This is a genomic window from Bacillus sp. FSL K6-3431 (assembly GCF_038002605.1).
Classification (GTDB): Bacteria; Bacillota; Bacilli; order Bacillales; family Bacillaceae_C; genus Lederbergia.
Map to the genome: position 1 here is coordinate 3,227,129 of NZ_JBBOCT010000001.1, position 57,671 is coordinate 3,284,799.

49 protein-coding genes, 4 pseudogenes and 1 riboswitch (1 of these 54 cut by a window edge) are annotated in these 57,671 nt (G+C 37.6%); of the genes and pseudogenes, 6 read left to right on the top strand and 47 right to left on the bottom strand.

Translation table 11 applies throughout. The features are described 5' to 3' along the window. Positions 1–707, top strand: partial view of a class I SAM-dependent methyltransferase gene (locus MHB53_RS15610; RefSeq protein ID WP_340920011.1) — the final stretch only. 1,384 nt of this gene lie to the left of the window's left edge; the window shows 707 of its 2,091 coding nt (coding positions 1,385–2,091); its start codon lies off the left edge, out of view; it ends in the stop codon at positions 705–707. 56 nt (positions 708–763) lie between these two features. Here the strand turns inward: MHB53_RS15610 and MHB53_RS15615 are convergent, their stop codons facing one another. Both MHB53_RS15615 and MHB53_RS15620 read right to left on the bottom strand, forming a co-directional pair. Further along, entirely contained in the window at positions 764–2,227 is a 1,464-nt protein-coding gene (locus MHB53_RS15615) for a protein adenylyltransferase SelO (RefSeq protein ID WP_340920012.1), read from the bottom strand. 218 nt (positions 2,228–2,445) lie between these two features. Next, a complete protein-coding gene (locus MHB53_RS15620; protein ID WP_340920014.1) occupies positions 2,446–3,792 on the bottom strand; it encodes an MATE family efflux transporter in 1,347 nt (448 codons plus the stop codon). A 294-nt stretch (positions 3,793–4,086) separates the two neighbouring features. Here MHB53_RS15620 and MHB53_RS15625 point away from each other — a divergent pair. Next, a pseudogene (locus MHB53_RS15625) lies at positions 4,087–4,768 on the top strand (aldo/keto reductase). 170 nt (positions 4,769–4,938) lie between these two features. On the opposite strand, the gene MHB53_RS15630 reads toward MHB53_RS15625, so the two are convergent. The 9 genes from MHB53_RS15630 to MHB53_RS15670 all read right to left on the bottom strand — a co-directional run bounded on the left by MHB53_RS15630 (position 4,939) and on the right by MHB53_RS15670 (position 11,647). Continuing rightward, on the bottom strand, positions 4,939–5,229 hold the full coding sequence (locus tag MHB53_RS15630) for a CD3324 family protein (RefSeq protein WP_340920017.1): 291 nt from the start codon (positions 5,227–5,229) through the stop codon (positions 4,939–4,941). Between the two features lie 661 nt (positions 5,230–5,890). Further along, entirely contained in the window at positions 5,891–6,055 is a 165-nt protein-coding gene (locus MHB53_RS15635) for a hypothetical protein (RefSeq protein WP_340920019.1), read from the bottom strand. 274 nt (positions 6,056–6,329) lie between these two features. Further along, complete coding sequence (locus MHB53_RS15640; RefSeq protein WP_340920021.1) at positions 6,330–6,749, bottom strand: MarR family winged helix-turn-helix transcriptional regulator; 420 nt, start codon at positions 6,747–6,749, stop codon at positions 6,330–6,332. Positions 6,750–6,816: 67 nt separating this feature from the next. After that, positions 6,817–7,551 carry an SDR family NAD(P)-dependent oxidoreductase gene (locus tag MHB53_RS15645; protein WP_340920023.1) on the bottom strand — a complete coding sequence of 245 codons (735 nt, stop codon included), beginning with the start codon at positions 7,549–7,551 and terminating at the stop codon, positions 6,817–6,819. Between the two features lie 13 nt (positions 7,552–7,564). Further along, complete coding sequence (locus tag MHB53_RS15650) at positions 7,565–8,314, bottom strand: SDR family NAD(P)-dependent oxidoreductase (protein WP_340920025.1); 750 nt, start codon at positions 8,312–8,314, stop codon at positions 7,565–7,567. A 72-nt stretch (positions 8,315–8,386) separates the two neighbouring features. Next, positions 8,387–9,658, bottom strand: a complete 1,272-nt coding sequence (locus MHB53_RS15655; protein WP_340920026.1) for an MFS transporter — start codon at positions 9,656–9,658, stop codon at positions 8,387–8,389. A 91-nt stretch (positions 9,659–9,749) separates the two neighbouring features. Continuing rightward, positions 9,750–10,556: an SDR family NAD(P)-dependent oxidoreductase gene (locus MHB53_RS15660; protein WP_340920028.1), complete on the bottom strand. Its 807-nt coding sequence runs from the start codon at positions 10,554–10,556 to the stop codon at positions 9,750–9,752. A 524-nt stretch (positions 10,557–11,080) separates the two neighbouring features. Next, the gene (locus MHB53_RS15665) at positions 11,081–11,230 is read right to left on the bottom strand and encodes a hypothetical protein (RefSeq protein ID WP_340920030.1); all 150 of its coding nucleotides are present in this window, start codon (positions 11,228–11,230) and stop codon (positions 11,081–11,083) included. 201 nt (positions 11,231–11,431) lie between these two features. Further along, on the bottom strand, positions 11,432–11,647 hold the full coding sequence (locus tag MHB53_RS15670; protein WP_340920033.1) for a hypothetical protein: 216 nt from the start codon (positions 11,645–11,647) through the stop codon (positions 11,432–11,434). Positions 11,648–12,238: 591 nt separating this feature from the next. On the opposite strand from MHB53_RS15670, the gene ahpC reads away from it, so the two are divergent. Beyond that, entirely contained in the window at positions 12,239–12,808 is a 570-nt protein-coding gene (gene ahpC / locus MHB53_RS15675; RefSeq protein ID WP_340920034.1) for an alkyl hydroperoxide reductase subunit C, read from the top strand. 12 nt (positions 12,809–12,820) lie between these two features. Then, on the top strand, positions 12,821–14,350 hold the full coding sequence (gene ahpF / locus MHB53_RS15680) for an alkyl hydroperoxide reductase subunit F (RefSeq protein ID WP_340920038.1): 1,530 nt from the start codon (positions 12,821–12,823) through the stop codon (positions 14,348–14,350). Positions 14,351–14,738: 388 nt separating this feature from the next. Here ahpF and MHB53_RS15685 read toward each other — a convergent pair whose 3' ends face one another. The 4 genes from MHB53_RS15685 to MHB53_RS15700 form a co-directional block, all read right to left on the bottom strand. Beyond that, positions 14,739–16,799, bottom strand: coding sequence for a catalase (locus MHB53_RS15685; protein ID WP_340920041.1), 2,061 nt, complete (start codon positions 16,797–16,799; stop codon positions 14,739–14,741). Positions 16,800–17,577: 778 nt separating this feature from the next. After that, a complete protein-coding gene (locus tag MHB53_RS15690) occupies positions 17,578–18,792 on the bottom strand; it encodes a NupC/NupG family nucleoside CNT transporter (protein WP_340920045.1) in 1,215 nt (404 codons plus the stop codon). 57 nt (positions 18,793–18,849) lie between these two features. Beyond that, positions 18,850–19,806 (bottom strand): nucleoside hydrolase, encoded by a 957-nt coding sequence (locus MHB53_RS15695; protein WP_340920048.1) that lies wholly within the window; start codon positions 19,804–19,806, stop codon positions 18,850–18,852. Beyond that, complete coding sequence (locus tag MHB53_RS15700) at positions 19,803–20,759, bottom strand: nucleoside hydrolase (RefSeq protein WP_340920051.1); 957 nt, start codon at positions 20,757–20,759, stop codon at positions 19,803–19,805. Before MHB53_RS15700 ends, MHB53_RS15695 begins: the two co-directional genes overlap by 4 nt. A 209-nt stretch (positions 20,760–20,968) precedes the next feature. Further along, positions 20,969–21,070: riboswitch (purine riboswitch) on the bottom strand. A 517-nt stretch (positions 21,071–21,587) separates the two neighbouring features. Between MHB53_RS15700 and MHB53_RS15705 the strand changes: the two genes are divergently transcribed. Further along, positions 21,588–22,442, top strand: coding sequence for a 5'-methylthioadenosine/S-adenosylhomocysteine nucleosidase (locus MHB53_RS15705; protein WP_340920053.1), 855 nt, complete (start codon positions 21,588–21,590; stop codon positions 22,440–22,442). A 94-nt stretch (positions 22,443–22,536) separates the two neighbouring features. Here the strand turns inward: MHB53_RS15705 and rlmH are convergent, their stop codons facing one another. The 13 genes and pseudogenes from rlmH to MHB53_RS15770 all read right to left on the bottom strand — a co-directional run bounded on the left by rlmH (position 22,537) and on the right by MHB53_RS15770 (position 38,332). Further along, complete coding sequence (gene rlmH, locus MHB53_RS15710; RefSeq protein ID WP_340920056.1) at positions 22,537–23,016, bottom strand: 23S rRNA (pseudouridine(1915)-N(3))-methyltransferase RlmH; 480 nt, start codon at positions 23,014–23,016, stop codon at positions 22,537–22,539. Between the two features lie 94 nt (positions 23,017–23,110). After that, complete coding sequence (locus tag MHB53_RS15715; RefSeq protein WP_340920059.1) at positions 23,111–23,284, bottom strand: CxxH/CxxC protein; 174 nt, start codon at positions 23,282–23,284, stop codon at positions 23,111–23,113. Between the two features lie 194 nt (positions 23,285–23,478). After that, a complete protein-coding gene (locus tag MHB53_RS15720) occupies positions 23,479–24,675 on the bottom strand; it encodes a S1C family serine protease (RefSeq protein WP_340920062.1) in 1,197 nt (398 codons plus the stop codon). Between the two features lie 427 nt (positions 24,676–25,102). Beyond that, complete coding sequence (locus tag MHB53_RS15725; RefSeq protein WP_340920064.1) at positions 25,103–25,897, bottom strand: MBL fold metallo-hydrolase; 795 nt, start codon at positions 25,895–25,897, stop codon at positions 25,103–25,105. A 5-nt stretch (positions 25,898–25,902) separates the two neighbouring features. Further along, positions 25,903–26,718: a two-component system regulatory protein YycI gene (locus MHB53_RS15730; RefSeq protein ID WP_340920067.1), complete on the bottom strand. Its 816-nt coding sequence runs from the start codon at positions 26,716–26,718 to the stop codon at positions 25,903–25,905. After that, on the bottom strand, positions 26,705–28,033 hold the full coding sequence (locus tag MHB53_RS15735; protein WP_340920070.1) for a YycH family regulatory protein: 1,329 nt from the start codon (positions 28,031–28,033) through the stop codon (positions 26,705–26,707). The genes MHB53_RS15730 and MHB53_RS15735 overlap by 14 nt, the downstream gene beginning before the upstream one ends. Next, positions 28,030–29,856: a cell wall metabolism sensor histidine kinase WalK gene (walK, locus tag MHB53_RS15740; RefSeq protein ID WP_340920072.1), complete on the bottom strand. Its 1,827-nt coding sequence runs from the start codon at positions 29,854–29,856 to the stop codon at positions 28,030–28,032. Before walK ends, MHB53_RS15735 begins: the two co-directional genes overlap by 4 nt. A gap of 6 nt (positions 29,857–29,862) precedes the next feature. Further along, positions 29,863–30,570 carry a response regulator YycF gene (gene yycF, locus MHB53_RS15745; RefSeq protein WP_340920075.1) on the bottom strand — a complete coding sequence of 236 codons (708 nt, stop codon included), beginning with the start codon at positions 30,568–30,570 and terminating at the stop codon, positions 29,863–29,865. Between the two features lie 130 nt (positions 30,571–30,700). Then, positions 30,701–32,134 carry a peptidoglycan DD-metalloendopeptidase family protein gene (locus tag MHB53_RS15750; RefSeq protein ID WP_340920078.1) on the bottom strand — a complete coding sequence of 478 codons (1,434 nt, stop codon included), beginning with the start codon at positions 32,132–32,134 and terminating at the stop codon, positions 30,701–30,703. A 298-nt stretch (positions 32,135–32,432) separates the two neighbouring features. Next, a pseudogene (locus MHB53_RS15755) lies at positions 32,433–32,570 on the bottom strand (adenylosuccinate synthetase); the annotation flags it as partial. 347 nt (positions 32,571–32,917) lie between these two features. Continuing rightward, entirely contained in the window at positions 32,918–35,236 is a 2,319-nt protein-coding gene (gene helD, locus MHB53_RS15760) for an RNA polymerase recycling motor HelD (RefSeq protein WP_340920080.1), read from the bottom strand. 325 nt (positions 35,237–35,561) lie between these two features. Next, positions 35,562–36,722 (bottom strand): M20 metallopeptidase family protein, encoded by a 1,161-nt coding sequence (locus MHB53_RS15765; RefSeq protein WP_340920081.1) that lies wholly within the window; start codon positions 36,720–36,722, stop codon positions 35,562–35,564. 185 nt (positions 36,723–36,907) lie between these two features. After that, a complete protein-coding gene (locus MHB53_RS15770; protein WP_445661440.1) occupies positions 36,908–38,332 on the bottom strand; it encodes a YfcC family protein in 1,425 nt (474 codons plus the stop codon). A 652-nt stretch (positions 38,333–38,984) separates the two neighbouring features. Between MHB53_RS15770 and MHB53_RS15775 the strand changes: the two genes are divergently transcribed. After that, positions 38,985–39,455, top strand: a complete 471-nt coding sequence (locus tag MHB53_RS15775; RefSeq protein ID WP_340920084.1) for a DinB family protein — start codon at positions 38,985–38,987, stop codon at positions 39,453–39,455. Between the two features lie 225 nt (positions 39,456–39,680). Here the strand turns inward: MHB53_RS15775 and wrbA are convergent, their stop codons facing one another. From wrbA to MHB53_RS15865, 19 genes and pseudogenes are all read right to left on the bottom strand, one after another. Beyond that, the gene (gene wrbA, locus MHB53_RS15780; RefSeq protein WP_340920086.1) at positions 39,681–40,292 is read right to left on the bottom strand and encodes an NAD(P)H:quinone oxidoreductase; all 612 of its coding nucleotides are present in this window, start codon (positions 40,290–40,292) and stop codon (positions 39,681–39,683) included. Between the two features lie 477 nt (positions 40,293–40,769). Beyond that, on the bottom strand, positions 40,770–41,378 hold the full coding sequence (locus tag MHB53_RS15785) for an alpha/beta hydrolase (protein WP_340920088.1): 609 nt from the start codon (positions 41,376–41,378) through the stop codon (positions 40,770–40,772). A gap of 239 nt (positions 41,379–41,617) precedes the next feature. Beyond that, the gene (locus MHB53_RS15790; RefSeq protein ID WP_340920090.1) at positions 41,618–42,226 is read right to left on the bottom strand and encodes a flavin reductase family protein; all 609 of its coding nucleotides are present in this window, start codon (positions 42,224–42,226) and stop codon (positions 41,618–41,620) included. Between the two features lie 12 nt (positions 42,227–42,238). After that, positions 42,239–43,177: a ring-cleaving dioxygenase gene (locus tag MHB53_RS15795; RefSeq protein ID WP_340920093.1), complete on the bottom strand. Its 939-nt coding sequence runs from the start codon at positions 43,175–43,177 to the stop codon at positions 42,239–42,241. Between the two features lie 41 nt (positions 43,178–43,218). Next, positions 43,219–43,641, bottom strand: a complete 423-nt coding sequence (locus MHB53_RS15800) for a MarR family winged helix-turn-helix transcriptional regulator (protein WP_340920096.1) — start codon at positions 43,639–43,641, stop codon at positions 43,219–43,221. Between the two features lie 326 nt (positions 43,642–43,967). Further along, complete coding sequence (gene dnaB, locus MHB53_RS15805; RefSeq protein ID WP_340920098.1) at positions 43,968–45,329, bottom strand: replicative DNA helicase; 1,362 nt, start codon at positions 45,327–45,329, stop codon at positions 43,968–43,970. A gap of 329 nt (positions 45,330–45,658) precedes the next feature. Further along, positions 45,659–46,108 (bottom strand): 50S ribosomal protein L9, encoded by a 450-nt coding sequence (gene rplI / locus MHB53_RS15810; protein WP_340920100.1) that lies wholly within the window; start codon positions 46,106–46,108, stop codon positions 45,659–45,661. Continuing rightward, complete coding sequence (locus MHB53_RS15815) at positions 46,105–48,078, bottom strand: DHH family phosphoesterase (protein ID WP_340920102.1); 1,974 nt, start codon at positions 48,076–48,078, stop codon at positions 46,105–46,107. Before MHB53_RS15815 ends, rplI begins: the two co-directional genes overlap by 4 nt. Before the next feature lie 16 nt (positions 48,079–48,094). Further along, a complete protein-coding gene (locus tag MHB53_RS15820) occupies positions 48,095–49,033 on the bottom strand; it encodes a YybS family protein (RefSeq protein WP_340920107.1) in 939 nt (312 codons plus the stop codon). Between the two features lie 568 nt (positions 49,034–49,601). After that, positions 49,602–50,549 carry a methyl-accepting chemotaxis protein gene (locus MHB53_RS26425; protein ID WP_445661528.1) on the bottom strand — a complete coding sequence of 316 codons (948 nt, stop codon included), beginning with the start codon at positions 50,547–50,549 and terminating at the stop codon, positions 49,602–49,604. Further along, a pseudogene (locus tag MHB53_RS26430) lies at positions 50,544–51,602 on the bottom strand (HAMP domain-containing protein); the annotation flags it as partial. The pseudogene MHB53_RS26430 and the gene MHB53_RS26425, both read right to left, overlap by 6 nt. 234 nt (positions 51,603–51,836) lie before the next feature. Then, positions 51,837–52,073, bottom strand: a complete 237-nt coding sequence (gene rpsR / locus MHB53_RS15830; protein WP_340920112.1) for a 30S ribosomal protein S18 — start codon at positions 52,071–52,073, stop codon at positions 51,837–51,839. An 84-nt stretch (positions 52,074–52,157) separates the two neighbouring features. Then, positions 52,158–52,694 (bottom strand): single-stranded DNA-binding protein, encoded by a 537-nt coding sequence (gene ssb, locus MHB53_RS15835; RefSeq protein WP_340920114.1) that lies wholly within the window; start codon positions 52,692–52,694, stop codon positions 52,158–52,160. Positions 52,695–52,754: 60 nt separating this feature from the next. Further along, a complete protein-coding gene (rpsF, locus tag MHB53_RS15840; protein WP_340920116.1) occupies positions 52,755–53,042 on the bottom strand; it encodes a 30S ribosomal protein S6 in 288 nt (95 codons plus the stop codon). A 260-nt stretch (positions 53,043–53,302) separates the two neighbouring features. Next, the gene (locus tag MHB53_RS15845; protein ID WP_340920118.1) at positions 53,303–53,647 is read right to left on the bottom strand and encodes a DUF378 domain-containing protein; all 345 of its coding nucleotides are present in this window, start codon (positions 53,645–53,647) and stop codon (positions 53,303–53,305) included. A 138-nt stretch (positions 53,648–53,785) separates the two neighbouring features. After that, a pseudogene (locus tag MHB53_RS15850) lies at positions 53,786–54,921 on the bottom strand (thiolase family protein). A gap of 135 nt (positions 54,922–55,056) precedes the next feature. Then, the gene (gene ychF, locus MHB53_RS15855; protein WP_340920120.1) at positions 55,057–56,157 is read right to left on the bottom strand and encodes a redox-regulated ATPase YchF; all 1,101 of its coding nucleotides are present in this window, start codon (positions 56,155–56,157) and stop codon (positions 55,057–55,059) included. 222 nt (positions 56,158–56,379) lie between these two features. Further along, positions 56,380–56,577: a DUF951 domain-containing protein gene (locus MHB53_RS15860; protein WP_340920122.1), complete on the bottom strand. Its 198-nt coding sequence runs from the start codon at positions 56,575–56,577 to the stop codon at positions 56,380–56,382. 3 nt (positions 56,578–56,580) lie between these two features. Then, positions 56,581–57,435 (bottom strand): mechanosensitive ion channel family protein, encoded by an 855-nt coding sequence (locus MHB53_RS15865; RefSeq protein WP_340920124.1) that lies wholly within the window; start codon positions 57,433–57,435, stop codon positions 56,581–56,583. Positions 57,436–57,671: the final 236 nt, after the last annotated feature.

Sequence of the window (57,671 nt, forward strand, 5' to 3'; positions counted from 1 at the left end):
TTGGAATTGATATTGCTTCAAATGTTGTCGTGGAATTGGAAAAGAAAAAACAGCGGGAGCAAAAAACATGGCATGTCATTCAGGGAGACGCACTCGATTTAAAGCCATACATTGAAAAGAGTGAAGTCGACACGATCATCTTTTCATCGATTCTTCACGAGATGTTTTCCTATATTCCTTTCGAGGGGAAAAAGTTTAATCCGAAAGTAATAGCGCAAGCCCTTTATAGCTCCTTTCAAGCATTAAATCCAAACGGGAGAATCATTATTCGTGATGGCATCATGACTGAATCGAAAGAAACACTCCGCCATATTCGATTTAAAAACATAACAGATGTAGCTTTCTTTGAACGATACGTCCAAGACTTTAAAGGTAGAAACATTCAATACGAATGGAAAAACGAACGAACTGTTTCCTTGCCAATCAATGACTGCATGGAGTTTCTCTATACGTTTACATGGGGCGAAGAAGCCTTTCCTCATGAAGTACAAGAGCAATTTGGCTATTTCACACCAAGCGAGTTTAAAGCATGTATTCTTCAAACATTAGGAGAAACAGCCGAAATAACAGTTTTTGAACATTATTTGCAAGACGGATATGAAGAACATTTATTAATGAAAGTGGAAGTAACAGATGTCGACGGAAAGTCCATCAGACTACCGGATAGTACCTGCTTTATTGTGATTGAAAAAAAGGTTCAAAAATAAACAAAAGCACATCAACTATGACGTTGATGTGCTTTTGGATTAATAATTTTTGGTACTCAGGTTCCACAATATGTTTGGTAAGGTACTGTTGAATCTGGTAGTATCGAATATTCTTCTTGTTCACAAGAGTGTGCGTAAGGATTGGAAAGTACATCAAGAAGCCGCTCCATCACACGATAATCTCCCTGTTCAACTGCTGCTGTTAGCGCCTCTTCTACTTGGTGGTTACGTGGGATGATCGCAGGATTGTTATTCCTCATCAACTGCTGCGAATCAGCTTTAGATTGTTCCTGCCTATCAAGTCGCGAAATCCAACGATTATACCACTGAGTAAATTCCTGTGCTCCAAACAAGACTGTATCTTCTAGTTTATCGAAAGTGAATGCGCGGAAAGTATTCGTATAATCCACTTGATACTTTTTCAGCATGTTCAGAAGTTCATTAATAAGCGATCCATCTTCTGTTTCATCGTTAAATATCCCAAGTTTTGCTCTCATTCCCGCAAGCCAGTTAGATTGGTATAACTGATTAAAGCTCGAAATCTTATCCTGAGCCAGTTTGACAGCTTCATCGACATTATCATGCAAAAGCGGTAATAGTGTTTCAGCAAATCTCGCCAGATTCCACCCAGCCATGAGTGGTTGATTCTCATAGGCATAGCGACCTTGCATGTCGATGGAACTAAAGACAGTTGCAGGGTCATAGACATCCATAAACGCACATGGACCAAAATCAATCGTTTCTCCACTAATTGTCATGTTATCGGTGTTCATCACCCCATGAATAAACCCAACAAGTTGCCATTTGGCAATTAGCTCTGCTTGGCGTTTAATTACCTCTTCAAGCAATGATAAATATCTGTTACCATCCACTTCAATATCTGGGAAATGACGCGCTAAAGCATAATTGGCCAGAGCCTTAAGTTCTTCCACCTGTCCCCATTTAGCAGCGTATTGAAAAGTGCCAACACGGAGATGACTAGCCGCCACTCGGGTCATAATCGCGCCGGGCAGCTCCGTTTCACGAATGATCGATTCACCAGTTGTCACTACGGCTAAACTACGAGTGGTAGGAATACGGAGTGCATACATCGCTTCACTAATGATGTATTCACGTAACATTGGTCCAAGTGCCGCTCGCCCATCACCTCCACGAGAGTATGGTGTTCTCCCCGCCCCCTTAAGCTGAATATCAACCTTTAAACCTTGTGGCGAGATTTGTTCACCTAACAGCACCGCTCGTCCGTCCCCTAACATATTAAAATGGCCAAACTGATGACCCGCATAAGCTTGCGCAAGAGGCGAAGCACCATCTGGAATCCTATTTCCTGCAAACACCGCTACGCCATCTTCACCTTGCAATGCCTCTACGTTTAAACCTAGAGATTCAGCCAAGTCATTATTGAATATAATCAAACTTGGTGAATGTACAGGAACTGGGTTCATGCTAGTAAAAAACAACTTCGGCAGCCTGGCATAACTATTATCAAAGTTCCATCCCGCTTCTTTACTCTTTGTCATATTTTCTCCTTTTCTATATATAAAGTAGATTTCCTGCTACGATGTTATTGTTAGTTATCACCATTTAATAAAATACCATACGGCCTCATTTTAAATGCTACTTTTCTTTAACCTTACAATACAAGTTATTAGCTTCGGAAAGCTGTTAAATTTTATTCATATAAAAAGAAGAACCGGAGTCAGTAAAAATTTTACTCTGCCTTGACTCTTGATTAAGTTTAACTTTCATTTTCCACTGTTTTCAACCTAATGGTATTCCAATCTGTTCGATAAAAACGGATCATCACACTGATACCAAACACCGTTAAATACGAATAAAATGATATCCATGCTCCAACACTACCAAGATTTAGAGTAAAAGTTAATACATAGCTTAACGGAATGAAAAATAACCAACCTAATATTAATGAAATCTTAAGTAAAAACGAAGTGTCGCCGATTCCTCTAAGTCCACCAGCATAGAAATTTAACAGTCCATCAAATAATTGTAAAAATGCAGAGATCATAATTAATTTAGCCGCTAAATGATACACCCGAACATCTTGGGAGTATATTTTAGCAATTGGTTCTGATAGGAAAAATTGAATAACACCAAGAATAAGTAAAAATATACTACCTAAAATAGCGGTTTGTGTTCCTGCTCTTCTACCATCTAAGGGTTTTCCCTTTCCAATTTCTTGACCAACAAGAATCGTGGCTGTTGAGCCGAATGCGAAAGCAGGCATGAACCCGAGGCTCATAACACTTAAGGCCACCTCGTTGGCGGCTAATGCATGTGTCCCTAATCTCATGACAAAGGCTGTAAATACAAACATCGCCATCGCCATAGAAAATTCCTGTATGCCCAATTTTGAACTCTCACCAAAAATTAAATTTAATTCTGATCGATTAAAGGCAATTCTTTTACGTGTATCATATTTTGGATGTAATTTTACGAAATAGACATAAGCACAAATCAAAAAGGTAACAACCTCTCCAATGAAAAAGGCAATTCCTGCACCAACTAATCCTATTTCAGGTAGACCTAATTTTCCATATGTTAATCCATATGTGAAGAAAATCATTAATCCCCCGCCTATGACCGCACTAATCATTGGCGTTTTGGTATCACCTATACCACGTAGAAATCCATGAAAAACAAACGTGAAAACAGAAAAAACCATTGCAAAGAAACGAATTTGCAAATAACTTTTACCTTCTTCAATCATTTCAGGAGAACTTCCTAATGCCTTAAAAATTCCTTCAGGAAAAATTAAGCCGACTAATAAAACAAAGGCACTAGCAGCTATACAAAGGTAAAACGCAATATACGTTCGCTCAATACCTTTTTTCATGTTGTTTGACCCATAATTTTGGGCAACTAAATAATTCGTGGTATGCCCTATACCTGAAAACAACGCCCAAGCATTGTACATGACTATATTCGTCACACCGACAATAGCAATGGCCAACGCCCCTATTTGACCAACTAAAATCAAATTAATCGTCCCGGTAAGCGTCGATGAAGCAAATGAGGCAATCGACGGTATGGCAAGTAAAAGGACTTTTTTCCATTCTTTCATCATTGGCTGTACTCCTCATCATAATGTCAAATCTATTATACTTGATTTCCGAGAAAAAGATTGTTTTTTTCGAATAAAGAAAAACCTCCTTTATATGTAAATTCGAGCTGAAAGGCTCCTTAGAAATTCATCAACCTTTTTAATCTTTCAATAATAAAGCGCATCGCTTATGATGCTCTTATTTATTAACTCTAGTTTAATCTGAATGTCTTTTTAATAATAAGAGGAGTCAAAGAAACACGAAGCAACCTCCTATATATGGTAGTCTTGTATTAACACTAAAAGGAGCGATTAAGGATAAGTATTTCTATTCCTGAAATAACCCTTAATATGGCTTTTCATTACCCGCAATACGCTTAGGTACATATAGTCTGAGAGGAAATGCTGGTGCCAATGCGATTAAACATGCAATAGATAACGGTTATCGCTTGATTAATTCTGCCTACAACTATGAAAATGAAGGAACTGTTAGCGCGGCCATTCGAAGAAGTTCAATTCCAAGAGATCAATTAATAATTACTTCCAAATTACCTGGACGCTATCATTCTTACGAAAAGGCAGTTTTAGCCATTCAAGAATCGTTATATCGCACTAATTTAGATTATTACGATTTATATCGTATTCACTGGCGAAATCCAAAACAAGATCTATATGTAGAAGCTTGGCAAGCCTTAATCGATGTGCATAAATGGGGTCTCATCTGTTCGATTGGTGTTTCAAATTTCTTAGTCCCTTAGCAAGGGCAAATGCCATCCAAGAAAATGAAACAAACAAAAAAATAGCTAAACAGCATAACAAATCCGTTCCACAGGTCGTTTTACGTTGGCATTACCAACTAGGTGCCATATCCCTCCCTAAATCCGCATCCCCTTCGCGCCAACTTGAAAACATCCAATCTTTGATTTTTCGTTGGCTAAAAAGGAAAGAATATGATGGAAGAATGAACAATCAAGATCCTGCTACTTATGAAGAACTTTAATAGAAAATATAAAGAGCGCACGACTTTTAAATAAGTGATGCGCTCTTTACATTTCTACTTCAAAATTCCTAAATATTCTTTCCAAGGTCCGACTCTACTCGTATCTATATGTCATTACACATACGATTTGAGCCCTATGCGTTAAGTCGTTAGCTCCCCTGTTAGTTAAGTTATCGTTTCGATTCATTATATACTTCACGAGTTTTATAGATGATTTTCCGGATGCTATCTAAGGACAAATTGTATATCCGCTCCAACTCTTCAAAAGACTGTCCATCCCGATATAACTGATAAATTTTTTCGTTTCTTTGCTTAATTAACCGGCGTGAACCGTTCACTTCTCCCCATCCCGCTCGCTCATTGGTTTTCTTTGGGATATAGATTATCTCTCCCTGGATATACTTCTGTAACTCCTTCAGCAAATGAGGGGGAAGCACCTCTTTTCCATTTTTATATTGCAAATATTCACATCCTCCTTATTAAAATGTACGTGTATATATTTTTGCGATTTGTCCATTTGAAAAACTCCTTTCACTCATTTTTAAGAAAACCCTTACAAAATTATTATTCCCCTTAGAAATAGTATACTGCATTTTTGGTTTATGGAAAGATAAGAAAAATAGTAAAAGAGGCCGCAAAGCGACCCCTCATGTTGCGATTTCCGCTTAAGCGGAAACCACCTCGTTGTTTGTGATCAAAATAATCAGCCTCCTTTCCAAAAGTCTATCGGCCCGACACTCTTATTAACTCATAAATGTTGGTAGGAGAACAAGGTAAAAAACAATTATAATTATTTTTTACCCATGTTATTTTTCGATATCAGGATGTTGCCATTACAGTCCCGGAACAACGACAATATCAACAGCCCAGACTTTAAGGATTAATAGTTCCAAGACCAATTATTGAATATCCAAATTATAACGATAGTGGGATTACAAAAGGAAAAGTAACTTCCACTGCTTCTCATGTTTCTCTTTTTCATATATAGCTTTTGAAGTCGTTCTAAATCTTGAATTATTTTCAACTACTGATCCACATCCATAATCTTAAGCACCAGCAATTTCTGGAGCTGCTTTTTTAAAGCGCCTCATTTTTTGCATAATCCATTGCTTTCTGCTTACACTATTTCCCACTCCTAACATTATGTCGGATCTTATCTGGATGAATTCTCTTCTCTCCAAGTTCAATGATGGATACGACTTCTAATAAAGCATGTACGGCATCATCTTTTGTATATAAATCATCATCTATCAAGTTACAGACCGTTTGAACGATTTTACTTTTCATATCAATCAACATCCACTTTGAGTTCAAGTCGTCTTTATTGTGATTAGATAATTAATCGATTTATTGAAGCCCATCTTAGTGATGATATTGCACATAATAAGCATAAGTTTTAAAAAACAGAACTAATGATAGGAGGCATTTTTACACTCTTGGGCTTTTCGATTATGTTCATTGATACAACAATATCCGGATTCATCGTTTAAGACCATTTGAATATAGAAACCTTTCCCCTAAAAAAACTGTTTGATTTAGTATTGACAATATCACAACTAACTCATGAAGGATCATTTAGTTTCCTATAAATTTTTAACAACTGCTGTCTTTCTTCGTCTGTGAGCTTTTCGAAGAGATTTTTTCGAAGTATTTGTCCTTCTATATTAGCCCTCTTAACCATTTCGACACCTTTATCCGTAATTCCCAAATAGATAATTCGGCGATCAGATTTATCTTCTAGTCTAATAGCTAACTTTTTCTGAACGAGCTTTTCCGATAAATGTGTTAAGGTCGGTGGAGTTAATCCTAATGCTCTCGCAATATCTGATGGACGGCTTTTTCCATTTTCCATTAAATGACCAAGTACTAGAATGTGAGAAACGCCTAAGTTTTCATAAAATATTTTATTCCACTGAATAATTAAGTTATTTGTTACTTTATCCATATTATGAATAATTTCAAAAATAGTCTGTTCTTTCATAAAATTCAATCCCTGCTTTCCAAAGATAAGAGCCCCTATTCCTAGAGGCTCTTTTTATCTTAGCATGTTATTGAGCTGAGAATCCACCATCAATCACCAATTCAGATCCTGTGATATATGATGATTCATCCGATGCAAAAAATAATGCTGCATTCGCAATATCTGCTGGCTGTCCTAATCTTTGTAACGGAGTAGCTTGGATTAAGTGACCAAGCAAGTCTTTCGACGTACTTAAAGTTTGTGTCATAGGTGTTTCGATAATTCCTGGAAATAATGCATTTACACGTACACCTTGTTTACCAAAAGTGGTTGCAGCTGCCTTAGAAATAGCACGCACCGCACCTTTAGAAGCCGAGTAATGGTTAAATCCTTGACCAATTTGTGCCGTATAAGATGAGATATTAATAATTGATCCTTGATTTTGAGCTGTCATATAAGGTGCCACGTGCTTCATCCCTGCAAATGGACCAAATCCATTTATAGAAAGCATTTTTTGCCAATCAGCCAGGTCGATATCCTTGTAAGCCTTTTCTGATGAAATCCCTGCATTATTCACAAGGATATCGATTTTGCCAAAACGATCATTTACTTTTTTAGAAAATGCTGCCCATTCCTCGTCCGAAGCTACGTTTAACTTCATGCCATGCACATTTTCCATCTGGCTTACTTTTTTAAGTGCTTCATCATTTATGTCTGCAGCGATTACGACTGCGCCTTCTTTGCTGAATAATTCAACCATTCCTAAACCAATACCTGAAGCTCCGCCTGTAATAATTGCTACTTTATTGTCTAATCTTCCCATGAACAATCACTCCTTAACGTAATTTAATGGAACCACCATCAACCATAATTGTTTGACCTGTAATATAATCAGAATCCTTACTTGCTAAGAATATAGCAACTTGACCGATATCCTGTTCAGGATCGCCAAGACGACGTAATGGGATTCGATTAATCATCGCATCATACATCTCTGGAGCATTTTCACGCCATTGCTCTACACCAGGTGTAAGCGCAATTGGCGAAATTAAATTCACATTAATGCCTTCTGGTCCCCACTCATTTGCTGCAACACGTGAAATAGCGCGAATTGCTTCCTTAGCAGCAGCGTAAGAAGTTTGTGTTACTTGTCCATCAAGACCAGCACCTGATGCAAAGTTAATCACCTTACCTTGTGATTTCTTCAATTCCGGATATGCTGCTTGCATGAAATGGAATGTAGGATAGAAGCCTGTACCAAAAGATAAATCTAACAATTCCTCCGTTGTTTCGCTAAACGGTGCTTGTTTGGATACATGTGCATTATTCACAAGAATATCTATCTTTCCGAACTTTTCCACGACACTAGAAACAATTTCGTAGATGTTTTGCTTTTTGGAAATATCTCTAATAAAAAGCAATCCTTCTGTATGTTCATTCACTTGGGCAAGCGTTTCTTTTCCTTTTTCTTCATTCACGTCCACAATTACAATGTGGGCACCTTCCTTAGCCATTGCAAGAGCGATTCCTTTGCCAATCCCCGATGCACTACCAGTTATTATCCCAACTTTTCCTTTTAACTTCATTATAATTACCTCTTTTCCTCATATGGTTAATAAGCTACATATAATGTGTTAAATCTTATATTTTTAAACTGTTTAATTCCATAACCCGTTTTCCATCAATTTCTTTTTCCCTTTATAAGCAAAAAACACACAGAATATATTAATAATCAACATCGCAATAATTGCGTATAGTACCATCGTATAGCTACCAGTAAAGTCAAAGGCATAACCATAGAGTGGCAATGCAACGATAGATGAGATCGCTAATCCCATGGACGCAGTTGAATATATTTGACTATACTCCTTATTCCCAAACAAGCTCGATGTTAGAGAAGGCCCCAATGTTCCGATGGAAGATGAAATGACACCGAACAGCCCAACAGCAAATGTGATCATGCCCGTACTATTTCCAGAGAATAATAAAAGACAGATCGCAACCAAGCCAGCTCCCATTGCTATGATCGCTGTAAGCTTGGAACCAATTTTATCACTTAAGAAACCAATGACTAATGATCCAATCAATACACCAACCATGTATGTGCCCATAACATTTCCGGCAAAGGCAACATCAAATCCTTTATCCATTAAATAAGTTGGGATATGCATCGAAAAGCTAGCTACCGATGTAATAAGGAAGAAAAAGAGCACCAGTGCATAAAATGCCGTGGATTTCCTTGCAGCAGACATAGATACACCCTTCTCTTCTGTTTCACCTACAGTTTTGCCCCCTTTTTGCTTCTGTTTCGATTCTACCATTCCATATGGGAGCAATCCCTTCGCCTGAGGCGACTTCTTGATTAGGAGAATGACAATTGGAACAACAATAATAATAGCTGCGATCCCAACCATAATATAAGCTGCTCTCCAGCCTTGGCCTGCAATCAGTTTACCAACAATCGGCTGAGCAACGGCCCCAAGCGCTCCTCCAGCAGCACTCATAATTCCAAGCGCCAAACCATTCCTTTTTTTAAACCATTGATTCACAATGACCGGCCCGGCAATAACTGTAATAAACACACCACCAACAGCTAGTGGAACAGCGAAGATATACCATCCCCATACAGAATTCATTAAACCGAACATCGCAAATGCACCAGCTTGAAGGATGATTCCGACAATTAAGATCAAACGCGTATCATATTTCGCCATCATTTTACCGCCTATAGGTAAAAAGAGCATGGTAACAATGGCTGATACACTAAAATATAAAGATAAATTCCCCATTCCAATTCCAAGATCTTTTGTTACAGGTGTTAAGAAAAGACCAGATGAATTATTTAGTCCACCTTTTCCTAACCCGACGATGATACAAAGCGCAATTAAAATCCACCAAGCATAATGAAATCTATTTTTACTCTTACTCACGAAGTTACCCTACTTCCTCGTATACTTTCATTTCTTTGAACCCATACCATTTATATATTTCCAATGCCCTACTTCTATGGAAGATCGCCTTTTAGGCTTGTGTTTTATTCATATAATCTCTGAAGTCTGGAATGCTAGGATTCGCAATATAATGTCCACCTTCTACTTGAATCGTCTGCCCAGTAATGAACTTAGACTCATCCGAAGCTAGGAATAACACCGTATAACCGATATCATCCGCTTCGCCATGGTATGGCAACGCATTATATTTTTCAAAGATATCCAATACTTCGGGTGCCATATTATTTTTAGCTGCTGGAGTTAAAATCAATCCAGGTGCCACCGCATTACAGCGAATTTTATATTTCCCGTATTGAGTCGCAATATACTTCGTAAGGTTTACGACACCTGCTTTTGAAGCTCCATATGCCGCACGAATCGCATCTCCATGAAAGCCTGCCATGGATGCAGTATTAATAATCGAGCCACCACCAGCTTGGATCATATGTGGAATTGCATATTTACTTCCCATTAACACACTCTTTAAATTTACATTTAAGAGGCGATCCCACTCATCGAGATCCATATTGACCACATCTAAATCCTTCTTCAGATTTGTTAAGCCAACATTGTTAAAAAGGACATTAATCCTCCCATAGTGGCTAACAGTAAATTCAACCGCTTCCTCAATAGACTTGCCATCTCCCGCATCTATAAAAATACCGATAGCTTCTCCGCCTTGAGCTTTAATATCTTCCGCTGCTTGCTTCGCCCCTTCAAGGTTAAAGTCTGCAATCACTACTTTGCAACCTTCCTTCGCCAATAACTTCGCAGCTGATAAGCCAATGCCTGAAGCGCTTCCAGTCAATAACGCTACCTTATCGTTTACTCTACCCATGATTTGAACAACCTCTCTCTTAGAAACATCTGATTTTTAAAACTCGATATTCTAGCTTTAAAGCAAAAAATCGTTTTAAAGGATGATAAAAAAACTTTTTGCATAAAGTTCATTCTATATGACAGGCTCCTGTCAGCTCCAAACCGTAGTTTTACCCCAAGTATTTCCTTTCACTTAAAATAATTAGACGTCAAACTATTCAACACCTAAATAGTACCAAAATGATAGAACAAATGCAACGGGAAGATATTATTGTAAATAATCATTTTAGTTCCTCTTATAATCATTCCCAACTTAACAACTGACCCAAAAGTATTTGATATACACCCACAATTTATATAGGAAGATATAAGCATTTTTTCCATCAAAATTATAGTAGTATGGCCATTGATCCAACATTGACTATGATATTTAACATGATTGAATGATCCACCTTTTGCTATTTTCTACGATCTAGCTGTTGTTGATATTAAGGTGGTTAACGTATCTCTTAACAACAAGTTGGAGACTAGGTTTAACCATTTTTAACTATTTTTTTCTATGACCGTTAGCACCTGATGGGTGAGAGAACCCAAAAAGACAGCTGTGTTCAGGTATTTCCCCTGATTTACTAACGCCTTGATTACTTCATTTACAGCCTTTCCAAGCGGAATAAGTAAAATGTCATTTTTCATTTTTTCAATTTCCCTTGGGAATACCTGATAAGCATATTCTGTCAGCAAAGAAGATTGAGCGATTTTTGGGGCATATCCTGTATAATTTCTTCCTTTAACGAAGACAGGATATTTAATTAGAGAAGTCGTATGTAATAAGTTTTGATACTGGCTAAATAGTAGTTGACAAGTGCTCAGTTGAAAGGCATCGTTAACTCCACATTAATCAAGTATTTCTATTAGATTTTGCCTCATTGTACCTGCAAAACCTGCTGCTCCCTTAGAACCTTTCATCAACTGTATGAGTGTAGCATTCTGTTGTATACATATTTTGGCTTGCTGGAAGGCAGCTTTCATCTGCGTCCATCCCGGTGTAATACCAACAATGACAATTTTGGCATCACAGTTTATATACTCATTGTGCGGTGCATAATACATTTCGATATCACCCCTTTTTTCCATTAAAAAATTGGCGTGTATTAAATCCCCTTAATCTATCAAATTAGAATATGGCAAACGATCAATAAAGGGTAAGTAGTGGTTTAAACGAAGGGAATCTAATGTCAAGTTGAACACCTACTGTATAAAGGAAAGAATCTTATGATAACTATTCATCACCACCTCTAATCCAAATGTACCGTGTATGTAAAAGTCAAAGGCAATAACCTTTCGCTACTCCGTATTCTCTATACTCTAAAAATACTGTCAATTGCGAAACAATAGCAGTAAATGAGAATGCAATTTTTACTATCAAACACAAATAATAACCTTATTACGATTTACACCCCATAAGATATGATCACTCATTTCCTTGGATCACCAACTGACAGTATTCATTTTTAGGGGCAATTAATGTAGCTCAGCATGAAACGGAGTGTATTCTTGACAAAATCAGTCTTTTATATAATAATGAATATCGAATTAGAATTATTATAGTTAGCAAACGGAATATATCCTTGGTTAGGTTTGATTAAACTTTTAAACAAACTACTATAAATTCTAAAAAACATACTAGGAGGAATATATATTATGTCTCTAATTGGAAAAGAAATACAAGCATTCAAAGCAACAGCTTACAATAGCGGTAACGGTGAATTTATCGATGTTACTGATGAAAATATGAGAGGTCAATGGAGTGTCGTTTGCTTTTATCCAGCAGACTTTACATTCGTTTGCCCTACTGAACTTGAGGATCTTCAAAACCAATACGCTACTCTAAAAGACCTTGGTGTTGAGGTTTATTCGGTTTCAACTGATACCCACTTTACCCATAAGGCATGGCACGACCACTCAGATGCTATTAGCAAACTTGAATATATTATGATCGGTGACCCTTCACAAACAATTTCCCGCAACTTCGATGTATTGGATGAGGAAGCAGGTCTAGCACAACGTGGTACTTTCATCATTGATCCGGACGGTATTGTACAAGCAGCTGAAATCAATGCAGACGGCATCGGTCGTGATGCAAGTACTCTTATTGACAAGATTAAAGCAGCACAATATGTTCGCAATAATCCAGGCGAAGTTTGCCCAGCAAAATGGCAAGAAGGCGGCGAAACACTTAAACCAAGTCTTGATCTTGTAGGAAAAATTTAAGGAGTGCAATCCATGTTACTAGATGCAGATATAAAAGCACAATTAGCCCAATACCTTCAAATGATGGAAGGCGATGTGCTACTTAAAGTAAGTGCGGGATCTGATGAGGTTTCCAGCGACATGTTGGCTCTAGTAGACGAGCTAGCCACCATGTCAGCAAATATTAAAGTTGAAAACACAGAGTTGAAGAGAACACCGAGCTTTAGTGTAAATCGTATCGGGAAAGACACAGGAGTAACGTTTGCCGGTATCCCTCTTGGTCATGAGTTTACTTCACTCGTACTGGCTCTGTTGCAAGTAAGCGGCAGACCTCCAAAAGTCGATCAAAAAGTAATTGACCAAATTAAAAGCATTAAAGACGAACATCACTTTGAATCCTATATTAGTCTAAGTTGTCAAAACTGCCCTGAGGTAGTACAGGCACTTAACTTAATGAGTATTCTGAACCCTAATATTACACATACCATGATTGATGGTGCAGCATTCAAACAAGAAGTAGAAAGCAAAAACATCATGGCAGTACCTACAGTGTTCCTCAATGGGGAATCATTTGGAAGCGGCCGAATGACTGTTGAAGAAATCCTAGCTAAATTAGGTAGCGCACCGGATGCTTCAGACTTTGCTGATAAGGATCCATTCGAAGTGCTTGTTATCGGAGGCGGACCAGCAGGTGCAAGTGCAGCGATCTATGCGGCACGTAAAGGCATTCGTACAGGTATTGCTGCTGAACGCTTTGGCGGTCAAATCCTAGATACAGCTTCCATTGAAAACTTTATCAGTGTAAAACGTACTGAAGGCCCTAAACTTGCAGCAAGTCTTGAGGAACATGTGAAAGAGTATAACATTGATGTGATGAATTTACAGCGTGCCAAACGTATAGAGAAGAAAGATCTCATCGAAATTGAGCTTGAAAATGGAGCTGTTCTAAAGAGCAAAACCGTTATTCTTTCAACTGGTGCTCGCTGGCGCAATGTTGGTGTACCTGGTGAAGCTGAATTCAGAAATAAAGGTGTGGCATACTGCCCGCATTGTGATGGTCCGTTGTTTGCAGGAAAACACGTAGCTGTTATCGGCGGCGGTAATTCTGGTATTGAGGCAGCAATTGATCTTGCAGGCATTGTAAAGCATGTAACAGTTCTTGAATTTATGCCCGAGCTAAAAGCTGATTCCGTATTGCAAGATCGTCTTTATAGCCTGCCGAATATTACTGTACTGAAGAATGTTCAAACAAAAGAAATTACTGGTACAGATACCGTTAACGGTATTACCTACATTGAACGTGATACAGAATTAGAACAACATATTGAACTATCGGGTGTATTTGTTCAAATTGGTCTTGTACCGAATACAGATTGGTTAGGCGAAACAGTTGAACGTAATAAATTCGGCGAGATCGTTATAGATAATCGTGGAGCAACGAACGTACCTGGCGTGTTTGCTGCAGGAGATTGCACGAATAATCCATATAAGCAGATCATTATTTCTATGGGATCAGGTGCAACAGCATCTCTAGGAGCATTCGATTATCTAGTTCGAAATTAAAAGTAGTTCAAGTCTAATGTACCATTGATATATTGTTTAAAATTGGTATCTCAACTATAACCTAAAATTAAGAAAGTCACTGTGCTGTTGGGCTGGTAGCAAGGTGACTTTCTTTTTTATTTTAAAATAAAGGATATCCCGGATTAAATGGAATCGTCTTCTTACAAATAAACTATTCACATAATGCGCCGATTTAAATACAGCTCCTCTTACTTAACCATCTGAGGCATCAATCCCATATCCACCTGCTCAATCGTGAATCTTATCGATGAAGTTAAAGCATGTGAAAAAATAGAACCCCATCCATATCATACATTTATATTAAAAAAGGGTATCCGCAAAGCCGATCTTGGGATACCCTTTTTTAATAACCGAATCTAGTCAATCTTTATACAATTTGCCTATTCCAGAATCGGTGAGCTGCAATTGCATCAACTAGTTGAGTTGTGAAGTTATTTGCTTGATCACTACCAAGTATGACCCCAAAGTTACTAGGAAATTTCTGATCGTCAAACCACCGCTTGCCTTCATCTGTTGCTGCGATCATTTTATAATGAATGAAGGCCTCTTTCATAAACATTTTCGCATCATGTTCGAACTGTTTGCTTGCAGACGTTCCCCCAGCAATATAAACCCCATCAAAAGCAACAGATGCATCGGTGGCAAATGTATGTTTCGACATACATATACTGCCATCATCTGCTTTAATTGGACCCAATTTATCACTTAAAATAGCAGCCTGTACACCAGATCCCTGTAAATCCTCTACCACTAATTTAACGGTTTTGCCATTAAATCCATCGGCAACAACTACTGCTATTTTCCGTGTTTTCGCCAATTTTGGTGTATTCTCTTGACTAAGTGCCGGCGACGATTTTGTCACACCTGTTCCTCCTGATGAAGGAGCGGCAGCACCAAGCGTCTCGGCAAAAGCAGCAGCTAATCCTAGATCTACATTGCTAAACATATCAACAATTTTTTGTTGTACTTCTTCATTTTTCACTTTACTAAGCTCAAAGCGGAATGCATTGACGATATGCTCTTTTTCAGCCTTGCTCATACTGTTCCAAAATAATGTCGCTTGACTGAAGTGATCTTCAAAGCTCTTACTTCGTGCCCGTATTTTTCTTCCATCAATCTTCTCTTGGTAGTGTGCATATCCGCCGTTTTCTTCACTAACCGTCTGTGGGGAATTATTGGCTAATGCATTGTTACGGTAAGCGACTTGGCCTTTGTTAATAGTTTGGCGATGAAACCCATCGCGTTGATTATTATGGAACGGACAAACTGGACGATTGATTGGAATCTCATGAAAGTTCGGCCCTCCGAGACGGAGTAGTTGTGTATCTGTATAAGAAAAAAGGCGTGTTTGAAGAAGTGGATCATTAGTGAAGTCTATGCCAGGAACGACATTTCCCACGTGGAAGGCCACTTGCTCTGTTTCAGCAAAAACATTGTCAACATTTCGATTTAGCGTCATTTTCCCAATGATTTGTACTGGGATATCTTCTTCCGGCCAAAGCTTTGTCGCATCAAGAATATCGAAGTCAAAGGCAAATTCATCTTTTTCTTCAAGTATTTGAATGCCAAGCTCAAACTCCGCATAATTGCCCATATTGATAGATTCCCATAAATCGCGGCGATTAAAATCTGGATCTTTCCCCCCTATCTTTTGCGCCTCATCCCATACGAGCGAATGTGCACCTAAGACCGGCTTCCAATGAAACTTTACGAAATGTGCTTTTCCTTCTTCATTTATAAAGCGAAACGTATGCACGCCAAACCCCTCCATCATTCGGTAGCTCCGCGGAATCGCACGATCACTCATTAGCCACATGATCATATGGGCACTTTCTTGATTCTGCGAAACCCAATCCCAGAACGTATCATGGGCGGAGGCTGCTTGTGGCATTTCATTGTGTGGCTCAGGTTTAATTGCGTGGACGACATCAGGAAACTTAATGCCATCTTGGATGAAAAAGACAGGCATATTATTTCCTACTAAATCAAAGTTTCCTTCCTCTGTGTAAAACTTAGTTGCAAATCCCCTAACATCTCTTGGAGTATCCATTGATCCCCGAAAACCAACAACGGTTGAAAAGCGAACAAAAACAGGTGTTTTTATGTTGGGATCTTGCAAAAATTTAGCTTTAGTAAAGGGTTTCATTGAGTCATTATATACTTGAAATTCTCCATGTACACCAAAACCACGCGCATGTACGACACGTTCTGGGATACGCTCATGGTCAAAATGAGTCATCTTCTCTCGAAAATGAAAATCCTCTATTAGTGTTGGCCCACGCTCTCCCGCCGTTAGAGAAACCCCATCTTCTGACATTTTTAGTCCTTGATTAGTCGTCAAATCCTTATCCTGATTATCATCACTTCGAAACTGTTCTAGTTGTTTATCTTTTTTGTTTTTAGTGTTTTTCTCATCTTTCACGGTCATCCCTCATTCCTTTTTAAGTATTTATTTCCTTATTTCCTTATCATAGTCTTTCTAAACATTGATTATATATGTAAGAAAAGTCATTCCCTAGAGTGCAATAGGATAAGATAATTGGTCCATAAAAGAAGTGAGAAAAGAATCTTCAGCTGTCAGTTCTTAATCCAAACATTAACATGATATTTAAGTAGTAAATTTTCCTTCTTTTTATTTTACTTTCTGAAAAACCTCATTTACTTATTGTAAGGTTTACCGTAACGTATCTAAAAGAGGGTTTTTCCACACTTTGCTAAATTCAGTCTATTATTAATTTAACTGAAATACTATTTGAAGCTGGATGAAAGATGACAAAAGGCAAACGTATGGAAGGGCTAATGAGACATCTAAGAGATAACAATAATATCGCAAAACATTAAGACGAATCCTTGTCACAGCCTTATCCATATAATCAACGATCCTGTCATTAAATTTTTCACACTTTTATATACATATACTTTCTTCTAAACTAAGAGCATCTTTAACGGTTTTAGTAAGAATGAAATTATCACAGGTGTATGGGGAATCTATATTGAAGGGCTAAAACAAAAGAAGGACTGAAATGTTTTTTTTTGCTTAGGGGTAGTAATATTGGGATTAAAAAAGAATATTATCCGCATTACACGAGAAAATTTAGCAGGCGGAATACAGCAAAAAAAAGAAACTGCTGGCGCTTTTTGCCAAGTAGTTTCTAATAAGTATTTCCATATTTCGGGAGCCTGCCACTCCTCAAAAAACCTTTTTCTTAAACCAACATCCCTGCAATTGCTGCACTCAGTAGATTGGCGAGTGTTGCCGCTATGATTGCTCGTAATCCCATCTCGGCAATATCCTGTCTTCTTGACGGTGCCATTCCTCCTAATCCACCAATTAACAATGCAATTGCTGCAAGATTGGCAAAGCCACAAAGTGCAAAACTAATCATTACTACACTTTTAGGTGATAGGTTAGCTATTTCCGAAGCAAATGAAGTATAAGCAACAAATTCGTTTAGTACAAACTTTTGCCCAATAAAAGAGGCTGCCTTTAATGCTTCATCCCACGGAATTCCAATAAGAAAGGCGAATGGAAAGAATAGATAACCTAATATCTGTTCCAGCGTTAAAGAATCATATCCAAAGATTCCGCCGATTGCTCCAATAATCATATTAACTAAAAAGATAAGCGATATAAATGCAAGTAACAATGCACCAACACTAACGGCTATTTTTAATCCGTCCATAGCCCCGCGGGATGCTGCATCAATAACATTTTTAGATTCCTCATCTTTGGCCATTTGAATACGATTGTCCGTGTTTAATCGTTCTGTTTGGGGAACGATTATTTTTGCAAATAACAATCCCGCCGGAGCGCCCATAAATGCTGCAGCTAATAAATAATCAAGCGGAACACCCAGCGTGGCATATCCGCCTAAAACGGCCCCTGAAACGCAGGCCATTCCTCCTACCATGACGGCAAATAATTCTGATTTTGTCATTTTATCAATATACGGTTTTATAACTAATGGAGCTTCTGTCGGACCAAGAAAGATATTGGCAGCAGCTGACATCGATTCAGGCTCACTTGTCTTAAGAACTTTTGCCAAAAGCCCACCGATGATCTTGGTGGCAAACTGCATAACTCCTAAATAATAGAGAACCGATATTAATGAAGCAAAGAAAATAATAATAGGCAACACTTGTAATGCAAAAGTAAATCCTGCGTTTTCCGCGCTTAAAATTCCGCCAAACATGAACTGAACTCCAGCATCAGATGAGTCAATCACTTTTTGCACAATGCCTGAAATGACTTGAAGTATTTTTCTTCCAAATTCCCATTTCAACACGATAAAAGCAAAAATAAGTTGTATGGCTAAAGCGCCTATTATAGTTCTTAAATTAATAGATTTACGTGCTGTTGATAAGGCTATTGCAATGGATAAAATACCGATAATGCCAATGATTCCCCAGATGTATTGCATAGCTGCTCTCCCGTCATGGTAAAATTAAGTAAATAGTAATAATGTTTAATAGCTCATTTATAGTATTGAACGCAATACATCAAATAACATTGCTTCGAAAGCATCACGATTAATACCTTCACATACACGAACATTTTTTTCACGTTCTAAACGATTGTTTACATCAACAAGGCTGTACCCTCTTGTGAGTTCGCCAGTTAATTCAATGTCTACATGGTAAAGATTAGATTTGGTCATTATTTCTTCATTTGCTGCAACAGCAGCTAAGAGTGTATCTGGATGTGTTGTACCATTTAATCGGTGTACACTTTTATTAAACTTCATCACAACCTGGTTGATATCTGTGAAAAACTTTGACCCTTTTGTTGCTAATGCTGCAATGGCTTCATGATCATTGTCATCCATAATCGAGTATTTCGTACACATTTCCCAACCAACCATTGTAATTGGAATCCCTGAATGAAGAACAATTTTTGCAGCTTCGGGATCAACCCAGAAATTATATTCCGAGCTTGGAGTAATGTTCCCTAGGGCATTATTTGTTCCGCCCATAATGTAGAGATGGGGAATTTTCGGAACGATTGTCGGGTCTTTTTTAATTGCCATTGCTATATTTGTTAAAGGAGCAATGGCAATTAAATGAATATCTCCCGGATATTTATGAGCTGTTTCGATAAGGTAATCAACCGCATGTCCCTCGGCAGGTCGCTGTATGGCTTTTACAAAGAATGAATCTCCCATTCCATCTTTTCCATGAACATCTTCTACCGTGCGATGCTCTTTTTCGCCTAGCCCCATTAATGGACGCTCATAACCTTTATACACAGGCACTTGTCCACCCTTACCAGCAACTTCAATCGTATAAAGGGCATTTTCTACTTGCTGATCAAATTGGACATTTCCGCCTGTTATCGTAATTCCTTCAACTTGAAAATAATGAAGGGCAGTTAATATGGCAATCGTGTCGTCCCCAGCTGTATCCGTATCAATAATGACTCGTTTTTTCTCAATCATTTGGAATTTCCCCCGCTTACTTGCTTAGCTAATTCCGTCATATAATCAAAGAAAGCATCACGGTTCACGTCATAAACTACATTTACTGGGCGACCATCAGGTGTTTCAACTGTACGTCCCTGGCTTCGTCCATCTGTGATGACAATACTATTAACCGTTTTTACTTTAACAAGATCGGTATTGCCAATAAATGCAGTCGTTAACACGTCCCATAAATAATAGGTAGAATTTGTTTTAAAATGAACGAGCGGTGGTACCATCGCATAACATTGTCCAAGGAAATCAATACCAATATATTTACGCTCTCTTGCCCAACGTTCACGCACATCCAAAGTCAAAGGTACTTGATTTGTGCTTTCAAGCGCGACTAAATCAATTTCTATGTTCGTTTTCCATACACGACCTGCAGCTTCTGGGTCCCAAAATACATTCCATTCTGCTGTTCCATCATGTTCAGGTTCATGAACATTGCCGTCCTCACGGAAAGTGCCACCCATCCATACTAGTCTTTCAATTTTTTCTTCAATATCTGGAGCTTCATCTAAAGCACGAGCAAGGTCAGTAAGAGGACCAGTGAATAATAAAGTTGTTTTTTCTGGAGTATTGCGAATCGCATCGATCATATGAAGATGTGCTGGCTTTTCCGCTACTGGCGTAATAATTTCTCCGGATTCGTTTAAAATCGGCAGTGCATCTACCAAAAATGCGTGCATTCTCCAATCTTTTGGGAATGGGTTTTTTCCACGTGAATTTGACTCAGCTACATCGAGGCCAGCGTTTCCAAAACGATCAATGATTTTTCGGCTTGCAAATACCGCTGGCTCTAAATAACAATCTGCTGGGATAACTGATACACCTGTTAATTCAACATTGTCCATTTGTAATAATAAAAACAACGATACAAGATCATCCACTCCGCCGTCATGATTAAAATAAATTTGTTTCTTCGTCATTTCGAATTCATCCTTTTCATAAAAAATGTTTATATGGATATTTCACAATTCACTAACGAAGTCGCAATCTTTTCTTCGTATAGTTCTTCATTCCACAGGAAAATACTCAAAGTTATGTTATAGTGAATCGCAGAAAAACCCGGGTATATATTCAACCCAGGTTACGGAATTACATTCGATAATAGCGGAAATAGAAAATACAAGTTTCCATTTCCAGTCATATTTCATGTAGTCCGGTAGTTTACGGTTACCAGGTAGAGACGCTTGAGCCCTATTCACAAGCATATACATTTAATCTATTAAGTTATTTTTCACTCTTATATTAATAGCATAAAGGTCCTATAATGGTCAATTAAAACACGAATGTTTTTATGTTTTGACAATTTAATGTTCGTGTATTGAGGCGTTAGAATATTGTGTATTGTCATAGATTTCTTATGATGTAATCTCGGATTGACGTTGAATAATATTGTCACGTTATACTCACTTACAAAGACACCGTAATAACATCTACGTCAACTGTCCTTAAATCTGTTGTCGAAAATATAAATATGAAAAAATTCGGGCTTTAAAGAATCTATTAAACATAGGCTTAATTAATTTTAGAACAATTAAATCAAGAGAAAAAACATTAATACAAATACCTTTTACTAATTGAAAAATCTCTAGTCTTCCTGAATAAATATTAGATAGAATGCTATACAGGCACATTCGTTAATCTCCCTTGTTAAATTCCTTTTGATATAGTATACTCCAAATACAAATTATTAATCTTTAATTTGTATTAAATGTTCGTGTTTACATAAAAAATAAGAGGAGACAGAAAAAATGAGCAAGAATTTTAAGTTATTTACGAATGTTGCTGTTTTACTTTTATTGTTGGTGGGATGTTCAGCAAATGCGGAAAAATCACCTAAAACAGACAAGCAACCGAAGGAGGAACAACCAATTGCCGTTCAAGGGGCAATGGATGTGGAGGTTTCAGAGTTTCTAAAAGCTATGGGCGATTATAAAGAGGAGAAACATGGGAATTACTTCTTTTATATAGGTGAAATTGAGGGCATACCAATTGTAGTGTCCCAAACAGAAGTAGGAATGGTGAATGCAGCGGCATCGACAACTTTATTAATTGAAAAGTACCACCCTAAAGCGGTGATCAATCAGGGAACAGCTGGGGGACATGATCCAAATATTCATGTATTTGATACGGTGATCGGCACTGAGGTCATTAATATCGGCAGCTTCCGCTCTGAACGTATGGAAGATGGACAAGGAATGAAACCGGAGAAATGGATCCATATGTCAACAGAGCTTAGGGATAAGAATGGAGAAAAGCAAAATTATGCATCATTACAAAGTGATCCAAAACTTGTAGAGGTTGCGAAAAGTGTAGCTGACCAGTATAAGCATGGAAAAGTCGTGGAGGGAGTTATAGGAAGTGGTGATTGGTGGAATAGGGAGATCGACCGTATCCAATGGTTCCATGAGAACTTTGGAACAAGCGGAGAAGAGATGGAAGCTTTCGCTGTTGCCCAAGTCGCTCATTTACTAGATGTTCCATACCTATCCTTGCGGACAATTTCCAATTCTGAAGTAACAGATGACAATATTGAGGATTTGGAAAAAGCGGGGCATTACGGTGCAGAGTTTACGATTGATGTTGTGAAGGCCATCGCAAAGTAAACTTAAAGGTAAACCAAAATCAAACAATGTATATAAACACGCAGCACCTCCCGAAATGGAAGAGTGCTGCATCTTTCATTCAAAAAAACCTCATTTACTTATGGTACGGTTCCCCCCTAATAATCCTAAACGCCCGATACACCTGCTCCACCAATATCAATCTCATCAATTGATGTGGAAATGTCATTTTAGAAAACGAAAGGCTTTCATCGGCCCTCCGCATCACTTCTTCACTCAATCCCAATGATCCACCAATCACAAATACAACTTTGCTTTTTCCGTATATAGCTAAATGATCTAAGCCTTTAGCCAGTTGCTCTGAAGTTTTCATTTTTCCTTCAATGGCTAGGGCGATGACATGAGCATCGCCACTAATTTTAGCGAGGATGCGCTCACCTTCTTTTAGCTTTACTTGTTCCATTTCATTTTCACTTAGTACCTCTGGAGCTTTTTCGTCGGGGAGTTCGTGGATATCGACTTTAGCGTAGGCGGTAAGACGTTTTAAGTATTCGTCGATGCCTTGCTTTAAATATTTTTCCTTTAATTTACCTACAGATATAATCGTAATATTCAATCTGGCAATCTCCTTCCTTTGCAAATGTGTTACACACAGGTTGCGAACAAGCTATCCACAATAGTTATCCACATATCCACAAAATTAATCCACATTATGTGTCCGAATTTTTGTTCGCCACAATATAAGCTGCTGGATTGGGACAATATTCACAGGGTGTGGATAACTCGACTCCCGTTTTTACCTCTTCTAAAAGTGGTGCTAATTCATGTTCATCCACCATAATATCAAGTGCTAACTCTACATGTTCTTTGCAACAATAAATCATCTGAAACCCTCTTCCTCATTGGTTTTTCACGCTTGCCAGAATCTTGTACAATATTCTAATTTGTTTATTACTTCTTGTTTTGTTTTCCCTTATATTTTGCTTGTTTTTAAAATCACTTATCCACAGCCTATTCTACCACTAAATAAAAAAGCAGGAAAGCTGTTGATAGCTTTCCCGCTCTCGTTTATCCACAGTTACATCCGTGTTTCATCGTTTAAAGTAAGTGTTGCTTCATTTTCTTTACCAGATCTGTAATATTTCACCCTCATAGAATCACCGACGCTTTTATGATTATATAGATATTTACGTAATTCAAGTACATCAATCACTTTTTCGCCATCTAGTTCAATAATTACATCGAGCTCCTTCAATCCTGCTTTTGCTGCTGGTGAATTTGGAAGTACTTGCTCAATCATTATACCCTCCGATACACCCTTTGGTAACTTCAATGTATTTTGCTGATGATAGGCAGCAATTTCACCAACGTTTCTAAGCGTCACACCCATCGCTGGACGCTTCACTTCTCCAAATTTTTCAAGATCTTCGATAATCGGTGTAACATAGTTGATTGGAATAGAGAAACCAATACCTTCTACTGCCTGTTCAGCAATTTTCATCGAATTAATGCCTATAACCTGCCCTGCAATATTGATAAGAGCTCCTCCACTATTACCTGGGTTGATTGCTGCATCTGTCTGAATAACTTCCGCATTCCAGTCTGGGATACCATCTTTATTAATATCAACAGGTACAGTTCTATTTACACCTGAGACAATACCTTGTGTAACCGATCCAGAAAACTGCAGTCCTAACGGATTACCAATTGCCATCACTGGCTCACCAATTTTTAGTGCTTCGGAATCACCAAAGTCAGAAATCAATTCATCATCAATACCTTTGGAACTCATTTCTACTACCGCCAAGTCAGTCCAGACATCACTTCCACGAACTTTAGCAGCCGCTTTTGTGCCATCTGCCAAAGTGACTTCTAGTTCAGAAGCACCTTCAACAACATGGTGATTGGTTACGATGTAAATAGTATCTCCTGCTTTTTTATAGATGACACCTGAACCAACACCAGCTTCTTCTGTTTGACCTGTAGTCCAGAAATTAGCTGATTGAAGATTAGTAATCCCCACTACTCCCTTAGCAGCCCTATCTACTGCTTTTGTGACATCTGTAGTAACATTAAATGATACATTTTTTGTTACATTATGCTCCTTATTTCCTTTATTCATTTCATTTGATGCTTGGCCCCCAAACATTCCTGGGAAAATCATAGCAATGAGCAATGCACCGATAATTCCGCCAATCAAACCTGAAAAGAACCCAAATCTTCCGCTTTTTCTTGGTTTGTAACGGTTTGGATTATGACTATCATAAAACCCCATTTTAGACCATTCCTTTCTTTCCACACAGTTAGTTTGCCTTTCTCTGTCATTATTATAATAGTCTAAGCAGAAATTCCATAATGAATGACACCAAGGAAATTGAATTATTGCTTTATTAAGTAAAAAGTCTTCATTTTTTTGCCCTAAAAGTAAAGTTTTGATTTACATATATTTTGTATTAATAAGCAATTTCCAAACCCAAATTTCATCATGGAGTAAATAAGGTGAGGCACTATTACGTTGGCGTATTCAATGAGCCAAGAGGAATATAATTGCATGACTTCAGCTTTCGATGTTTTGCCAGACTATAAATATAATGCCTATGTCAACTACATTATTTAACACAGCAAAAAAGAATGAAAACAAACGGGATCATTTCCGTATGTTTTCATTCTCTTTTCCCCTAACAGGATAATGATCAAACATTTTAAACCGCAGTTAATTCTGTTGGAATACCAGGATCCGTGTCATACAAATCAAACTGTGATCCGACTGCCATTCCTTGTGCTTCGAGTGTCTGTTGAACGCTCATTCTAGCTAGATCCTTCATATTATTGTCACGGCTTAAGTGAGCAAGATAAATCCGCTTGGTATTGTCACCAATTACCTCACTCATCGCAAGTGCTGCGTCTTCATTAGAAACATGGCCGACATCACTCAAAATTCTACGCTTAATATTCCACGGATACCTACCCATGCGCAACATACCAATATCATGATTGCTTTCAAACACATACATATCAGCATCAGATATTAGTCCCTTCATCCGATCACTCACATATCCTGTGTCTGTAATAATGACCAATTTTCTCCCACCTGAGCGAAAAATGTAAAACATCGGCTCAACTGCATCATGTGAGACGCCAAAAGATTGAATATCCAGACCTCCATATGATTGAACAGTTTCCATCCCGAAAACAAATTTCTGCTCTGTAGCGATCTCACCTATAAGTCCATCCATTGCCTGCCATGTCCGTTCATTAGCAAAAACCGGAAGCTTATATTTACGGGCCATTACGCCAATTCCTTTTATATGATCACTATGTTCATGTGTAACTAGAAGTCCATCTAATTTAGCAGGATCACGACCAATTTGTTGAAATAGACCATCTACTTGCTTGCAACTCAACCCTGCGTCCACCAAAAAAGAATGCTCAGCAGTCTCGACATAAATGGCATTTCCTGAACTTCCGCTTGCAAGCACACTAAATTTCATTGACATTCATTTCACTCCATTTTATTTTTATCCGGGTTAGAAGTTTCTTGAACAACTTGACCGTCAAATGCGTGGACAAGCATGTTCTCTTGATCACCATCATGCTCTACTACGAAATGCCATGTAGGTGTAAGTACTTGTGTCGCCTCCATACTTACGAGCGTATAATAACCGAGCTCTGTTCTCAAAATAGTACTATTTCGTTTAAGAACGCCCTTTTTATACAAAGCCTCTATAGCTCGGAAGGCAGTTAGGACCTCATCCTTATCATTAATTGGCTCGATTGACTCTAACATCGTCTGATCATACGCATAGACTTCATTTGATTCATTTACATAAAAATCAAGGTACGCACTTTGATTTAAAAACATTACTTTATCATCGAACTTCTGATAATAAGTAATTTTACCGGCTTCTTTATCAAAGTTCCAATAATCGTATTGGCTACCTGCTAACACATTCTCTTTGATAAATTGATTTAATTCGGAAAAGTCTACTTTCTCTGTAATCGGAATTGGAATCGGCTCTTTTAATTCTGAATGAATGATCGCATCGCCATCCAAAGCGACCCTTTGGTGCTTCAGATCTTTGATATCGTCCTCTGAAAAAACCTTCGTATTGGCACTCATATACTGATCATTTATGGCTTCTTTTGGAAGTTCACCATTCACAACAATACCATCCGCTTTCAAATTTTCCTCAAGCGAAACATCACTTTTTACTTCATATTGACTTGTTTGATGTTTCGTTAGTAGCTGACTAACAAGGAAGAGATCAAGGACTAGAAAAGCGATAATGAATATACTCTTTATCCTACTCCAATCCACGGAAATCCCCTCCTACATCTTCTAACGTGAGGCGAAGCCATGATCCTCCGTATAAATAAAACCATGAAGGCTCAAGAACAAGCACCTTTGGGTTAGCAGTATCTTTAACTAGGTTATATCCAATTAATAAATCTTCTAGCATATTTTGTTGGATCTCTTGATTTTCCTGTAAGTACTTTAGTACCTCTTCCCCTGAAGGTAAATCGACTTTCCTTTGCCCAAGAGGTCGGTCCGTGTACAAGGAAAAATACGGTCTTTTGTATTGATAAATCTCTTCTGCACCCCAATACTGCCTGATCTCAGTCATCCCTTGTTCATTAAAAACGGGGCGTCCTTCCTTAAAAAGTTGAAATACTGTTATTGGTTGGTATTTTCCAATTGAGAAATATCGATAATTATCTGTCCACCCAGAATGTTCATTAATAAAATCGATACTTCTTTTCAACAGATGTTTATCATTTTCCTGCCGATTGTTCAACCCTGGAGCGTGAGATGGATTAATGTAAAATATCATATTTGTTAAATAATCTACATTCATCATGCTTGATATATCTGTAAATTTCTCTCCATTAGCCAAAATGTCTCTTCTAACCGCGCTTGGATCAGTGAAAAGTGCATTCTTAAACTTTTCAGGATCAATGTAATTCGAGAAATATTTGTACTCAAGCAATTGTGTTTTTTCCTTTGGTAAAAATATTACCCTATCTTCGGAAAGTGAATATTTTCCATATGCCTCATACTCTTTTTTCTTTGTATTGATCTTTGTAATCAAGGCAGATATTCGTTCTGGATTGACATGGCTTTCGAATACACGATTTTCCACACTATCAATAAAGTAAATCGTTGCACTGTCTTGTGTATCACTAGCTAAATTTATCACAATTCTATCGAACTCAGCATTTGGTACATTTTGTGATTCTACATGAAGTACTCCTTTGTATAATTCAAATGGTACTAAATCTGGGAATGTTATCTCAATCTTATTATCTGAGTGTGAAATTTCTTGAAGCCGGTTATTACTTAGTATTTTCGTCGTGCTAATCTCATAAAAATTCCAAAGGCTTATTTCATTAATAAGCTCGTCTATGTCTTTTTTTTCGGTTGTTCCATAATGAATTTCATCAATATGGAACAGGATCCGGGTTGGCTTGATCAAATCAACTGGTTCTTCCTGATCGGAAATGGAAACCTCATGTACGTATTTTTTATCAGGAAAGTCAAGTTGAGGCTGATATGTCCACAAACTCCAAGTAAGCGCACCACTTGCAAGTACAAGCAGTAGTAACACCAACGATTTAATATTTTCGTATGTCATGACCAATCATCCTCTTGTGCAGGATCATAGGGCAAAGTAAATAATATGGTTGTTCCCTTACCCTCTTTGCTTTTTGCCCGAATCTCTCCACCTTGCGCACTGATCATTTCTTTGGCAATTGCGAGTCCAAGCCCTGTTCCACCCATTTGTCTTGTTCTTGCTCTATCGACTCTATAAAATCGTTGGAAAACTCTTTCGATATTATCTTTCGGTATTCCTATACCTTGGTCACTAATACTTACTTCAATTTTACCATCGAGTTCTTTCAAACGAAACGTGATTCTGCCACCGTCTGGAGAATACTTAAAGGCATTTGAAATAATATTATCAATTACTTGGGTTATCTTATCTTCGTCTATTTCTACAAAAATTGCTTTATCCGGAAATTGTCTTTTAAAGGTGATATCACGTTCTTTCAACATTTCAAAGCGATCAATAATATGGTTGAAAAATTTAACGAAGTCAACCCAACTTGGATTAATTTCGTAATTTCTACTATCCATTCTTGAAAGATCAAGTAAATCTTTAACGAGACGAATCATTCGTTCTGTTTCATATTGAGTTACACCTAAAAAACGTGGTGCTAATTCACTGTCATGTACCGCACCATCCGATAATGCTTCTAGATAACTGCGCATGGTTGTTAGCGGAGTTCTTAATTCATGTGAAACATTCGCAACAAATTCTCTACGCTCCGCATCTAGCTTTTCTTGCTCAGTAATATCATGGAGCACTGCGATCAAGCCATTCACAAAGCCTGTTTCGCGTTGGATAACAGAGATATTAGCACGCAATATATAGGGTAGCTCATCTGTACTATAATCTAATATAAGTGATTCTTTCTCTTCTAACAGATCTTCATAGCTGTATTCTTCTTCTAGTTTCAACACGTCTATCACAGGCTGTCCATCCACTGTTTCACGTGAAACATTCAGCATTTCTGCCGCTCGTTCATTAATTAAAATAACTCGTCCTTTTCGATCTGTAGCTATGACACCATCCGTCATAAAAGTTAGAACAGATGAGAGTTTTCTCCGTTCCCCTTCAGTCATCGCTTGCGCTTCTTGTAACTTTTTTGTTAGATGATTGAACGATTGGGCTAGTTGTCCGATTTCATCTTCGCCATACACTTTAACTTTACGGGAAAAGTTTCCTTTCGCCATTGCAGTTGCCTGTCTTTTCATATCAGCAATTGGTCGAGTAATCATTCTTGCTAATACGATACCTAGTATCGCGGTAATAAGCATAGCGATAGCGGTACCAGTGATGAATATATTATTAATTTCATCCATTTGTTTATAAACTGTTTCAATTTTGGACACTAAATAAATAGCTCCAATTACTTCCTCATTTAATTTAATGGGATACGTTAACACCCATATTCGTTTACCTGATTGTTCATCAAGTACAACTTTATCTCCCTTTTCACCATACGTTAGGGTTCGTTTCACCATCACATCAGTCGTTTTCTGGCCAACAATCGTTTGTTTGTCAAGATTAGAGGTACCAATAATCAAACTACGATTATTTATAATACGCACTTCAGAAATATCAGCCGTTGAGAAGTCAAGAAGCAAATTATGCACCTCTTGTTCAAGCGGTGGAACCTCTTCAAATGCTCTATCTTTTACAATTTCTTCTCTTATATTGTATTCTAAAAGCGGGAGTCTTCCTTCGATCGCGGTTTGGAAGTTTCTAACAAGCTGATCTTCTAATTTTCCAACGAAATAGACACCGATAATTTGCATGGCAATAATAATTAACAAAACATATATAATAACAAACTTAATATGAATGGAGCGGAAGAAGCTTACTTTTTGCATGTGGGACTACTCCTGTTCAGGTGCTCGTAGATAGTAGCCGACTCCCCTTCTTGTTACGATCCATGTCGGATGGCTAGGACTATCTTCAATTTTTTCTCTAAGTCTTCTTACTGTTACATCAACTGTTCGTACATCACCAAAGTAATCATATCCCCAGACAGTCTGTAATAAGTGTTCTCTTGTCATGACTTGGCCGATATGCTTTGCTAAATAATGGAGAAGTTCAAATTCTCTATGTGTCAGCTCAATTGTTTCGCCATTTTTTGAAACGACATACGCATTCGGGTGAACAGTAAGCGTCCCAATTGTAATTTCGTTATTGTCTTCCTCTTCTAATTGATTCGCAATCTGAGAATGACGTCGTAAATTAGCTTTCACTCGAGCAATTAATTCGCGGGTACTAAATGGTTTTGTTACATAGTCATCTGCACCAAGTTCAAGCCCTAATACTTTATCTATTTCCGAATCTTTTGCTGTTAGCATAATAATTGGCATATCATATTTCTTGCGTATTTCTTTGCATACTTCCATCCCATCACGGATTGGTAGCATAATATCAAGCAAAATCATATCCGGATTCATTTCTTCTACTAAACGGAGTGCTTCTGCCCCATCATAGGCACATTGCACATTAAATCCTTCTTTTTGTAAATTAAATTGAAGAATATCTGCAATGGGCTTTTCATCGTCTACAACTAGTATCTTTTTCTCCATGGCTTGTATCTCCTTTAAAAATATTTTATCTATATTAACGAAAAAGTATGTGTGCACTTAATCTATCTATTTTAACATATAGAAAGAGACAGGTCCAAAAGCACTTTGGCTTCCATAACCTGTCTCTATATTAAAAGTAACTTAGAGGATTCTTGATTTGTCCATTCTGATACACTTCGAAATGTAGATGTGTCCCATTTGAGTCCCCTGTAGAACCCATCACACCTATTTCAGAGCCTTTTTCAACTGTTTCTCCTGGCGAGACACTAATAGAATCTAAATGCGCATAAACAGTCCTGTACCCATTTTTATGGTCAATAACAATTTTATTCCCATATCCACCACTATTCCAACCAGCCGAGCTAACAACGCCATTATCTGCTGCTTTAATAGTAAGATTGCTTGGACGGGCAATATCGATTCCTTTATGTACTTTTCCCCAGCGTTGCCCCATATTACTAGATACATACCCGCCAGAGGCGGGCCAACTAAAGCTACCCGTACCACGTGAAGGTATGACCTTTGTTCCTTTTTGGACCACTTCTGTAACTGGCTTTTCAATAATGGTTTCATTAACTATATCTTTGCTAGTTTGCTTGCCGTTTTTTTCAATCACTTTATAGGTAATTGCCGATTTCCCCTTCTTACCGGCTTGTTTCACTTTCGTTTCGCCTTTAGGCATACTATTATTCTCAACGACTTTTTTCTCAAAGTCTGTTGCTTCTTCTTGATAAACCTCTTCCTCAACAATTACGTGAAGAAGTGGCTTTGTCACTAGTACGTTTAATTCCTGACCAATTTGTAAAACAGATGCTTCAGACAGCCCTTCATTTAATTGCATCAGCTTTTTCCTTGTTAATTGATAGGCATCAGCAATTGTTCCGAGCACGTCGCCTCGTTTTACTTTATGTTTTTTTTCTTCTAGCGTACCTTTTTCTAACAATTGTACCGCTTCATCTACAGTAACCATTTGATCCGGTAAAATAGAATCGGCAGATACGGTAATCTCCTCTTCAATCCGTACATCGGTTACCCGGCTTTCATCATCTATAAGCGCTGGTAATGATGTATCTTTCTGTTTGTTTGCTTCAACTTGCTTTAGTTCCTTCTCAGAAACATACTGCAACTTAAACTTCTTTAACGCTAACTCAGCTTCCGTTTCGTCTTTAACATATGCAATCGCTTTGTCATTTACTAATAATGCAGTGGCATTAGCTTTAATTGTTACCAGGTCCTTCAGTTGTTCCACCACTTGATTATCTACTACATTTGTATGGAATACCTGTTCTGAAATATATGTGAGTTCATTCCCTAATTCTAGTTGGTAATCTTCATAATCTTTCTGTTTATCCTTTATCGCTTCTTCTACTATTTGATCTGTAACCTTTTGATCGGACACAGGTCCTAGATACTGATCATCGAGGTATACATGATATACTATATCAATTTTCTGATTCGCCGTGGCAGTAATAGAGATAGTTGTAAATGCCATAATAAAAACGAGCAACTTCATTAAAAATCCGGCTGTTTTCTTACCAATTAGCCGCTTTTCTTGCAAGTTCATTCTGTAAATCCCCCTATGATTACTTCCCATCTGTAATAACTAAATAGATGTGTATTATTTTTACCTGGTCTACTTTAGCATAAAACACTTTGATTTTGAGATAGTTTTTTCGAATGTAATATAACTGTATTACTTATTGAATGCAATAGATAAAGGGATTTGATAAATGAATAATGATATACACTGTGTTACATACTTCTATTTATTTCTTTTCACGTTTAGATTATTACAAATAAATTACAAAAAGATCAAGTGTTGAAGCATCACTTGATCTTTCCTTACAGAATTCCAGCCATTCATCCCCAACATAATAAATATACGCTTTACTACCACCAACAATATGATACATTGGTTGGTCCAACACCTGAACCATTGTTACTCCACTTGCAACAAGATTTGAAGAAGTAACGAAAGGATATGTTTCTTGGTCAATATCCTACATCACACCTTACGCTTTTTTGTTACTTACTAAAACTCCTTACTTTCTCCTGCCCATTTTATAGTCTCTTGGCATTCTCAAGACGGAAAAGCGAGCAACTGTAGCGGAAATCAACCACATACTACTTGGTAAAGCAACAATGTTTTTAAAGCAGGCTTTTAAAAAAATATGACGCTTTTTTGGCATGTCTCTTATTGAAAAAAGTTTGAAATCGAATATCAAAATATTCATTAAAGCTTAATTCCCAGTAGGTTTTTAGAAATTCGGCAGATTTACGCCTCGATATTCCGAGAGTCTATTTTTTAGTAAAACATGGAGTTATCCCCCAAAAAAGGAGGGGAAGCTTATCTATATGCCCTTTTCGTTATATATGTTTGATCGGAGACTCCACTAATAAACGGAGTTATTTCATCGACAGAAAAAAGGTGAAGTTCATGCATCGCCCTTGTACAAGAAGTATAAAAAAGCTTGCGTTCGTTTTCCCTACTATATAGTTCCTTTGACGCGTTATAAATAATAACAGCATCAAATTCAATTCCTTTTGCTAAATACACTGGAAGAATGACGATCCCTTTATTATAGGAGTTTGTATTTTTATCCATAAGACGGATAGCTAGTTTTGTTCCTAGTATGTTATACGCATGAAGGCTTTCTTCCATTGTCTTGCAAATAATAGCGATTGTCTCATGACCGTTTTCTATTAAGCGACTTACACAAGCCTCAATATTTAAATGTAGTGAATGAATAGTATCTACTTTCACCAAAGTTGGTTTTTCTCCCTCTCTATTGAATGGCTCGATCATTTCTCCCCCAGCTATCAATCCTTTTGTAAATTCTACAATCTGTTTTGTTGAACGATAGCTTTTTTTCAGGACAATCTTTTCCATATTATCTAGCTTTGTCGCCATTAACGTCTGCGCATTATTTGTATGGGCGTAAATTGCCTGATTTACATCACCCAAAATGGTCATTTTACAATGTGGGAAAAGCTGTTGAAGATATTCGAATTGAAACGGTGTATAATCCTGTGCTTCATCAATGAACAAATGGCGAATGAGAGTATTTGATTTCCTCCCTTCCAATAGATCCTGTAAGTACAGATACGGAGTTGCATCTTCATATGCCATATAATTAGAATTCAATTGCTCAATCGTCTCAGAACATATTGCATCCCATCCGTCTGGCCAAATAAATGATTCTTTTAATGTAAACAATTGACGATACACTGCCCGCATATTTAAAAATCCATACTTCTTTACAGCTTTCCTGATTGGCATAAAATATTTCTTCACGATTGCCTTCGCCATAAGCTGTAATTCTCGTTCTGCATCCCCAAAGGCATCATCAACGTCTTCCTGTTCTTTTTGGACTTGCCTAAACACCTTTAAATAATCATCCTTATCTAATAATTCCGCTTCTTCAATTACCCATTCTTCCAAGCGTTCCAACTTTTCCTTTTTGGCAAGTTCCTTTAATATCCGCTCCATTGTTAATTTTATTCGATTGGGTATCGAGATTGACCCGTCCAACGAATAAAAAACATTGTAAATGTCTTGTGCAGAAAGGATGATGCGGTCACGAAAAGTAATATTTTTAAAAATGAGTCCCTGTTTGGACAAATAGTATATATATTCATCAATGAGCGCTTTAAAACCGATACTCGATTTAAAATGAATGGATTTCATCCTGTTATTATACCCAGGCTCTTTTATTGCCGTTAGTGTATATTCCAATTGTGAAAAAGGATCCTCGACGTCAAATTTCCCACCGAGCCTCGTTAACAAATATTGTTGATATGTCGTTTGTTCCATATTATCTTCCCCTAGCTCTGGAAGCACTGTTGCAACATAGCTATTGAAAAGAGGATTAGGTGAAAAAAGCATAATATTATCAGATGTTAACGTATTTCGGTAACGATAGAGCAAATAAGCAACCCGCTGAAGAGCTGCCGAAGTTTTCCCACTTCCAGCTACTCCCTGGACAATCAGAAATTTGCTTTTTTCGTTACGAATAATATCATTTTGCTCCTTCTGAATAGTTGCTACGATGCTTTTCATTTGGGTATTTGCATTCGCTCCAAGCACCTCCTGCAACAAGCTATCTCCAATCGTAACGCCTGTATCAAACATACTTTTAAGCTTTCCTTCTTTAATAATGAATTGCCGTTTTAACTCCATCGTTCCTTCTATCATGCCTGAAGGAGTATGATAGGTAGCGCGGCCAGGTGTGTAATCATAATACAGGCTTGAAATCGGTGCACGCCAATCGTAAATAAGAAACTCTTCATCATTCTCATCCATCAAGGAAGCGACACCTATATATGTGCAATCCGTTCCTATCTCATCATCCTCATGAAAATCGATCCGTCCAAAATAAGGAGAGTTTTTTAGCTTGTGGATTTGTTTGAGTTGCTTATTCGAATGTCCGTGGGTTCTTTCCCGTTCAGCAAGAAGTTCAGCCTGTTGTTTAATGCTTGTGAATGTTTCAATAACATCATCTGGCTCATCAAGATTGACCGTGACATCGTCCCAAAAACTTTTTCGTAGTTGAATGATCCCCTCTTTAACTCCACCCATATTCTCATGGAGATGCTTCTTTTTGTTATCAAGTACATTCTGAATAAAATCCAACCTCTGCTGTTCCTTCTCCCGCTCCTTATTCATTCCACAACCCACACTCCTTTTTTTGAAATAAAATGTTTGACAAACCTGCCTCGCTTTTGATATAATTAAAATTGGGTAGATATACATTAAATATTATCAAATGCAAACAAACTTAAGAATATCATAATATGATATAAATATCAATGGCTGAATGTACATTTACATTCAGCTATTTTGTGTATTCTCCTTTTCCCCCTCTCTCGATCTTCTACTGTCGCATCGAATATATAATGCATCTTCATACAATTGCCTGATTTAGTTTACTTCACTCTTTTGTAGTAGCAAATAAAAAAAGCACCCCTATTAAAAGAGTGTGCTTTTGACTTCATTTATTTAGTGCAAGTTGAATCATCAATTCAATTGCTGTTGGAATCGCATCTTCATCAATATCAAATTTCGGATGATGATGAGGAAATTGGCTTTTGTCACTTTGCATTCCTACATTAATGAAAGCTCCTGTTTTTTCCTTTAAATAATAAGAGTAATCCTCAGCCCCCATGGATGGATCCATCACAGAGAAAATATCTTCTCCGAATGTTTGGACAATGATTTTCTCTGCATATTCACATGCTTCTGGGTGATTGTATAGTGGCGGAGTGCCTTTTATATATTCATATTGACCTATTGCACCGAAGCTTTCACAAATTGATTCTGTCAATTGCTTTGTTCTTGTATGCATCAATTCAGCAGCTTCGTATGTCATAGCGCGAATTGTTCCTGTTAATCTCGCCTCAGAAGGGATAACATTGAACGAGTTTCCCGCTTGAATACCTCCAAATGAAATTACACCCGCATGGAGTGGATGCAAGCTTCTACTCACAACCGATTGAAATGCTTGAATCAAATGTGAAGCAATATAAATCGGATCAACCGCATCTTGTGGCTGCCCAGCGTGACCGCCGACACCTTTAATCGTAATATCGAAATCATTGCATGACGCCATTGCTGGACCTGTCGCAAAGCCAATTTTGCCCATTTCAAGGTTTTGTATGAGATGAATACCAAAAATAGTATCTACTCCATCTAGAGCTCCTTCTTTTACAAGTTGTTCTGCTCCGCTTGGCGACGCTTCTTCTGAGCTTTGAAAAATAAACTTAATGTTATTTTTTACTTGATGCTTATTGTTACTCATCCATTTTGCGACTGCTAGTAAAATCGCTGTGTGTCCGTCATGACCACATGCATGAGATACGCCTAGATTTTTAGAAATATAGGGCTTATTTTCCCCTTCTTCCACAATCGGCAATGCATCCATATCTGCACGGAGCGCAATTGTTTTCTTACCTTCTGTTCCTTTTAGATAAGCAACAACATTTGGAGCTGAATAACTATCGTCAATCGGAAGGCCGAATTCTGTTAATGTTTTTCGTACATAGGCAGCTGTTTTAAATTCCTGCCCAGATAATTCCGGGTGCATATGGAAATGTCTACGCTGTTCTATTGTCCAAGCTTTTAAAGCCGTGTCTACTAATTTAGTTTGTAACATGATGATCCCCCATATCTATTATGTTCATGTTGTACAACATTGTTATATGAACAAAAGCTAAGTATTCCTATGACAATGTCGAGGGACCCGCATCATGGTTCCTCGACTAAAATCGCCACGTCCTGTGGGAACCCGACTCACCCACATCCTGTGGGCGGCTGAACGGGCACCTTCCGCTTTTCTTATTAAAACGGGCCATATTTGATTGCCTGTGCAATGAGTAGAAAAACTATGCCTAGTGCAACTTCGATCAATATAAATGGAAGTACCCATCTAAACCATTTTGTATATGGAATTCCTGCAACGGCAAGACCTGCAATCAACACACCTGCTGTTGGAAAAACAGAGTTTGTGATCCCGTCTCCAAGTTGGAACGCAAGTACAGCTGTTTGTCTCGTTACACCTACCAAATCAGCGAGTGGTGCCATGATCGGCATGGTAAGTGCAGCCTGTCCACTTCCTGATGGAACTAGGAAGTTTAAAAACAGCTGAACAGCAAACATACCAACGGCATTAAATGCTGGTGATAATTGGTTAAGTAAAGAAGATGCATAAAATAAAATAGAATCCATTAATTTACCATCTTGTACTACTACAAGAATCGATTGAGCAAATCCAATAATCAATGCTCCACCAATCACATCTTTGGCACCATCCATAAAGTTATCTGCGATGCTACTCGGATTCAACTTACCAATAAAGCCCATCAAAATACCGAATAGAAGAAATAACCCAGCAATTTCAGTAATATACCAGTCAAATTTTAATACGCCAATAATTAAAATAACAAAATTAAGTAAAAAGACACTTAACACCCATTTATGACGGGTTTCTAGCTTAATATCCTTATCTAACTCATTCGTACTTTGTTTCATATTTCCTATATAACGTAGTTCAGGTTGCTCCTTAATTTTTTTCGCATAACGATATACATATATAACACCTGCTACATAAAAAGTAGCTAGCATGACTAGTCTAAGCCCGATACCCGAAAATGTCGGCAATTCAGCAATGCCCTGTGCGACACCAACGTTAAATGGATTAAGCACGGCGCTAAGAAATCCAATATTCGCACCCAATGAAACAATGGCGAATCCTACAATGGAATCAAACCCAAGTGCGATAGCTAACGGTGTAATAATTGCCACGTACACAATTGTTTCTTCAGACATCCCCATTAACGTGCCACCGACGGCAAAAAATAACATTAACGCTGGAATCAGAACCAATTCCTTATTCGCTAACTTTCTCGTGATCGTGACTATCAATGCATCAAGTGCACCTGTTGCTTTCAGTATTCCAAAGGCTCCACCAATAATCAAAACGAAAAAGATGATGCCAGCGGCCGCAATCATTCCGGAATGAACACTTGTAAAAATCTGAAAAAAACCAACGGGAGATTGCTCAGTAAACTGAAAAGAATCAGGATTTACAATTGTACGCCCATCTACATCTATTCTTTCATATTCCCCCGCTGGAACGATATATGTTAAAATTGCCGCTACCACAATTACACAGAAAATTAATACGAACGCATTAATATTTCTACCTTGATTTTTTTTAGCTCCCAATTGTGGGTTAATTGCCATTCTCTTGCTTTTCTTACTCATATATACTACTCCCTCTATCTATTCTACCATGTATTTTTACGTTTAATTAAGAATAATTATGCATCTTAGTGTAATCAATATTCATTGAAAATGCAAGACAAATTTCGACAAATCCTTGTATAAATAATGGAAATAAGACATAATTAGCGTTTCAAGGTAATTGATATAATATTCATTCTTTTACTAATTTTCATTGTATATAATCTTATTGCACATGGTCGTTTATTTGATTAAACATTTATCGAGGTATCATTAGCAAAACACGGATTTGAAACTAAAAATAGCCGATTTCACTATGTTAAAGATGTAATCGGCTTTAGAACTATTCTTGATTTAAAGTCGCAATGAAAATGCATACTTAATGACATATGGAATATTACCTGTTCATTAAGTATGTCTTTTTTCAATAGTCTCAACATGAAAAGTACCTTCTTATGTGTCATGTTATAAACAAACAGATTTTTAATTGAATAAGAGGTTACATGTTTTATACAGCAACAGGCTTCTTAAGAGCGTTGATATAAGAAAAAAATTGATCAATTATGTTAACTCGATACGGATATTTTGCGGAGCCAGAGGTGTATTCATTATATTCTTCGCTCTTTTTAATGGTATAATATGGGCGATTGTATAAGTGAAGGGAGAGGAATAGATGAACAAACTTATGTTCAAGCAATTTGAATTGACAAGAGAATATTTCATCAAGATTGTAGGTTCGGTTTCCAAGGACCAAACTGATGTGCAGCCAGATGGTTTCAATAACACAATTCATTGGCATACAGGTCACGTTTTGACAATTACTGAACAAACTATGTTTGGGTTTCCTCATACAACGACCCAGCTTCCTGCAAACTATATTGACTTGTTTGGGAACGGTACGAAACCAGCTGATTGGACGGGAAATGTACCTACTATGGATGAACTTATAGTACAGCTAAAAGATCAATTGGCACATATTCAGCAAATTCCAGCTGAACAACTAAATAACACATTGGAAACACCTTTCCTAGGATGTAAAACCTTTGGAGAGCTTGCTGGCGTAACATTGATGCATGAAGCAACACATTTGGGGCAAATTCAGGCAATGAAACGGGTAATTGAACACATGGGTATAACAAACTGAAATTGACAAGATGGTATGACAATATAAAAGGAGTCATCCTATTCAAGGATGACTCCTTTTATAGACGCATATGAACTTGTATATCTATATCTTCCTGATGCAATCCCTATTAGGATTATTTATCCTTCTTCTTTTCTCTTTAAATTAAACTGTTTTATCTTGATCTTTCTTTAGGGTTTAAAACTCCCCCACCTGATTCTCCGATGTTTGCTAAAACAGGTTCATTTACTGATTTGCTTTTTTAATCGATTCAGCAACTGTTACTGTGCGTTTTGATTGATGCTTTACAGCTGCTTGAACATCTTCAATCATTTTACCATCTTGTCCAACAGTCACGCTTGTACCGTATGGATTCCCACCAGCAACATAGGTTACAGGGTCCGTGTATCCGGGAGCTGCAACAATTGCTCCCCAATGATACATCGTTGTATATAAAGACAATATGGTAGCCTCTTGACCTCCGTGAGGATTTTGGGCTGAAGACATCGCACTAACAACCTTATCAACAAGTTTGCCGTTAAACCATAAACCACCAGTCGTGTCCAAAAATTGCTTCATTTGTGATGGCATGTTACCAAATCGGGTTGGTACACTAAATATGATGGCATCTGCCCAATCAAGATCTTCTAATGTTACTTCTGGTACATCTTTCGTTGCTTCGACATGTGCCTTCCATCCCGGATTAGAATCAATAGCAGCCTGAGGAGCCGTTTCAGCAACTTTAAGTACCTTTACCTCGGCACCCACTTCCTTTGCTCCCGCTTCTGCCCATTGTGCTAATTGATAGTTCGTACCTCCAGAACTGTAATAAATTATTGCTAATTTTACGTTTGTCATAGTTTTCGTCTCCTTATTAATTGAATTTCTTCCAAATAACCTGTCTAAAAAACTCAATTCTTTCACCGCCTGCAATCATTCTAATACCAATTAAATTGGATGTAGTCATCACTCCCTTATGGGGTATTATTAAAAGGAATGGAATTTGTGTCATCTTTTCAATTCGATAATTAATAAGATAAAGACACCGCTGTCTAACTCGTATCCTGCCATTAAACCACTAAAGAAAAACTTACTTTAGTATTGCCCCAATCATCAGTATTACTAACAAAAAAGAAATTATTTTCGTTATTAAAGCCAAGCACCAACTCATTCAATTTGTTGCAACTACATATGCCATTAACTCTGATAACTTAATAATGCTCAACCATTCTGAAGTTAAATAAGCATGTATAAAAATATTAAATCTTATATAGGACATAAAATAAATACACGTACTCCGTTTAATCTTTCATATTAACCGTATATTTTTTTAATCTAAAACTTCATTTCCCGATACCATTTTGACGCTGATTCAACTTCTTTGAATGTCAATTGGTGACCTCTATTCTCCCAGTAAAGTTCTACATTAGCATTCGCATTTTCCAATAAAGATGTAAGTTCTTCAGATTCTTGTGCTGGACAAATTGGATCATTTGTACCAGCCGCAATAAATACATTTTTGCTTGTCAGATCAGGTAAATCAATTCCTCTTCTTGGAACCATTGGATGATGTAAAATTGCTCCTTTTAATGCATTCTGATAATGGAACAATAAACTAGCTGCAATGTTGGCACCATTGGAATAGCCGATAGCAACAATATTATTTCGATCAAAATCATTTTCTTTAGCAGCATCGTTAAGAAATTCATTTAATTCTTTCGTACGAAAGATTAAATCTTCTTCATCAAATACACCTTCAGCTAACCGGCGAAAAAAGCGGGGCATGCCGTTCTCAAGCACATTTCCTCGCACACTTAGAACATTTGCATCCGCATCAATCTTTTCTGCAAGTTTTAGAAGGTCCTGCACAGTCCCCCCAGTTCCATGAAGCAATAGTAATGTAGGTTTTGAATCGTCATTTCCTTTTAGAAAAATATGTTTCATCTGTAATTCCCCTTCCTTCTTGCCTTGAATCTAATCAAAAGTTTAGTGATTGGCGTAATTTCGCCAAAATCCACTAGGTCCTTTTAGAATAAACTAATTTGTTGTATCTACCCGCTTTCGGCATCAACCTGTCATTTAAGAATTCTATCTACATGATGTTTTATTTTCTTTAGGGTAAGGTCCCCAGCTCTAAACGAAGCGTAGTGGGAGTGCCAATGTTTCAGCGTGCTGAAACAAATTCACTTTGGTCTTTCTATAGAGAATACTTCGCCAATTTTTGCATAGTTAGATCCTGCTAGGCGACTAACTGCTCCTAAGCGGTTATGATTAATTCTTCCATTTTCGTAAATAGACTCATCGATATGGTATCTGACTATTTTTCCAATAATCAAATCTGTCCCTACAGAATGCTTATCTCCTAATTCGATACAACGCTCAACGATGCATTCAAAACGAACTTTCGATTCAGCGATCCCTGGAATGGAGATGGCTTCACTAGGAATCAGTGTTAAATGGGCTTTTTCAATTTCACTTTCATCAGGTGGAAGTGATGCCGCAGTGATATTAATCTTTTCAACGTTTTGTTCATCAACGATATGCACAACGAATTCTCTATTTTCTAAAATGTTTCGTGCCGTATCTTTTTGCCCCCCGTCTTTGCGTTGGATAGATAGGGAAATCATTGGAGGATTAGCAGATACGATATTAAAATAACTAAATGGCGCCCCATTTATTGTTCCATCTTTAGCAATACTCGTCACAAATGCAATCGGCCTTGGTACAATACTACCGATTAATAGTTTATAATTTTCACGTTCCGTATTTTTGCTTGGATCAAAGGAATGCAAAGTGACTCCTCCTTATTTATCTAAGTTTCTTACTTCAATTGGAATTAATTTATTATTAAATTGTTCACGATACATTTCATATTGTTCAGGTAGCTTCAAACTTTTCCCCATTGTTTTATGTGATTCATCATGTGCAAATCCTGGGGGATCAGTTGCAATTTCGAATAATATTTCTCCATGCTCTCTAAAGTAGATGGCATTAAAGTAGTTTCTATCTTGTACTGGCGTTACACCATATCCTTTTTCCCCTACATATTGTTGCCAATCTAATTGATCTTGGTCATCTTTTGCACGCCATGCAATATGGTGAACCGTTCCTACCCCCATTTGTCCTCGTCCACTTGAAGTTGCTTTTAGATCAACAATATTTCCAATATCACCATAGGATTTAAATCTGATTAAACCACCTTCTTCACCGACTTTTTCCAATCCCATTACTTCTTCAAGTAATTGGGCTGTTTTAGTCGGCTGAGCAGAGAGCAATGTAGCTCCACCGAAACCTTTTATCGCTACATCTGGCGTTATATCACCGAAAATCCAAGTGTTCTCATCGCCTTCTTCTCTTTCAACGATTTCTAATTGTAATCCATGGGTATCTGCAAAAGTTAAATACATTTCTCCAAATCGCTCGGTCTTGCTAAAATCAATATTAAATTTTTTTAGCCTTTTTTCCCAAAAAGACATAGCGCCTGTCGGAATCACATAGGATGTAACACCTACCTGACCATCACCAATTTCTCCTTGATATGCATCAGCCCACGGAAAGAAGGTAATGATTGTACCAGGTTTACCGTCTCCATCACCAAAATAAAGGTGGTAAGTTCCTGGATCATCGAAATTAATCGTTTTCTTAACCATTCTTAACCCTAAAACACCTGCATAAAAATCAACGTTTTCCTGCGGATGACCAACGATTGCTGTTATATGATGAATTCCTGCTGTTTTCTTCACTCCGTTTACTCTCCTTCATTCATTTTACTTTTATGTGACCCTTATTGTTCTTTTCCAACCCTTTTTAATATGTCTATCAAGGATTGCTTTTCTTCCAATGTTATTTCTGAAAAAATGTCTTCAATTACCTTTTGATGCTTTGGAAAGATTTCATCCATAATCTGCTTTCCTTGCTCCGTTATTTGTATATGAACAACTCTTCGATCTTCTTTGCAGTCATTTCGTTCTAACAAACCTTTTCCTTCTAATTTATCAATTACATAGGTTATCGAACCGGTATTGATTAGTACTGCATTGGAAATCTCTCGAATCGTTTGTTTTCCTTTATGGTATAGCGCTTCTAATACAGTAAAATCAGAGATACCCATTCCGTAACTGCTTATATCCTTTTTAATGCGTTCTTGAACTGATTTTGAAGACTTCATCAATACGACAAATGACTTTAATGACAAATTTTTGCTCATCACGGAACCTCCCCGAAAATTACATTTAATTAATTTATTATTAATTAAAGTATCTTGAATTAAAGACAATAATACAATATCGTTTATTGGATGTCAATTAGTTGGATTATTTATCTTTCGAGAATATTATGTGCGGAGTAGTATCGAGGTTATGTAATCTTCTCGAAAGGTTAGTTTATTTTTAAATAAAGACTTTTTTTCTTACCAGATTTCATCCCTTCACTACTTCCAACGCCTTTTATTTATAATCAACCAAAGTCCAAAGATTAACTAAAGGTAATATTTATAAATGAAAAAAACACCTCAACATTTGAGGTGTTTCATCATTATGCCCCTGAAGGAACAGCTGATTCATCATATCTGTACTCAAGATTTACGAATTTATTGTATTCCTTTACGAACGCAAGCGATACGGTACCAACTGGTCCATTACGCTGTTTCGCAATGATAATTTCAATAATATTTTTATTCTCTGATTCCTGATCATAGTAATCATCACGATAAAGGAATGCAACGATATCAGCATCCTGCTCAATACTTCCTGACTCACGGATATCTGACATCATTGGTCGTTTGTCTTGACGTTGTTCCACACCACGGGAAAGCTGAGAAAGTGCAATTACAGGTACTTCTAATTCACGAGCTAATCCTTTTAACATACGGGAAATTTCCGAAACTTCCTGCTGACGGTTTTCTTTGGAGTTCCCGCTTCCTTGAATCAGCTGCAAATAATCGATAAGAATCATTCCAAGACCATGCTCCTGTTTCAAGCGGCGACATTTAGAACGAATTTCTCCAATTCTAATACCTGGTGTGTCGTCTATAAAAATACCTGAATTAGATAGACTTCCCATTGCCATTGTTAATTTTTTCCAGTCGTCATCGGTCAAGGAACCTGTTCTTAAATTTTGCGCATTAATATTGCCTTCCGCACAAAGCATCCTCATCACAAGCTGCTCTGCCCCCATCTCTAGACTAAAAATCGCGACGTTTTCTCCCGTTTTCGTTCCGACGTTTTGTGCAATATTTAGCGCAAATGCCGTCTTCCCGACAGAAGGACGGGCTGCAACGATAATTAAATCATTTCGTTGAAAACCTGCTGTCATCCGATCGAGCTCGCTAAAACCCGATGGAATACCGGTCACATCACCTTTTTGATGGTGTAAAAGTTCAATATTATCATAGGCACGGACAAGTACATCTTTTATATTATGAAAAGCTCCCGCATTTTTTCGCTGAGCCACTTCCATGATTTGTTTTTCTGCTTCATCAAGAAGTTCATTTACTTCGTCTTCTCGTGTAAAGCCATCTGTTGCTATATTAGTAGCCGTTCTGATTAAACGACGAAGTAATGATTTTTCCTCAACTATTCTAGCATAGTATCCAATATTGGCAGCTGTTGGTACAGATATAGAAATCTCACTTAAGTAAGAAATGCCACCAATGTCTTCTAACATTTTAGCTGCCGACAGTTCTTCTGTCACGGTAACTAAGTCAACTGCTTTTCCCAACTCATTTAGCTTTAACATTACAGCATAAATTTTTTGATGGGCACTACGATAAAAATCATCAGGTATCAGTATTTCAGATGCAAGAATTAAGGCAGACGGTTCTAAAAAAATCGCACCAATTACAGCCTGCTCCGCTTCTATATTTTGGGGCGGGGTTCTATCCACCATTTCACTCATTTTATTTCTCCTCCCATATTTTTAAATAATGGGCAGCTATTCCTTAAAGAGGACGTCCAAATAGTCCGGTAAAAACTGCTGTCGAATTTCGTTGTTTGCTCGCTTCAAAGAACTTCGACGGACAGGATGTCCTAGTGCCGATGTTGCCACAGGACGTGGTGATCTTAGGCCCTTTTTTTCCACCTTTTTGAACATACATTTGATAAAGGAATATTTATGGGCACCAAATCATACAGGCCTCATAGAAAAAATGTGATCGGCCTGAACCGTATCACATTTTTATGCTAGCTCTATTCTACCATGGAAACTTGATTTGAAGTATGGAAAATTTAGTTTCCTTCTTTTACATGTACATGGACCGTTGCTGTAACTTGTTGATGAAGTTTTAACGGAACTTTTGTTACACCCAATGAACGTATTGCGTCATCCAAGACAAATTTGCGTCTATCTACTTTAATATTATGTGCCTTCTTCAATTCATCTGCAATTTGCTTACTTGTAATAGAACCGAATAATCGACCACCTTCACCAGACTTTGCTGTTAATTCTACTTGCAAATTCTCAATCTTTTCTTTCAATTGATTCGCTTCCACAACTTCTTCTTCAGCCGCTTTTTGTTCTTTTTTCTTTTGATTATCCAAAGACTTCATGCTGCCAGCTGTAGCCTCTACCGCAAGCCCTTGCTTAATTAAAAAGTTTTGCGCATAACCGACCGCTACATCCTTCACTTCACCTTTTTTACCTTTTCCTTTTACGTCTTTTAAAAATATTACTTTCATTTTTCTTGACTCCCTTCCAAATAATCATCTAATATTTGTTTTAATTTCAACTCTGCTTCAATGACTTTCAATCCTTGTAGTTGAGTAGCAGCATTGGATAAGTGTCCACCACCTCCAAGTGCTTCCATAACAACTTGTACGTTGATTTCTCCTAGTGAACGAGCACTTATGCCCACCACGTCTTCCTCACGCTTAGATATAACAAATGATGCGGATACACCATCCATTGTCAATAATGCATCAGCGGCTTGCGCAATCATTACAGGATCATATACTTCATCGTCTGTTCCTGTCGCAATCGCTATACCAGCCTTGTAAAACTCAACCGTTTCAATCAATCTTGAGCGCTTAATATACGTCTCCACATCTTCTTTTAAAAACCTCTGGACCATGACCGTATCTGCACCAAGTGAGCGTAGATAGGAGGCTGCATCGAATGTTCTTGACCCCGTCCGCAATGTAAAGCTCTTCGTATCTACAATAATACCTGATAATAATGCAGTTGCTTCAAGTGTATTGATTTTTTCACCTTTTGGTTGGTATTCAAGTAACTCTGTTACAAGCTCTGCCGTTGACGATGCATATGGCTCCATATAAACGAGCAATGGTTTTTTTATAAAGTCTTCGCTTCGGCGATGATGATCAATGACGACGATGCGTTCCGTTTTACCTAAGAGCTTCTCCTCAATCACCAAGGATGGTTTATGTGTATCAACAACAACAAGAAGGGTATTATCTGTCATCAGTTCCATTGCCTCTTCTGGCGTGATTAACCAAGAGAATAATTCGGGATAGCCTTTCATCTCTTCGATCAACCGTCTAACACCTGTATCAATTTCTGCAAAATCAATCACTATATAACCTTCACGCTGATTCATTTCAGCAGCTTTTCTAATACCGATAGATGCACCGATCGCATCCATATCAGGATATTTATGACCCATTACGATCACTTTATCACTTTCAATCATTAATTCCTTTAAAGCATGTGAAATGACACGAGCTCTAACTCTTGTACGCTTTTCCATCGGATTTGTTTTTCCACCATAAAATTGTAGTTTACCATTAGGCAGCTTTATCGCCACTTGGTCTCCTCCACGCCCCAACGCTAGATCCAAACTTGATTGAGCAAGGATACCGAGTTCCGGGAGCGAAGAAACCCCAAAGCCAACCCCGATGCTTAATGTAAGGGAAGTATTTTGTTTCAATGTCTTTTCTCGGACAACATCCAGTATTGAAAACTTATCCTTCTCTAACTCACGTAAGATTTCTTCATTAAACAGTGTAACAAAACGTTCCGAGGATGTCCTTTTTAGAAAAATGCCATGGTTGAGCGCCCATTTATTTAATAATGATGTTACTGTACTGTTTAATTCACTTCTTGACTGATCATCCATTCCTTGTGTCGCATCATCGTAATTATCTAAATAAATAATTGCGATCACATTGCGTTCCATTTCATAGCGTTTTACTGTTTCGATTTGCTCAGTCACATCAAAGAAATATAAAAGTCTTTCCTCTGATTTAAAATATATACGGAACTTTCTTTCGTTTAAAGTGACGATTTCTGATTCTATCTCTTGTTTAATAAGTGGTATAATCGATTCCCCTACATCATATAAGGATCGACCAACGAGTGTATTTTCATTAAAACATGATGCCATAAATGGATTTGTCCATTCAATATAATAATCATCATTAATGAGCATAATCCCAATTGGCATTTCTAATAGAGCTTCTTCGCCGACCTTTTTCACTCTATACGACAATGTAGATATATGCTTTTCTATGGATGTAACCATATCGGTCTCGATTTTAATAGCTACAAAGGTTAACGCTATAAGTATGATAGCCCCCATTATCGATAGCCACCAGTACTGGAGGCCAACAATAACAAGAAGAACAGCTGACATAACCAAAATAGTATAGAAAGGATAGCGCATCCTTCGTGATTTTACATAGGAAGGCATTCCTTCAACTCCTTCATTATTTTTTATCGAGGTAAGTTCTTAGATTAAATCCTATATCAATTATACCTAACATTCGTACGATAGATAGAAAGATCGGGAAAAAAAGTGTTAAAATCACTGCCAATATAGGAAACACTAATGGCCATTTCTTTAAATGACTGTAGAAATAAATAAATGCCAAACCTTGAATGACTAACAATGCTTGTAAAATAAAAGCACCATTCACTAAAACCATATACATATATGTTCCAGATTCAGGTTGAACAAGAAGCGTTAATACTAAAGCAACAAGATAATACCACAAAACACTTTTAGGTAATTTCAATTCACGAAATGTACCAAACTTCGGCACATTCACCCCTAGGCGCTTGGCAATTGGAAAATTGATAATAACCAACAATAAAACAGTAGAAAAGGACAATATAATCAATAATGTCGGAGCCATAGTGCCCATTAATTGGATCATCTCATTCATTTGTTCATGCATTTTTGCTGGAGGAGCTTGTCCAAATGATTCTAAAGCTTGCGTATATTGGTCCATAGACGTTTTAAATAACTGACCAAGTTCTTCAATAAAGTTCACAGACAAAAATATAGTAGCTATCATATAAAACAGCACTATATTAAATAGAAACGCCATACTTGAAGACAAATAAATAATTGCCTTACTTTTTCCAGTTCTAATACCGTACCCCATCACTATACCAATCGTCGCATTTATGAAAGCAAATGGGACAGCTACAATCGATCCAATGATAAAAGCAATAAGCATAGCCCCAACCAATAAAATTGCTGCGTTTTTTAACGGATATTTAGCGCTATACAATAGGAATGGAAGAATTAAAAACAATTGAGTCACAATCATTACTAAAGGCACATACATGGAAACAAACAATAACACTACAAATATCCCCAGCATCAGTGCTCCTTCAGTCAACATTCGGGTATTTTTCACTATTACACCTCTTTAGCTTATATATACCTTTTCTATTTTACCGATGATTCGCCCAAGGTTCAACTTTGCGGCGTTGATTAAAGAAAGAGATGTTTCTAATAAAAGAAACATCTCCCAATTATTCAACACGGTATCCTCTATGATTACGAATCAGCTAAAGCTAATTCATAAGAAGAAACTCAACTATAGCACAGATGACCTTGCGAAAAAATGAATGTTCGTTAGGTTTATTTGGTATGCAGATTCCCCAGAATGTATAAAGCACTTAAAGCACCTTGCTGCGTTTGTATGAATGGAACAACACTATAAGACCAAGTTGATTGGAGCGGAAGGCGGCGACTCCTGGGGATTAGCGTGACAGGTGAGACCCTGCAAGGAGCTATTACGGAACGAAGCCTAAAGTTAAAGTCGCCACATCGTGTGGCAACGGCTTCGTAACCAACATCCTGTTTGCCAGGCGGCACACCGCACGCCCTCGGAAAGCGCCGCCTAGAGCGGAAAACAACAGTATTAATAGATCCTTGCATTGTATTAGGAGGACTTTTTCAGTGCCCTCCAATTATACCGTTTATATTTTAAAATGATTGATGGACTCATGCAATTCATGACTCAAGTTTGTGAGTTGTTCTGCTGATTCAGCGACAGACTGGATCGCACGCAACTGCTCATCAGTTGAGGCACTTACTTGCTCACATGCTGCTGCTGTTTCTTCTGAAGTAGCAGCCATCGTTTGGATCGTATTATCTACATCTTCTTTATAAACTGTTACCTTTTGCACTTCACTAAACACGGTATCAATAGATGATTGCATTTCTTGAAGTAGTATAGAAATTTCTCCAAAGGTCACTTCTGTGTCTTTTACAACCTTTTCTTGCACTTGGAAGTTCTCACTTGTATCCAGCATTTGCTTCGATACTTGTTGTGCACCATTCTGTAGTTCCTGAACAGTAACTTTGACTTCTTCCGTTGAGCGAGCAGACTGCTCAGCTAATTTGCGAACTTCTTCTGCAACAACAGCAAAGCCTTTTCCATGTTCCCCTGCTCTAGCCGCCTCAATGCTAGCATTTAAAGCAAGTAAATTAGTCTGGGAAGATATTTCTGTTATCGTCTCCATTACACTACCAATTGCATGTACTTTGAGATCCATCTGTCCAATCACATTAGTCATGGATTGTAAGTTATCTTTCCATTCGTTGAATGAATTTTTCAAATCTTGCATCTGTCCCTGACCTACTGAATTTATTGCTCCGGCTCTATCGGCGCTTTCCGCCATTATGGAGGTCCGCTCGTTAATAATATCAATTTGATTAACTAGCAAGTGGGAATTCTCACTAACTTGTTCTGCATCTTCAGCAGATCTCGATGCACCCTGCGCAATTTCATTTACAGCAATTGCCATTTCCTCACCCGCTGCATTTGTTTCTTCTGAGGCAGCACTCAAACTTTCAGCAGACTCCCTTACATTATCAACAGAATCATTTACTACTGAGATCAAACGGTTCATACTATCAACCATCTTATTAAAGTTATTTGCCAATTGCCCAAACTCATCTTTAGATTGGATATCAGAACGTACAGTTAAATCTCCTTCTGCCACTTTATTCATCGTTTGCTCTAATTTAAAAAGTGGTCTAATCATTCTGCTAATCATCAAAACCAAAACAATTACGGTGAATATTACCGTGGCTAAAGCCACCAAAAAAACAATCTTATTTGCTTCTGATGCTACCTTTCCAATTTCTTTTTCAGGATAGATTACCCCTAGTTTCCAGCCTACATCTGGTAGAGTTCGAAAGATATTTAATTTGCGTTCTCCATCAAGTGTATAACGAATAACTCCTTCTTGTTTATCGTTATACATTTTAGCAACATACGATTTTTTCGATATATTCTCTCCACGTAGCGTTGGATGTATGATAGCCGTCCCTTCCGCATCGAGAATAAAAGGAAATCCATTAAAGCCAAACTTACTAGCCGAAATTTTTTCCGTCAAAGTAGATAGATTTATATCCACTCCAACAACAGCAATAACAGAGCCATCTACAACTAGCGCTTTGGAAGCTGTAATGACAAACTCACCTGTTGCTTCATCTACATAAGGGTTACTCCAGTTGACCTTTTCTGTTTCTTCAAATGCAAGTTGATACCAAGATCTAGTTGTTGGATCAAATTTGCCAAGATCCGCATATGGAATAATATTTGTATGTTTATTAGGTAGGGAAATAAAAACAGAGGTAGACTCCGCATAATTATCAATATAAGTATTAAATTCCTCTTCCAGTAGTGTTTTTATGTCATTTGTTACATTTTTGTCTTTGTTAGCTAGGATTAGGGCATAATTCCTAATTGTCCATGTATGAGAAAGTTGGTCCAAACTTCTCTCATATTGTCCCAAAAAATATTGAATTGAATTTCCTAATTCAGCTACCGTTCCCTCACTTTGAATGATTAAATTTGCTTCCGTCCTATTTTTAACTTGATTACTACTAATAGATATAATAATTGCTACAGATGCAATGATTAAAAGCACGACTGTACCTATTATCTTCGTTTTTATTGAATTGAACATATAAACAATGGCTCCTCCCAATTATCACTCACTATATGTATTTCGACAAAGAAAGCCAAAAGTTTAATATATTAAAAAAATACCATATTTTACATGTAATTGTAGAGGTTTAGCCGATTAGCGTACTTTATAATAAACCTTGACATAAAAAAAGAATCAATAGCATCAATTAGTAATGGATTTATAAAAACAAAAAAAGAGCAACAAGGAATCCCTTGCTACTCTTTTTGTATATTATTCACCTGTAACAAATGGCAAAAGAGCCATTTGACGAGAACGTTTAATTGCTGCTGTCAATTTACGTTGGTATTTTGCACTTGTTCCAGTTACACGACGTGGAAGAATTTTCCCACGCTCTGAAACAAATTTCTTTAGTAAATCAACATCTTTATAATCGATGTGTGTAATACCGTTTGATGTGAAAAAACACACTTTACGGCGTTTACGTCCACCTCTACGTCCACCTGCCATAGTAATAACCTCCCTTTGTATTTATTTCATCCAGCAGCTTCAGCCCAAGCCCTTCGAGGTCACAAGGTGCATCTGCTTTTGAGTTTAGAATGGAAGATCATCATCAGAAATGTCGATAGGTTGCCCATCATTTGAGAATGGATCTTCATTAGTTCGGGTAAAACTTTGATTATTGTTTTGATTATTGTTTGGATTACTACGTTGTTGATTCTGATTTTGCCCATAGGAGTTATCCTGGCCTCTTTGTTCTCCACCGTATTGGTTTCCTCCAAAGTTACCGCTGCGTTCTTGTGATCCACCGCTTCTAGGCTCAAGAAATTGAACGCTGTCTGCCATTACTTCCGTGATATATACACGTTTACCATCCTGACCTTCAAAATTACGTGTTTGGATGCGGCCATCAACACCTGCTAAACTACCCTTTTTCAAATAGTTAGCAACGTTTTCCGCCGGTTTACGCCAAATTACACAGTTAATAAAGTCAGCTTCCCGCTCCCCCTGTTGATTCGTAAAAGTGCGGTTAACTGCTAACGTAAAATTTGCTACTGCTACGCCATTTGGAGTATAGCGCAAATCTGGGTCTTTTGTTAATCGTCCTACTAATACAACTCGGTTCATCATCAGAATCAACCTCTTCTCTATATACTTCTTTATAAAATGTTTCACGTGAAACATTTAAGTTTACTTTTCGTCTTTAACAACAATATGACGAATGATATCGCCACTGATCTTCGCAAGACGGTCGAATTCCTGAACTGCTTCAGGTTTTGCATTCGTTTGGATTAAACGGTAATATCCGTCACGGAAATCGTTAATCTCATATGCAAGTCGACGCTTACCCCAATCTTTTGATTCGATGATTTCCGCTCCTTCAGAAGTTAGGATATTATCGAATCGCTCAGTAACTGCTGTTTTCGCCTCATCTTCAATGTTTGGGCGGATAATGTACATGATCTCGTACTTTCTCATCGTTTGTCACCTCCTTATGGACTATGCGGCTCTTTTTGGTGTAAAAGAGCAAGGAGCAATTTTCATTACTCACAATGAGTAAGTATAGCATAGTTGTCCAACATTAGCAATATCTTTGAAGTTTTTCTAAACTTTTATATTGATGTCTAGCAAATTTAATTAGAAAGTGGTAACTAAAACCGTATACGTATGGCTAATTATAGATAATCCTCAGCAACCAAAAAACCGGCTGAGAATTTTCATTCTCGCCGGATTTTTATTTAATGTAATTCTTCTTCTTCTGGGTCTTCATTTTCATATGCTTCCCTTGAAGGATTGTATAGCTTATCAAGGTCTGGCTCTTCCGCAAATTCTGTTCCGTAATTAGGCTCGGTAAAACCCCTGTGTTCTTCCCTTGCAGGAACATCAACCGTATCAGAATTAAACAGTAATCCAATACAAATGATTCCGCTGATTCCGACTAAAGTGTAAATAAATCGAGCGAAACCAGAAGTAGTTCCTCCAAATATTGACCCGACTAAATCGAATTCAAATAATCCAATTAAACCCCAGTTAATCGCACCAATAATTACTAGAGCTAACGCAATTCGCCGCAAAACTTTCAAGCAGCACACCCCTTTCTTCTAATCCAAATCAAAAGCATGACTTACTAATGATTCGTTCTATTTTTTGAAGAAAGCGAATGTTTATGACATGTAAATGTTTCCATTTGTGTTTTATTTAGACGATAGTAGTTTATTTCTTTAGTCTATTCGCTCAACAATCGTGGCGTTTGCCATACCAAAGCCTTCACAAATAGTCTGTAAACCCCAGCGTTTACCAGTTCGCTCCAATTCATGTAAGAGTGTTGTATTAGCCGTGCTCCGCTCGCACCTAGCGGATGTCCTAATGCTATTGCACCACCGTTTACATTTAATTTTTTAGGATCCACTCCAGTTTCTTTCAGCCAGAATAGCGGAACAGAAGCGAATGCTTCATTCACTTCGAATAAGTCAATATCAGAAAGCTCCATACCTGCCTTTTGAAGCACCTTTTCGGTCGCAGGTACCGGCCCAGTAAGCATGAATGTAGGATCCGACCCAATAACAGATCGGGCAACAATTCGAAAGCGTGGCTTTAAATTAAGTTCTTCAGCCTTCTCTTTTGACATTAGCAAAATGGCTGAAGCACCGTCACTAATTTGACTGGCATTACCTGCCGTTACTTTTCCACCGGTTAAAAAAGGCGGTTCCAATCCGGAAAGTATTTCCATTGATGTATTTTCACGCGGTCCTTCATCCCTGTTAATAGTGACTTCTCCAACAGAAATTGGCATCATTTCCCGATCAAATCTACCTTCATTTATGGCCACGATCGCCTTATGATGGCTTTGTAAAGAAAATCGATCTAACTCTACCCTTGTGAATCCCCATTGTTCGGCAATTTTTTCTGCTGATAAACCTTGATTGATTATTTTATATTTGTCAGTCAAAAGTCTGCTATGCTTCGTACCTTGTAAGTTTGAAAACATCGGCACCCGCGACATATTCTCTACTCCGCAAGCGATCACCACATCCATATCACCACTTAATATTGCTTGAGCACCAAAATGAATCGCTTGTTGACTCGATCCACACTGTCTATCAAGGGTAACGCCCGGTACTTGTACTGGAAATCCAGCAATAAGACTTGCAATTCGAGCAATATCTCCAGCTTGCTCGCCTATTTGCGTCACACAACCAGCAATCACATCTTCTATGAGTGCCGCTTCCATATTTGCCCTGATTAAAAGTTCTTTTAATACCAATGCAAGTAGTTCATCTGATCGAATGCCACACAATACCCCATTTTTTCTACCAATCGGTGTTCTCACAGCTTCGATAATAACTACTTCTTTCATAAGGTTCCCCTTTCCTATCTTTCACTTTGTTTGAATCTTAGTCTGATGTATACTTCTCCTTCCACACTCTTTTTCCCTTCTACATCTTTTTCAAAAAAAGTAGCAACGCAAAAAAAAGACACCTTATAAGGCGCCTTATACGTTAAAACGAAAGTGTATAACATCTCCATCTTTTACAAGGTATTCTTTTCCTTCTAGTCTTACTTTTCCAGCTTCACGTGCAGCCGCCATTGATCCACCTGTAAGTAAATCATCATAAGAAACAGTTTCTGCACGGATAAATCCTTTTTCAAAATCGGTATGAATGATACCTGCACATTGCGGTGCCTTCATTCCTTGGATGAACGTCCATGCGCGTACTTCTTGAACACCGGCTGTAAAGTAAGTAGCTAGTCCCAAGAGGTCATATGTTGCGCGAATAAGGAGATCGAGTCCAGATTCTTCAATACCAAGTTCTTCAAGAAACATTGTTTTTTCGTCATCGTCTAATTCAGCAATCTCTTCTTCAATTTTTGCACATACCACGATTACTTCTGCATTATCTTCCTGTGCAAACTTGCGTACCTTTTGCACATATTCATTAGTGGAAGGGTCTGCAATATCATCGTCGCTTACGTTTGCCGCGTACAAGACAGGTTTGCTAGTTAGAAGGTGTAGACCTTTAACAAGCTTCATTTGATCTTCTGTAAATTCTAATGTACGTGCTGGTTGATCCGCTTCAAGAGCAGTTCTTATTTTATCTAATATTTCAAATTCGTACATCGCTTCTTTATCTTTTTGCCTAGCCATTTTCTCTACCCGAACGATGCGTTTCTCGACAGATTCTAGGTCAGCAAGAATAAGTTCAAGATTGATTGTATCAATATCATCAAGAGGATCTACTTTTCCTGATACATGTGTGATATTTCCATCATCAAAACAACGAACAACGTGACAAATAGCATCAACTTGGCGTATATGAGATAAAAACTTATTGCCAAGTCCTTCCCCTTTGCTAGCACCTTTTACAATTCCAGCAATATCTGTAAATTCAAAGGCCGTCGGCACTGTTTTCTTTGGTTTAACGAGCTCTGTTAGTTTTTGCAGTCTATAGTCTGGGACTTCCACAATCCCCACATTTGGATCAATCGTACAGAATGGATAGTTAGCAGCCTCTGCGCCTGCTTTCGTAATAGCATTAAATAATGTTGATTTACCAACGTTCGGCAAACCAACAATGCCTGCTGTAAGTGCCATATCGCTCACTCCTCTTCCTTGGAATAGGACCTAATGTCCTTCCCCTATATACCTTTCATCATTATAGTGAGTCAATCAGAAAAGCGCAAGCGCCTTGGTTAACACAGATTAGCACAAATATAGGATGCTTGACTTTATGGATGAAGGTATATATGAACACCAATCCGGATTACGACATCCTATGGCAACGACTGTATGATTTGTATCCTGTAGAACTCGAGATTATTCTTCGTGCCTTTGTAAAATCTTCTTAATTTTTCTAGAAAAGTCTTTGCGTGGTAACAAAACACTATGGTTACAGCCTTCACATTTTATCCGAATATCCATGCCCATTCTAATAATTTCCCAACGGTTTGTGCCACATGGATGAGCCTTTTTCATTTCAACAACATCATGAAGATTGAATTCCTTTTTTTCCAATTCCTATTCCCCCTGATGACTTTCCGTATTTTTTATTTCTGGAAGCTGTGAATCAAGCTCTAATTTTAACTCTCTGCGAATTTGACGAGCTATATACCAATGTTTTAACGGAATTGTTTCCGCTGTAATACGAAAGACTACTTCATCACCATTAAATCGTTCAATACCTAATAGCTCTGGAGTATCAATAATCTCTGCATATTTCTTCGGTAACCCCGATAAAAGTAGTTCAATGACACCTTCTACTTTATGTAAATCACCTTCGTAATTAATAGAAAAGTCTACTACTGCAATGCTATTATATATTGAAAAATTCGTTACCTCAGTAATACTTCCATTAGGAACAATATACAATTCCCCAGTCCAATTAAGAACCTTCGTTGTACGTAGTCCAATCTCCTGCACTTTTCCCGCAAATGAGTTTATTTTCACCTCATCACCAACGGAAAACTGATCTTCGAAAATAATAAAAAAGCCTGCAATAACATCCTTAACAAGGTTTTGTGCTCCAAAACCAACAGCCACACCTAAAATACCCGCACCTGCAAGTATCCCTTTAATATCAATCTCTAGCGTTGAAAGAATTGTAACAAAAGCAATAAAATAAATAGAATAAGTTAGGATATTTTGTAGTAATTTCACGAGGGTATTTTCTCGTCTTTCAGATATTCTTAACCGTGATTTTGATTTAATGTTTAACAAATTACCAATTGCAGCTTTTCCAACTCTTACAATCAATGTCGCTATAATAATAATGAGAATAATTTTTAAACCAGTTATACCAAATTTAATCCATAAATCTTGATCAAATATTTTTTCTTCAATAGATGAAAAAGTTTTCCCAATATTTTCCTTCATTAATGCTGCACCTACCCTTTACACTCGTTCAAAAGAACATAATGTGTATCTATTTTAACAACTTTCATATGAATTGCATAGATTGACGTCTAATTTCTTCTTTACCGTGTATAGAATAGAAATTTTCTCCGTATACTATCTTATATAAATAAATCGTATATCCTTAGTTAAAGAAAAACCACATCTGTAGCACTAGTCTCCCCCTACTAATGAAGCTGGGATACTGTTCCAATAGT

What these genes read in the sequence shown, in the direction of transcription:
- MHB53_RS15750 (WP_340920078.1), bottom strand. Translation starts at nt 32,134, where the DNA reads ATGAACTTGCAAGAAAAGCGGCTAATTGGTAAGAAAACAGCCGGATTT.
- helD (WP_340920080.1), bottom strand. Translation starts at nt 35,236, where the DNA reads ATGAATAAGGAGCGGGAGAAGGAACAGCAGAGGTTGGATTTTATTCAG.
- MHB53_RS15635 (WP_340920019.1), bottom strand. Translation starts at nt 6,055, where the DNA reads ATGAAAAGTAAAATCGTTCAAACGGTCTGTAACTTGATAGATGATGAT.
- MHB53_RS15640 (WP_340920021.1), bottom strand. Translation starts at nt 6,749, where the DNA reads ATGAAAGAACAGACTATTTTTGAAATTATTCATAATATGGATAAAGTA.
- MHB53_RS15865 (WP_340920124.1), bottom strand. Translation starts at nt 57,435, where the DNA reads ATGAAGGAAAATATTGGGAAAACTTTTTCATCTATTGAAGAAAAAATA.
- MHB53_RS15725 (WP_340920064.1), bottom strand. Translation starts at nt 25,897, where the DNA reads ATGTCAATGAAATTTAGTGTGCTTGCAAGCGGAAGTTCAGGAAATGCC.
- MHB53_RS15800 (WP_340920096.1), bottom strand. Translation starts at nt 43,641, where the DNA reads ATGAGCAAAAATTTGTCATTAAAGTCATTTGTCGTATTGATGAAGTCT.
- ahpF (WP_340920038.1), top strand. Translation starts at nt 12,821, where the DNA reads ATGTTACTAGATGCAGATATAAAAGCACAATTAGCCCAATACCTTCAA.
- yycF (WP_340920075.1), bottom strand. Translation starts at nt 30,570, where the DNA reads ATGGAGAAAAAGATACTAGTTGTAGACGATGAAAAGCCCATTGCAGAT.
- MHB53_RS15620 (WP_340920014.1), bottom strand. Translation starts at nt 3,792, where the DNA reads ATGATGAAAGAATGGAAAAAAGTCCTTTTACTTGCCATACCGTCGATT.
- MHB53_RS15695 (WP_340920048.1), bottom strand. Translation starts at nt 19,806, where the DNA reads ATGATTGAGAAAAAACGAGTCATTATTGATACGGATACAGCTGGGGAC.
- MHB53_RS15690 (WP_340920045.1), bottom strand. Translation starts at nt 18,792, where the DNA reads ATGCAATACATCTGGGGAATCATTGGCATTATCGGTATTTTATCCATT.
- rpsF (WP_340920116.1), bottom strand. Translation starts at nt 53,042, where the DNA reads ATGAGAAAGTACGAGATCATGTACATTATCCGCCCAAACATTGAAGAT.
- MHB53_RS15665 (WP_340920030.1), bottom strand. Translation starts at nt 11,230, where the DNA reads ATGAAAAATGACATTTTACTTATTCCGCTTGGAAAGGCTGTAAATGAA.
- rplI (WP_340920100.1), bottom strand. Translation starts at nt 46,108, where the DNA reads ATGAAAGTAATATTTTTAAAAGACGTAAAAGGAAAAGGTAAAAAAGGT.
- MHB53_RS15770 (WP_445661440.1), bottom strand. Translation starts at nt 38,332, where the DNA reads ATGAGTAAGAAAAGCAAGAGAATGGCAATTAACCCACAATTGGGAGCT.
- rpsR (WP_340920112.1), bottom strand. Translation starts at nt 52,073, where the DNA reads ATGGCAGGTGGACGTAGAGGTGGACGTAAACGCCGTAAAGTGTGTTTT.
- ychF (WP_340920120.1), bottom strand. Translation starts at nt 56,157, where the DNA reads ATGGCACTTACAGCAGGCATTGTTGGTTTGCCGAACGTTGGTAAATCA.
- MHB53_RS15720 (WP_340920062.1), bottom strand. Translation starts at nt 24,675, where the DNA reads ATGGGGTTTTATGATAGTCATAATCCAAACCGTTACAAACCAAGAAAA.
- MHB53_RS26425 (WP_445661528.1), bottom strand. Translation starts at nt 50,549, where the DNA reads ATGGTTGATAGTATGAACCGTTTGATCTCAGTAGTAAATGATTCTGTT.
- ssb (WP_340920114.1), bottom strand. Translation starts at nt 52,694, where the DNA reads ATGATGAACCGAGTTGTATTAGTAGGACGATTAACAAAAGACCCAGAT.
- MHB53_RS15700 (WP_340920051.1), bottom strand. Translation starts at nt 20,759, where the DNA reads ATGACGAAGAAACAAATTTATTTTAATCATGACGGCGGAGTGGATGAT.
- walK (WP_340920072.1), bottom strand. Translation starts at nt 29,856, where the DNA reads ATGCAAAAAGTAAGCTTCTTCCGCTCCATTCATATTAAGTTTGTTATT.
- MHB53_RS15765 (WP_340920081.1), bottom strand. Translation starts at nt 36,722, where the DNA reads ATGTTACAAACTAAATTAGTAGACACGGCTTTAAAAGCTTGGACAATA.
- MHB53_RS15735 (WP_340920070.1), bottom strand. Translation starts at nt 28,033, where the DNA reads ATGACATACGAAAATATTAAATCGTTGGTGTTACTACTGCTTGTACTT.
- MHB53_RS15670 (WP_340920033.1), bottom strand. Translation starts at nt 11,647, where the DNA reads ATGTATTATGCACCGCACAATGAGTATATAAACTGTGATGCCAAAATT.
- MHB53_RS15660 (WP_340920028.1), bottom strand. Translation starts at nt 10,556, where the DNA reads ATGGGTAGAGTAAACGATAAGGTAGCGTTATTGACTGGAAGCGCTTCA.
- MHB53_RS15685 (WP_340920041.1), bottom strand. Translation starts at nt 16,799, where the DNA reads ATGACCGTGAAAGATGAGAAAAACACTAAAAACAAAAAAGATAAACAA.
- MHB53_RS15615 (WP_340920012.1), bottom strand. Translation starts at nt 2,227, where the DNA reads ATGACAAAGAGTAAAGAAGCGGGATGGAACTTTGATAATAGTTATGCC.
- MHB53_RS15785 (WP_340920088.1), bottom strand. Translation starts at nt 41,378, where the DNA reads ATGAAACATATTTTTCTAAAAGGAAATGACGATTCAAAACCTACATTA.
- ahpC (WP_340920034.1), top strand. Translation starts at nt 12,239, where the DNA reads ATGTCTCTAATTGGAAAAGAAATACAAGCATTCAAAGCAACAGCTTAC.
- MHB53_RS15645 (WP_340920023.1), bottom strand. Translation starts at nt 7,551, where the DNA reads ATGGGAAGATTAGACAATAAAGTAGCAATTATTACAGGCGGAGCTTCA.
- MHB53_RS15775 (WP_340920084.1), top strand. Translation starts at nt 38,985, where the DNA reads ATGAACAAACTTATGTTCAAGCAATTTGAATTGACAAGAGAATATTTC.
- dnaB (WP_340920098.1), bottom strand. Translation starts at nt 45,329, where the DNA reads ATGAGTGAAATGGTGGATAGAACCCCGCCCCAAAATATAGAAGCGGAG.
- wrbA (WP_340920086.1), bottom strand. Translation starts at nt 40,292, where the DNA reads ATGACAAACGTAAAATTAGCAATAATTTATTACAGTTCTGGAGGTACG.
- MHB53_RS15705 (WP_340920053.1), top strand. Translation starts at nt 21,588, where the DNA reads ATGAGCAAGAATTTTAAGTTATTTACGAATGTTGCTGTTTTACTTTTA.
- MHB53_RS15715 (WP_340920059.1), bottom strand. Translation starts at nt 23,284, where the DNA reads ATGATTTATTGTTGCAAAGAACATGTAGAGTTAGCACTTGATATTATG.
- MHB53_RS15650 (WP_340920025.1), bottom strand. Translation starts at nt 8,314, where the DNA reads ATGAAGTTAAAAGGAAAAGTTGGGATAATAACTGGTAGTGCATCGGGG.
- MHB53_RS15815 (WP_340920102.1), bottom strand. Translation starts at nt 48,078, where the DNA reads ATGCCTTCCTATGTAAAATCACGAAGGATGCGCTATCCTTTCTATACT.